The sequence below is a fragment of the Cupriavidus ulmosensis genome (genome assembly GCF_977008105.1).
Genome location: NZ_CDRMWP010000001.1, coordinates 1,118,788 through 1,174,599, shown reverse-complemented (window position 1 = coordinate 1,174,599; position 55,812 = coordinate 1,118,788). Strand labels below are relative to the sequence as shown.

At 67.9% G+C, this 55,812-nt stretch carries 52 protein-coding genes and 1 pseudogene (1 of these 53 only partly in view); 21 read left to right on the top strand and 32 right to left on the bottom strand.

Translation table 11 applies throughout. From position 1 onward, the window contains the following. Positions 1-749, top strand: the 3' portion of a protein-coding gene (locus tag ACWTPI_RS05385; protein WP_454731135.1) for a tyrosine-type recombinase/integrase. Its footprint begins 496 nt before the window's first position; the window shows 749 of its 1,245 coding nt (coding positions 497-1,245); its start codon lies off the left edge, out of view; its stop codon occupies positions 747-749. A 2,579-nt stretch (positions 750-3,328) separates the two neighbouring features. Here the strand turns inward: ACWTPI_RS05385 and ACWTPI_RS05380 are convergent. The 18 genes from ACWTPI_RS05380 to ACWTPI_RS05295 form a co-directional block, all read right to left on the bottom strand. Continuing rightward, complete coding sequence (locus ACWTPI_RS05380; RefSeq protein ID WP_454731134.1) at positions 3,329-3,583, bottom strand: hypothetical protein; 255 nt, start codon at positions 3,581-3,583, stop codon at positions 3,329-3,331. Continuing rightward, positions 3,580-6,516: a DUF927 domain-containing protein gene (locus tag ACWTPI_RS05375; protein WP_454731133.1), complete on the bottom strand. Its 2,937-nt coding sequence runs from the start codon at positions 6,514-6,516 to the stop codon at positions 3,580-3,582. Before ACWTPI_RS05375 ends, ACWTPI_RS05380 begins: the two co-directional genes overlap by 4 nt. Before the next feature lie 89 nt (positions 6,517-6,605). Further along, positions 6,606-6,971, bottom strand: a complete 366-nt coding sequence (locus ACWTPI_RS05370) for a hypothetical protein (RefSeq protein WP_454731132.1) — start codon at positions 6,969-6,971, stop codon at positions 6,606-6,608. Further along, the gene (locus ACWTPI_RS05365) at positions 6,968-7,288 is read right to left on the bottom strand and encodes a hypothetical protein (protein ID WP_454731131.1); all 321 of its coding nucleotides are present in this window, start codon (positions 7,286-7,288) and stop codon (positions 6,968-6,970) included. The genes ACWTPI_RS05370 and ACWTPI_RS05365 overlap by 4 nt, the downstream gene beginning before the upstream one ends. Continuing rightward, complete coding sequence (locus ACWTPI_RS05360) at positions 7,285-7,581, bottom strand: hypothetical protein (RefSeq protein ID WP_454731130.1); 297 nt, start codon at positions 7,579-7,581, stop codon at positions 7,285-7,287. The genes ACWTPI_RS05365 and ACWTPI_RS05360 overlap by 4 nt, the downstream gene beginning before the upstream one ends. Then, complete coding sequence (locus ACWTPI_RS05355; protein WP_454731129.1) at positions 7,578-7,835, bottom strand: hypothetical protein; 258 nt, start codon at positions 7,833-7,835, stop codon at positions 7,578-7,580. Before ACWTPI_RS05355 ends, ACWTPI_RS05360 begins: the two co-directional genes overlap by 4 nt. After that, positions 7,828-8,121, bottom strand: a complete 294-nt coding sequence (locus ACWTPI_RS05350) for a hypothetical protein (protein WP_454731128.1) — start codon at positions 8,119-8,121, stop codon at positions 7,828-7,830. Before ACWTPI_RS05350 ends, ACWTPI_RS05355 begins: the two co-directional genes overlap by 8 nt. Beyond that, positions 8,114-8,302 (bottom strand): hypothetical protein, encoded by a 189-nt coding sequence (locus ACWTPI_RS05345; protein ID WP_454731127.1) that lies wholly within the window; start codon positions 8,300-8,302, stop codon positions 8,114-8,116. Before ACWTPI_RS05345 ends, ACWTPI_RS05350 begins: the two co-directional genes overlap by 8 nt. 386 nt (positions 8,303-8,688) lie before the next feature. Next, positions 8,689-8,949 carry a helix-turn-helix domain-containing protein gene (locus tag ACWTPI_RS05340; RefSeq protein WP_454731126.1) on the bottom strand — a complete coding sequence of 87 codons (261 nt, stop codon included), beginning with the start codon at positions 8,947-8,949 and terminating at the stop codon, positions 8,689-8,691. After that, entirely contained in the window at positions 8,946-9,191 is a 246-nt protein-coding gene (locus ACWTPI_RS05335; protein WP_454731125.1) for a helix-turn-helix domain-containing protein, read from the bottom strand. The genes ACWTPI_RS05340 and ACWTPI_RS05335 overlap by 4 nt, the downstream gene beginning before the upstream one ends. Further along, complete coding sequence (locus ACWTPI_RS05330; RefSeq protein ID WP_454731124.1) at positions 9,181-9,885, bottom strand: KilA-N domain-containing protein; 705 nt, start codon at positions 9,883-9,885, stop codon at positions 9,181-9,183. The genes ACWTPI_RS05335 and ACWTPI_RS05330 overlap by 11 nt, the downstream gene beginning before the upstream one ends. 5 nt (positions 9,886-9,890) lie before the next feature. Continuing rightward, complete coding sequence (locus tag ACWTPI_RS05325) at positions 9,891-10,118, bottom strand: helix-turn-helix transcriptional regulator (protein WP_454731123.1); 228 nt, start codon at positions 10,116-10,118, stop codon at positions 9,891-9,893. 146 nt (positions 10,119-10,264) lie between these two features. Beyond that, positions 10,265-11,212, bottom strand: a complete 948-nt coding sequence (locus ACWTPI_RS05320; RefSeq protein WP_454731122.1) for a hypothetical protein — start codon at positions 11,210-11,212, stop codon at positions 10,265-10,267. A gap of 1,051 nt (positions 11,213-12,263) precedes the next feature. After that, the gene (locus tag ACWTPI_RS05315) at positions 12,264-13,265 is read right to left on the bottom strand and encodes a tripartite tricarboxylate transporter substrate binding protein (protein ID WP_454731121.1); all 1,002 of its coding nucleotides are present in this window, start codon (positions 13,263-13,265) and stop codon (positions 12,264-12,266) included. 26 nt (positions 13,266-13,291) lie between these two features. Further along, the gene (locus ACWTPI_RS05310) at positions 13,292-14,908 is read right to left on the bottom strand and encodes a hydantoinase B/oxoprolinase family protein (RefSeq protein WP_059410785.1); all 1,617 of its coding nucleotides are present in this window, start codon (positions 14,906-14,908) and stop codon (positions 13,292-13,294) included. Between the two features lie 21 nt (positions 14,909-14,929). Continuing rightward, positions 14,930-17,023: a hydantoinase/oxoprolinase family protein gene (locus tag ACWTPI_RS05305; protein ID WP_454731120.1), complete on the bottom strand. Its 2,094-nt coding sequence runs from the start codon at positions 17,021-17,023 to the stop codon at positions 14,930-14,932. Positions 17,024-17,165: 142 nt separating this feature from the next. After that, positions 17,166-17,753, bottom strand: coding sequence for a LeuD/DmdB family oxidoreductase small subunit (locus ACWTPI_RS05300; RefSeq protein ID WP_454731119.1), 588 nt, complete (start codon positions 17,751-17,753; stop codon positions 17,166-17,168). Further along, positions 17,750-19,054 carry a 3-isopropylmalate dehydratase large subunit gene (locus tag ACWTPI_RS05295; RefSeq protein WP_020200967.1) on the bottom strand — a complete coding sequence of 435 codons (1,305 nt, stop codon included), beginning with the start codon at positions 19,052-19,054 and terminating at the stop codon, positions 17,750-17,752. Before ACWTPI_RS05295 ends, ACWTPI_RS05300 begins: the two co-directional genes overlap by 4 nt. Positions 19,055-19,101: 47 nt before the next feature. On the opposite strand from ACWTPI_RS05295, the gene ACWTPI_RS05290 reads away from it, so the two are divergent. Continuing rightward, positions 19,102-20,196: a LysR family transcriptional regulator gene (locus ACWTPI_RS05290; protein WP_454731118.1), complete on the top strand. Its 1,095-nt coding sequence runs from the start codon at positions 19,102-19,104 to the stop codon at positions 20,194-20,196. A gap of 126 nt (positions 20,197-20,322) precedes the next feature. After that, complete coding sequence (locus tag ACWTPI_RS05285; protein WP_454731117.1) at positions 20,323-21,198, top strand: hypothetical protein; 876 nt, start codon at positions 20,323-20,325, stop codon at positions 21,196-21,198. A 30-nt stretch (positions 21,199-21,228) separates the two neighbouring features. Here ACWTPI_RS05285 and ACWTPI_RS05280 read toward each other — a convergent pair whose 3' ends face one another. Both ACWTPI_RS05280 and ACWTPI_RS05275 read right to left on the bottom strand, forming a co-directional pair. Next, entirely contained in the window at positions 21,229-21,720 is a 492-nt protein-coding gene (locus tag ACWTPI_RS05280) for a cyanophycin metabolism-associated DUF1854 family protein (protein ID WP_020200964.1), read from the bottom strand. A 13-nt stretch (positions 21,721-21,733) separates the two neighbouring features. Continuing rightward, positions 21,734-24,019 (bottom strand): cyanophycin metabolism-associated ABC transporter, encoded by a 2,286-nt coding sequence (locus tag ACWTPI_RS05275; RefSeq protein ID WP_454731116.1) that lies wholly within the window; start codon positions 24,017-24,019, stop codon positions 21,734-21,736. Between the two features lie 240 nt (positions 24,020-24,259). On the opposite strand from ACWTPI_RS05275, the gene cphA (ACWTPI_RS05270) reads away from it, so the two are divergent. Then, positions 24,260-26,896 carry a cyanophycin synthetase gene (gene cphA, locus ACWTPI_RS05270; RefSeq protein WP_020200962.1) on the top strand — a complete coding sequence of 879 codons (2,637 nt, stop codon included), beginning with the start codon at positions 24,260-24,262 and terminating at the stop codon, positions 26,894-26,896. Positions 26,897-26,937: 41 nt separating this feature from the next. After that, entirely contained in the window at positions 26,938-29,511 is a 2,574-nt protein-coding gene (gene cphA / locus ACWTPI_RS05265) for a cyanophycin synthetase (protein ID WP_454731115.1), read from the top strand. A gap of 155 nt (positions 29,512-29,666) precedes the next feature. Here the strand turns inward: cphA (ACWTPI_RS05265) and ACWTPI_RS05260 are convergent, their stop codons facing one another. The 4 genes from ACWTPI_RS05260 to ACWTPI_RS05245 form a co-directional block, all read right to left on the bottom strand. Beyond that, positions 29,667-30,326 carry an amino acid ABC transporter permease gene (locus tag ACWTPI_RS05260; protein ID WP_020200960.1) on the bottom strand — a complete coding sequence of 220 codons (660 nt, stop codon included), beginning with the start codon at positions 30,324-30,326 and terminating at the stop codon, positions 29,667-29,669. 22 nt (positions 30,327-30,348) lie between these two features. Next, entirely contained in the window at positions 30,349-31,164 is an 816-nt protein-coding gene (locus tag ACWTPI_RS05255; protein ID WP_454731114.1) for a transporter substrate-binding domain-containing protein, read from the bottom strand. Positions 31,165-31,285: 121 nt separating this feature from the next. Continuing rightward, on the bottom strand, positions 31,286-32,215 hold the full coding sequence (locus ACWTPI_RS05250; protein WP_020200958.1) for a glutamate/aspartate ABC transporter substrate-binding protein: 930 nt from the start codon (positions 32,213-32,215) through the stop codon (positions 31,286-31,288). A 172-nt stretch (positions 32,216-32,387) separates the two neighbouring features. Continuing rightward, positions 32,388-33,665: a D-amino acid dehydrogenase gene (locus ACWTPI_RS05245; protein WP_454731113.1), complete on the bottom strand. Its 1,278-nt coding sequence runs from the start codon at positions 33,663-33,665 to the stop codon at positions 32,388-32,390. A gap of 144 nt (positions 33,666-33,809) precedes the next feature. On the opposite strand from ACWTPI_RS05245, the gene ACWTPI_RS05240 reads away from it, so the two are divergent. Both ACWTPI_RS05240 and ACWTPI_RS05235 read left to right on the top strand, forming a co-directional pair. Beyond that, complete coding sequence (locus ACWTPI_RS05240; protein ID WP_454731112.1) at positions 33,810-34,772, top strand: LysR family transcriptional regulator; 963 nt, start codon at positions 33,810-33,812, stop codon at positions 34,770-34,772. A gap of 90 nt (positions 34,773-34,862) precedes the next feature. Then, complete coding sequence (locus ACWTPI_RS05235; protein WP_454731111.1) at positions 34,863-36,176, top strand: hemolysin family protein; 1,314 nt, start codon at positions 34,863-34,865, stop codon at positions 36,174-36,176. Here the strand turns inward: ACWTPI_RS05235 and ACWTPI_RS05230 are convergent. Both ACWTPI_RS05230 and ACWTPI_RS05225 read right to left on the bottom strand, forming a co-directional pair. Continuing rightward, the gene (locus ACWTPI_RS05230; protein WP_020200954.1) at positions 36,070-37,158 is read right to left on the bottom strand and encodes a phosphatase PAP2 family protein; all 1,089 of its coding nucleotides are present in this window, start codon (positions 37,156-37,158) and stop codon (positions 36,070-36,072) included. The genes ACWTPI_RS05235 and ACWTPI_RS05230 overlap by 107 nt on opposite strands. A gap of 4 nt (positions 37,159-37,162) precedes the next feature. Then, positions 37,163-38,005, bottom strand: a complete 843-nt coding sequence (locus ACWTPI_RS05225; protein WP_454731110.1) for a DUF1653 domain-containing protein — start codon at positions 38,003-38,005, stop codon at positions 37,163-37,165. A 152-nt stretch (positions 38,006-38,157) separates the two neighbouring features. Here ACWTPI_RS05225 and atpD point away from each other — a divergent pair, with 152 nt between their 5' ends. The 11 genes from atpD to ybaL all read left to right on the top strand — a co-directional run bounded on the left by atpD (position 38,158) and on the right by ybaL (position 47,243). After that, positions 38,158-39,663 carry a F0F1 ATP synthase subunit beta gene (atpD, locus tag ACWTPI_RS05220; RefSeq protein WP_454732448.1) on the top strand — a complete coding sequence of 502 codons (1,506 nt, stop codon included), beginning with the start codon at positions 38,158-38,160 and terminating at the stop codon, positions 39,661-39,663. Further along, positions 39,653-40,048, top strand: a complete 396-nt coding sequence (locus ACWTPI_RS05215) for a F0F1 ATP synthase subunit epsilon (RefSeq protein WP_043365265.1) — start codon at positions 39,653-39,655, stop codon at positions 40,046-40,048. The genes atpD and ACWTPI_RS05215 overlap by 11 nt, the downstream gene beginning before the upstream one ends. After that, positions 40,045-40,461 carry an AtpZ/AtpI family protein gene (locus tag ACWTPI_RS05210; protein WP_454731109.1) on the top strand — a complete coding sequence of 139 codons (417 nt, stop codon included), beginning with the start codon at positions 40,045-40,047 and terminating at the stop codon, positions 40,459-40,461. Before ACWTPI_RS05215 ends, ACWTPI_RS05210 begins: the two co-directional genes overlap by 4 nt. Continuing rightward, positions 40,448-40,798: an N-ATPase subunit AtpR gene (locus tag ACWTPI_RS05205; RefSeq protein ID WP_454731108.1), complete on the top strand. Its 351-nt coding sequence runs from the start codon at positions 40,448-40,450 to the stop codon at positions 40,796-40,798. Before ACWTPI_RS05210 ends, ACWTPI_RS05205 begins: the two co-directional genes overlap by 14 nt. Then, a complete protein-coding gene (locus tag ACWTPI_RS05200) occupies positions 40,782-41,486 on the top strand; it encodes a F0F1 ATP synthase subunit A (protein WP_020200948.1) in 705 nt (234 codons plus the stop codon). The genes ACWTPI_RS05205 and ACWTPI_RS05200 overlap by 17 nt, the downstream gene beginning before the upstream one ends. A gap of 33 nt (positions 41,487-41,519) precedes the next feature. Further along, a complete protein-coding gene (locus ACWTPI_RS05195; RefSeq protein WP_020200947.1) occupies positions 41,520-41,801 on the top strand; it encodes a F0F1 ATP synthase subunit C in 282 nt (93 codons plus the stop codon). 10 nt (positions 41,802-41,811) lie between these two features. Continuing rightward, positions 41,812-42,639 (top strand): F0F1 ATP synthase subunit B family protein, encoded by an 828-nt coding sequence (locus ACWTPI_RS05190; protein WP_454731107.1) that lies wholly within the window; start codon positions 41,812-41,814, stop codon positions 42,637-42,639. Beyond that, positions 42,636-44,210, top strand: coding sequence for an alternate F1F0 ATPase, F1 subunit alpha (locus ACWTPI_RS05185; RefSeq protein WP_020200945.1), 1,575 nt, complete (start codon positions 42,636-42,638; stop codon positions 44,208-44,210). The genes ACWTPI_RS05190 and ACWTPI_RS05185 overlap by 4 nt, the downstream gene beginning before the upstream one ends. Then, positions 44,207-45,115: a F0F1 ATP synthase subunit gamma gene (locus ACWTPI_RS05180; RefSeq protein ID WP_020200944.1), complete on the top strand. Its 909-nt coding sequence runs from the start codon at positions 44,207-44,209 to the stop codon at positions 45,113-45,115. Before ACWTPI_RS05185 ends, ACWTPI_RS05180 begins: the two co-directional genes overlap by 4 nt. After that, on the top strand, positions 45,112-45,453 hold the full coding sequence (locus tag ACWTPI_RS05175; protein WP_454731106.1) for a zinc ribbon domain-containing protein: 342 nt from the start codon (positions 45,112-45,114) through the stop codon (positions 45,451-45,453). Before ACWTPI_RS05180 ends, ACWTPI_RS05175 begins: the two co-directional genes overlap by 4 nt. A 68-nt stretch (positions 45,454-45,521) precedes the next feature. After that, positions 45,522-47,243, top strand: coding sequence for a YbaL family putative K(+) efflux transporter (gene ybaL / locus ACWTPI_RS05170; protein ID WP_454731105.1), 1,722 nt, complete (start codon positions 45,522-45,524; stop codon positions 47,241-47,243). A 114-nt stretch (positions 47,244-47,357) separates the two neighbouring features. On the opposite strand, the gene ACWTPI_RS05165 is transcribed toward ybaL, so the two are convergent. After that, positions 47,358-48,761 (bottom strand): FAD-binding oxidoreductase, encoded by a 1,404-nt coding sequence (locus ACWTPI_RS05165; RefSeq protein WP_454731104.1) that lies wholly within the window; start codon positions 48,759-48,761, stop codon positions 47,358-47,360. Between the two features lie 134 nt (positions 48,762-48,895). Here ACWTPI_RS05165 and ACWTPI_RS05160 point away from each other — a divergent pair, with 134 nt between their 5' ends. After that, positions 48,896-49,822, top strand: coding sequence for a LysR substrate-binding domain-containing protein (locus ACWTPI_RS05160; RefSeq protein ID WP_454731103.1), 927 nt, complete (start codon positions 48,896-48,898; stop codon positions 49,820-49,822). A gap of 24 nt (positions 49,823-49,846) precedes the next feature. On the opposite strand, the gene ACWTPI_RS05155 is transcribed toward ACWTPI_RS05160, so the two are convergent. The 5 genes and pseudogenes from ACWTPI_RS05155 to ACWTPI_RS05135 form a co-directional block, all read right to left on the bottom strand. Further along, a complete protein-coding gene (locus ACWTPI_RS05155; protein WP_454731102.1) occupies positions 49,847-51,199 on the bottom strand; it encodes an ATP-binding protein in 1,353 nt (450 codons plus the stop codon). Then, positions 51,175-51,840, bottom strand: a complete 666-nt coding sequence (locus tag ACWTPI_RS05150) for a response regulator transcription factor (protein ID WP_454731101.1) — start codon at positions 51,838-51,840, stop codon at positions 51,175-51,177. The genes ACWTPI_RS05155 and ACWTPI_RS05150 overlap by 25 nt, the downstream gene beginning before the upstream one ends. A gap of 46 nt (positions 51,841-51,886) precedes the next feature. Continuing rightward, positions 51,887-52,254, bottom strand: a pseudogene (locus tag ACWTPI_RS05145) (hypothetical protein); the annotation flags it as partial. A 3-nt stretch (positions 52,255-52,257) separates the two neighbouring features. Continuing rightward, positions 52,258-52,710: a hypothetical protein gene (locus ACWTPI_RS05140; RefSeq protein WP_454731100.1), complete on the bottom strand. Its 453-nt coding sequence runs from the start codon at positions 52,708-52,710 to the stop codon at positions 52,258-52,260. Between the two features lie 48 nt (positions 52,711-52,758). Then, entirely contained in the window at positions 52,759-53,541 is a 783-nt protein-coding gene (locus ACWTPI_RS05135) for a COG4705 family protein (RefSeq protein WP_454731099.1), read from the bottom strand. A gap of 457 nt (positions 53,542-53,998) precedes the next feature. On the opposite strand from ACWTPI_RS05135, the gene ACWTPI_RS05130 reads away from it, so the two are divergent. Further along, the gene (locus ACWTPI_RS05130) at positions 53,999-54,775 is read left to right on the top strand and encodes an SDR family NAD(P)-dependent oxidoreductase (protein WP_454731098.1); all 777 of its coding nucleotides are present in this window, start codon (positions 53,999-54,001) and stop codon (positions 54,773-54,775) included. Positions 54,776-54,822: 47 nt separating this feature from the next. Beyond that, positions 54,823-55,812 carry a Bug family tripartite tricarboxylate transporter substrate binding protein gene (locus ACWTPI_RS05125; protein WP_020200935.1) on the top strand — a complete coding sequence of 330 codons (990 nt, stop codon included), beginning with the start codon at positions 54,823-54,825 and terminating at the stop codon, positions 55,810-55,812.

The window sequence follows — 55,812 nt, the reverse complement described above, 5'->3', positions numbered from 1 at the left end:
GGCTGCGCGACAACATCGGCCAGGCGATGCGCTACGCCGTGGCCACCGGCCGCGCCGAGCGGGACATCACCGCGGACCTGCGCGGCGCCCTGTCGCCGGTGCAGAAACGGCACTTCGCCGCGATCACCGAGCCGGGCAAGGTGGGCGAGCTGCTGCGTGCCATCGACGGCTATACCGGCACCTTCCCCGTCACCTGCGCCCTCCAGTTGGCGCCGCTGCTGTTCCAGCGCCCTGGCGAGCTGCGTATGGCCGAATGGCCGGAGTTCGACCTGGACGGTGCCATGTGGGAGATCCCGGGCGGTCGCATGAAGCGCACCAAAGAAGGCAAGGCCGCGGGGCCGGCGCACCTGGTGCCGCTGCCGATCCAGGCGGTGGCCATCCTGCGTGAGCTGCAGGCGCTCACCGGTACCGGCCGCTATGTGTTCCCCGGTGTGCGTACCCCCACGCGTCCGATGAGCGACAACACCATCAACGCCGGCCTGCGCCGACTCGGCTACGACAACGAAACCATGACCGGCCACGGCTTTCGCGCCATGGCCCGCACCATCCTGGACGAGGTGCTGGGCTTGCCGCCCGCCATCATCGAGGCCCAGCTCGCGCACGCAGTCAAGGATCCGCTCGGCCGCGCCTACAACCGCACCGCACACCTGCCGCAGCGCCGCGAAATGATGCAGCGCTGGGCCGACTATCTAGACGAGCTGAAACGCGGGGCCAAGGTTCTGCCATTCGACAACGGCCAGGCCGCATAGGGGTTTGACCAGCCACGGGGTGCGACCTGCAGCCGGGAGGAGATTTCCATCGCGCCCACACATCAAAAGCCGACTCCGACCGCGTGAAGGTGCCGGGCAAGCCTTTGGCGCGCGCCAGGCGAGGCGAACGGCAAGCAAGGGTAGTGCAACGTCATCTAGCCTCACGATAAGCCAGCCATGGGGCTGCAATTTTCACCCCCCCCTCTCTGAAAATGGCGGCTCCATAAAGCGAGCCTGAACGAACGGTCCCGGGCCGGCAGGCCTCCAGACTTTCGATGCCCCCTCCCTGCCGTGGCCGCCCGACATGCCCCCTCTCCCCCCCAAAACCTGCGCACACGAAAAATCCACGGGACGAACGGTCAGGTGACCGAACGCCCCAGAGATCAGACGGGGGGCTCGGACATGGCCCGATGAACTCGAATTGCCAGCGAGCCCCTTACCATGGGGCTCCCTCAACTCCAGTGCAAGCAGCCATGCAACAAATCCCGTCCTCTTGCCCACTCTGCGATCAGCCCGCCGTTGACTTTCAACGAGGCCACGACATCCATTCTTATGCCTGCGTCAACCCATCCTGCGCCCCTTCAGAGATGACTAGCCAGGCGCGGGACCGAATCCGCCTTGCCGACCCGCGTGTACGCGAGAACGAAGCCGAGAATGCCAGACGGCATATAGCGAACGGCAGCATCATGATGCTGTCTTTGGCGCCCAAGCCGCCCGCTGGCTTCGCCGGGGCCACGTTCATCTACTCGGACCGCCCGTGGGCTCGCATAGGCTGACAAAAGGCCTCATCCACTGCCTTGAGCGGGCGAGGCCCCCATTGCCGATATCGGCCCTCGAGCAGAACGCAGACACCCCACGACAAGATAGCCCCACGCTCTACCTACCAGTCGGTAATTAACTAACCCTAGGAGCCCTTTTGTCTAGAAATGAATCGGGGCGTGAATGCCCCCTGTGCATCCCACCCTGGAAGGACCCGCCGCCCCGGAGGCGCCCGGGATGACGGCACCAGGGTGGGCCGCGCCCTGCCGACCGCACCGCCGGACAACGATCCTCCGCCACGGCATAGCCGCCGGGGGAAAGACCCGTGAGTAGTTTTTGAACGGGGTGCGAGTTACCCCCGGCTGTAGCACCAGGAAGGCCCTGAGCAGGGTGGATCAGTGCATTCAAATATCCTGATTGTCTTCCCGTATCCGACCATATTTTTCTCACTTCGTCACGGGAGTCGTTTTAAAAATCTGGTGACACTGGTGACAGCCTGTGGATAAGCACCGCCAGCCGCTCTAAATCAAGGGATAGCGCGTCACCAAAAATCCGTGGTGACGGCGGTTTCGATCTGGTGACATTGGTGACACCTGGCACCAGCGCTGACGAAGAAACAAGGGATTGCAGCCGATGAACGCCGCCAATGGCGCCTCAAACCCAGCGCTTTGAATCATTCAAATAATTTCGCCAAAAACAAGGAAATCCGGTGCTTCGCCCTCGCTTTGGTGCTTAGTGCTGACACCAGCGCACCCGCCTTGAGCGCGCGAAAAGAAGCTCTGCCACGCCGCCACCGCTGCCCCGGTAGCGGCCGCTGTGCGGCCCGCACGGTCACGTCGAGGCGCTTGCCACCGTCACCACCTGGTGCGCATCGAGGGGCGCGCCTGCGGCCCGCTGGCGGGCGCCCAGGTGCATCACCGCCGATCTATCGTGAGGAACGAGCGGCGCCGCTGGCGCCGGGTAGCGAGCTGCTGCCGCCGGCACTAGCCACGCCACCGGGCCGCACGGTCCTGGTGCTGGTGCTGGTGCTGGCCAGCAGCCCGCCAGCCACGGCGCGAAAGGCAACTCTGCCACGCGCCACCACCGCTGCCCCGGTGGTGGCCGCTGTGCGGCCCGCACGGCCACGTCGAGGCGCTGGCCACCGTCACCACCTAGTACGTGTCGGCCGGCGCGCCTGCGGCCCCGCTGGCGGGCGCCCAGGTGCATCACCGCCGATCTATCGTGAGGGACGAGCGGCGCCGCTGGCGCCGGGTGGTGAGCTGCTGCCGCCGGCACTAGCCACGCCACCGGGCCGCACGGTCCTGGTGCTGGCCAGCAGCCTGCCAGCCACGGCGCGAAAGGCAGCTCTACCACGCCGCCACTGCAGCCCCGGTAGCGGCCGCTATGCGGCCCGCACGGCCACGTCGAGGCGCTGGCCACCGTCACCACCTGGTACGTGTCGGCCGGCGCGCCTGCGGCCCGCTGGCGGGCGCCCAGGTGCGTCACCGCCGATCCATCGTGAGGGACGAGCGGCGCCGCTGGCGCCGGGCGGCGAGCTGCTGCCGCTGGCCCTGGCCACACCGCCGGGCTGCATGGCCCTGGTGCTGGCCAGCAGCCCGCCAGCCACGGCGCGAAAGGCAGCTCTACCACGCCGCCACCGCCGCCCCGGTAGCGGCCGCTGTGCGGCCCGCACGGCCACGTCGAAGCGCTGGCCACCGTCATCATTAGATATGCATCGAGCGGCAGGCCTGCGGCCCGCTGGCAAGCACGCCGGATCACTGCCGCCGCGGGAGAGTTCCAAAGGCGAAGGGCGCACGGCGTCGCACCGGCTCCCGATGCCCTCAGAACAGAATATCGAGGTCGGTGCGCCATGCATCCAGGCGGCACCGCACAGGTAGGAGCAGTGGATCTTGCCGGGCAGCCAAGCGAGCGAGCTGGAGAAAGGGATAGCTTTGCTCGATCCGCTCCGCACACGCCAGATAGGCGGCACCAGCTTCCATCAGATCGAGCGACGCGCAGGCCCTGGCACGATGCAGCAGCCGGCGCCAGCGAGCTCGCATCCGTCGATAGTCAGCCCTGGTGCGGATGGCGCTCATAGATCCAGCTCGAAAATTGCCGAGCCAATGCTGTACACCCGCGCTCGGCCCATACCAGGAACACGCATCAGCTTGTCTGGCCGCCCGCTCTTTTCTTCGTGCTGTAGCACGCCCATCGCGATCAACAGGGATGCCACCGCCTTGTGGTCGTACCCCTTACACACTTCCTTGCGCCACACCTCCGGCAGCACGAAGTACTCGCACGCAGCGGCCTCCGCTTCCTCATGGCCCATCTTGTCGCCAAAGGAACGCAGGTAGTCGGCATTCGTGTTGATCGGTTTGCCGTCGCCAGTCACCAGGCGCTTGAAGCCCGCACGGTGCATGGTGTTGGGCTTGTGGTCATCGGCCGCCCGGTTCATCCACACGAAGCGCGCATCGCCGTGCAGCTCCAGGAAGCTGCGTACCTGCCGAACCATCGACTTGTGCTCACCGCTGCCGGCGCCGCCCCGCTCTTCCAGCCACGCATCAAAGCAGGTCCGCGCGGCGGACGTGGCCCAACCCACGGGCCAGCCCGTCAGACCGGCATCGGTAGCCAGCTCGCCGGCCACACCCACCAGTGCAAAGCGGGATGCGACACGGTACACTTGGCCATGCGCGTCTCCATTCACCCAATCGTTCACCAGGTCGCCCACACCGCTGCGCAGGTCCTCCGCTAGCGTGGCCTGATTGTCCACCGCCCATTCAATGAACGCCATACCGGCGATGCCGTGGTAGCTCCGCGTGGCTTCCTGCAAGTGATCCGACAAGGCCTTACCCGAGGCGAAGCTACACAGGTCATCGAATACGCCAAGACCCTTGCCCGCATCGGCCGGGATGTTGGCAAGCCGGATTTCCTGCCCCGATTTCGTCGCCTTGCCTGCCTCGGCCATGTGGTCGGATAGTTTGATTTCGCCATCGGACAGGAACAGCACCCGCCAGGTCAGCGCCGGACGTGCAGTGGCGGTGCGCGTCGCGCGCCCCTTGCCCGCCTCATTGGCCAACATGTACACCGTGTCACCGATGATCTTCGGATCGACCTGCGCGATTTCATCCAGGATCAGCAGCGCATCCGAATGCTGGGCCGCGGTCAACTCCAGGGCGTTATCCGTGGCACGCCAGCTCCGCGCATAGTCACGGCCGCCGAACACCGATGCTGCCACACGCAAACCCGTGGTTTTGCCGCTGGAGCTGTCACCCACCAGGTGAAAGCCACCCGACTGCAAACCCGCATGGTGCAGCAGCGGCGCAGCGAAAGCGGCCGAGGTGCAGAAGGTCAGCCGGGTATTGCCGATGCATAGGGCTGCGACCTGTTCTTTCCATTCCGCGAGCGACCCGCGCCGCTTGAACTGCGACACAATGCCGGCAGCAGATTGGAACAGCACTCTTTCGCCGTCCACCTGGCCTATCGTGCGATCCGGCAGCACGAAGGCACCACCATGCCAACCAATGCGATCCACACATCTAGCCCGAGCCTCCACCTCTCGCCCCTGTGTCTGAATGTAGGTCGTGAGTAGCGTCTTGGCCTTCGAGCTGGGAGCCACGTCGAGCCCCATCGACAGCAACGCGGCCCGGTACTCGTTGCCGTCCCCCGACACCATGCGCTTGGGCATCACCCATTGCTTGTGATTGCCATCCGGGTCGCTCAGCTCCAGCAGCCACCCCCATTCGCCGTCCGAGTCGTCCCGCGTGCCGGCCGTGACATCGAGGCGGGAGCACACCCAGTACGGTGGCAATGGGTCGCCCTGGTCGGAATACCCATGATGCCAAACCCCTCCATCATTCACATCGAACCAGGCCTTGCCCGCGCCGCGCGCCGGCCGCTTCGATTTGCGGCCCGTGGTGGCATTTTCATCCTTCACGGCGCCCTTACCCTCTTCGGCGCCGCGTTTCGCGCCTGTGGGCCGCGCCGGCTGGCTTGCCGCGCCTTCCGGTGCGCCTGTCGATCCGCTGACAGGCGGGGACACTGGCCGCATGGCCGCGTCGAGCTGCTGCCGCACCTGTTCAGCCCCAAGAGCGCAAGCCAGATCATTGAAGTCACTGCCACCCTCCGGCAAACCCTCGGGCTTCACCATCGCCGCCCGTGCACATCGCGCGGCATCCTTGGCCGCGACGAGGCCCGGATTCTTGCCGGTCTCCGCTTCCGTATCGCGGTCATCATCGGCGCAGACCAGCAGCGGAGCATCGGGGAAGAGCTGCCGCATCGTCTGCGCCACGTGCCGCAAATTGGTCGCATTGAACGCCACTGCAACGGGCAAACCGCTCACCTGGTGCAGTGTTGCCCCGGTGGCATAGCCCTCCGCCACCAGAATCCAGCCTTGCGGCGCGGGCGTGCCGATCAGGTGATAGCAGCCCGAGACTCTTCCACCTTTCAGGAAAACCTTGTCGTTACCGTCTCGCAGCGGCTTGCCGTAGATGCGTTGCACGTTCCACAGCTCGCCGCCCGCATCGCGCGCCGGCACCAGGACACAGCCCTTGCCGAAGCGCACGCCGTAGGCCTCCACGCCCTTGCGCTGGAGATAAGGGGAACGGCCCGACTCGGCCGCCGCCGCCCACAGATCAACCGCCGTCGCCGCGGCCTGGCGCTGCTGCCCGGCCTGCTCGGCCTGTGCATCCGCCTCACGCTGTTTGCGCTCAGCATCGCGACGCGCCGCTTCTTCGGCCGACCGGACTGGCGCCGGTCCATAACGCTTCGGGTCGAAGCCGCGTGACATGGCCTCGTGTAGCAACGTGGCGATCGTGACCCCACCCGAGGCCTTGCAGCTCTTCCAAGTCGCGGCAGCGGCGGTCCCATCGTAGTTGGAGGCCGTCTCGCTCCAATCGCTGAAGAGCTGCCAACCATCGTCCCCAAACTCGTGCTTGAGCGCCATGCCCATGCGTACCCACAGGTCCCGCTCTTCGGCGGGGATGCAGGCCAGGGCCGCACGAATCTTATCCGTCGTGTGTTCGTATTGCATCAGGTCGCGCCCTCCATTCGTAGGAACGAGGGCACCCCGCCGGCCCCGTTAGGGGCCAGCATGTATCGTTCATTCATAGCGTTGATTTCCTAGTGCAGGCGCGCGGCGACGCGCCCAGCGGCGTGCGCAGGATCGGCCAGGCCGGCGAGCAGGTATTGCTGCAGGCGACCCAGCAGGCCCGCCACGTAGGCATCGACAAAGGCCCGCAAATCGGCGGCCGACACCACCCGCCCCACGTCAGCCGCCGCCTGTTGCACAACGTCCTGAAAGCGGGCTGCACAACCCGGCACGAACACGTGCAGCGGGATAGTGCCGAGCTGCGACAGTGCGTCATCTGCCGTGGCAATGCCCACATCGACGGCCCACTGGTGGGCAAGCGACACATGGGCATCCCGCGCAGGGGCGTGCGCAATGGCCGGGATCACGGCCGTTTTGGTTCGACTGGTCTGATTCATAGCTGCTCTCCCTTGTCGAGCGGCTGAAACTGCGTATTGAGACACTGGCCCACGTCATCAAGCAGGTGGCACACCATCGAATGCACCACATCGACAACGTGGCCGGCCGCGTTGTCCTGCACCAGCAACCGCAACGCTGCGCACAACTGCATCAGATGCATCAGGTCATCACCAGCCTCTTCCAGGGCTTCGCGCAACGCATCGAGCTGCGCCAGGCGTGCGGCCTCGCCGGCCTGGTGTGGCTGACGACGGCGAGCCACGTAGCGGCCATCCTCCCAGCGGCGCCGTGCCGCACCGCTATCACGAGATGCTTTCATACGCCCTCCCCACGGTCTTTCACGTCCGCCAAGTCTCGCAGTACGCGCCAGCGCTCCACATCGAGCACGGAGCCTTCCAGCGCGCTCACGACGAAGGCGCCGATACCATCTATCCAGCCGCACTGAAATGCCGGCGAGCGATCACCCAGCCTGGCCAACTCATGCCGCAGGGGTGGCGGGGCGATATCGGATGCCTGCCGGGTTTGCGCTCGCCAGGCGCGCAGGAAGCGCAGCGCCGCGATGGCCCCGCGCTCATGCTCATGTTGATTGCGATTCGGCCCCGGTGCCGTCATCTCACTTCCCCTCGTGTGTCGCTGCCCGGGAAATATCCGATGGGCTTGCCGCCCAAGGCGCTGTGCACGGTTTCCAGATCCACCCCGAGCTGCGGCAGCAAGCTGTCCACCAGGCAGAGGAAGGCGTCGATATCGCCGTTGGAATGGGCACAGCCGGCCGCCCAGCGCAAACCATGAAGGGCAGACACAGCGCGCTGCACCGTGTCTCTCACCGACTCAGTTTGCGCGGCTTCGCAAGTGCTGGAACTAAGCATGGCGTCCTCCTGACTCTTCCCGTGCAGCAAGCTCGCCGAGAACCAGGACCTCTCCCGCCAGATCGGAAGCAAGGCACAACAGGTCATGCTGAATGTCTTCGTTCAGCCCAGAAAATTGCTCGAAGCCGCCACCGCCGTTGCCGCACGCTATGGTCAGCAGCGCAAACAGTTTCGTGGCTTTTTCTGCAGCCATCGCGGCCGGCCTCGTGCAGCACTCACGAGAGGTCAGCATCGTGTCCCCATTGGCATAACGCACCGAGACGGTATATCGACTGTGCTCAAGCATGACGCACCTCCGCTTGCAGGGCACGCACGCGCTCAGCGACCGCCACGAGGGCAGCGCCGGCTACATCGAGCGATTCGCGATCGGTGCGAGCGGACACGGCATCGCGCAAGGCGGTGCGGACGATGGCGAGGATTTCGGGAAGGGGGGATTGCCCGGTATGGGCGAGCGAAGACTGGCGCATGGTGCGGCCTCTTGTGCGAGCGGTTTCGATCCCGCTCCCCGACGCCAATCGGGGTGGGCGGGCGCAAGACAGGGTTGGCGTACCGGGCACAAGAACCGGCGAGCCCGAAGGCTCCCCTGCCCAGGCCCGCCCAATGAGAGCGCACGAAGGCATGACGGACGAAAAAATACCGCCTAGCAGCGGTTGTCCGCTTATGCACGGGACGCCAATCCCGGCCGCTGTGGTTGCAGCGACGGGCACAGTATAGCGCGAGCCGCCGCCCTCGGCGAACGCCAGTGCCGGACCGGCCTGCGTGGCCAGCACCAGAGCAATGGGCTCAAGCGCACAGCGGGCGAGCGTCAAGGCGGCGGACGTGACCACCAGGCGGGCGCAAATCGAGAGGGCCATCACAGCAATTCCCCTTGCGCCGGCGGCATGGCCTTGACCAACGAGTACACGCCAACGCGATGCCGCTTGCCCTGCTCGGTGAAACGATCCTCCCAGGTCATCACAATATGGTGGCCTTCCTCCCGCAATTCGAAGACGCGGCGCGGCGGGTGCAGGATGTCGAGCTGCCGACTCGCGTAGACGGTATCCACCGGGCCGACACGCAGTGCATCGAGCAGGCGCACGCGCTGGGCATATGAGGTGTTGTCGTGAGCCGTCATGCCGCCTCCAACGAATAGCGCGCTACCTTGCTGCGCTTGCCGTTTGGCGTGACGTGCCACACCATGCGCGAGGTGATGCGGTGGCCCTGTCTGCGCAGCTCGGTCACACAGTGCGAAACGTTGCGAATTGCATGGACGCTGGCAGCAGTCACGCTATTGAGCGGCCCGTGACGCAGGCCTGCCAGCAGGCGCTCGCACTCGGCTTGCGTGCGGCTTTTTCCGTTATTTCCGTTACGCGACATAGTGGGCATCCTGCGGCAGGCGGCGCACCTGGTGTGTCGCATCGAGAGCCGGTACCTGCTGTGCCATGCCGATTTCGACAGCGTAGACGGCCAACAGCGCCTTGCGTTCGGCATATTCCAGACCACGTGCCAGAAGGAATGCATTGCGCGTCTCTAGCACGGCCAAGTGGCCGAGCTGGGCGTCAGACAGCGTGCTGCGATCGATGGTCGCAAACTCGCCGGTCAGTGCCCACGCGACTAGGCGCGCCTCATTGCTGTAGTGGTGCGTCTCCGCCGTCTTGCCGTCGAGCTGGCGGCTCATCAGCACAGCTTCGGTCATCGCACGGAAGGCGACGGCCGCATCGGCACGGCGTGCGCGCCAGTCGTCTAGACCGGGGCCGCGCAGCAGGTCATCAATGCGAGCGTCGCACCAGACGGCGAAGCGGGCATCGCACCAGCGGGCCAGCGACACCGCCAGCTTCGGATGGAGCCAGGTGCCGCCGTTGTTGCCGCGACGGGTACGGATCAAATCCCCGGAATTGAGGGATTTGAGCGTGTCGGCCAAGGCGGCGATGTAGTCCTGCGTGTCCGAGCTTCTCAGCCAGTTATCGAGGCGCTTGCCGAAGCGCGCCGCCACCTCGGTGGCGTTGATCCAGCCATCATCGGTAAAGCGCACCGACTGGCATTGGTAGTCGAGGGGAACAAGTCGCGTCATGCCGCCTACTCCGCAACCGGCAGCGCGGCAATCCAGGCTTCCACCTCGGCGGCTCGCCAAGCGCGCGATCGAACCCCGAGGCGAACACCAGGCGGGAAGGCATTGCGGGCGATACGCCGGTAGATCTCCGAGCGGGAGAGGCCAGTCTTGGCGGTGACGGTAGAGAGCCGCCAGAGCGGACCGCCAGCGGCGGCCGAATTGGCGTTGGTCCTACAATTGGAATGGATTTGCATGTGGCATCGCAGTCAGTTAAGCCACCGCAGCGCCGGGCGGCCTATACCGTCCCGTAGCGGTGTGGCCACATGCTATGAATCTACTGCATCTGAAAAAAGACGTGAACTAGCTCAATGCACATTGAGCTAGCACACTGCATATTGCGTTAGGCGCTCGACCAACGGCATAGCAACCGACGCAAGCGCGTCGCATCCTCTTCAGCACCCTCAGGAAAATCGGTGCCATTCAGCCATTTCCCCAACCATCCCGCTATCGTGCGCGGGTCCGTTATTACGTCCTGGAAACGAGCCTGCTGTTCTCGCGCGAACCCCGCTCTGCCCCGGCCGAGGTTGCCATTCGCACGTTCGTACCAATCGCAAAACGCTGTAAAGACGGCTCGCCTCGCTACCGTGTACTCAACGTCCTCCGCCCATCGCGCCTTGCCGCCCATTTTTTGCGCCGCGGCCTCTTGGTAGCCAAAGCTGAGCCCCATTAATTGCTGTGCGTCACTAAAATGTGTAGCTGCTCGCACCACCGCCGCCACCACACCATATGTGCTGTCTGATGTCATGAACAGGGCGATATCAATCGCCACTAGAGCGGCCAGTAGGCAAATGCGGATTGCGGCTATTTCAAAGTCCATATCTGGGAATGGACTTGAACGCATGGCAGCTTTTCTACGGTGGTCCCTCGGACTGTGCAATATATTCGCGACCGCAAGCGCTGCGCGCTCGATATCCATCGGCACATACAAACCTGTGTCTGCACTGCTACCCCACTTGCCCGCGTCCCAGAGTGCGCGGCGCAGGCTTCTTTGATCCATTTCCTGAATGATGCTAAGTGCGTCACGAACTTGACGTGCAAGACCCCACAAGGCCCAATCTGCCGGCATATCGCAATATCCACCTCGCACACTAGACGGCGCAGCCGCAATGTAAAGCAAGTGGGAGTGGGAGTGGGATAGGGTTAGGTTGCGGTCCTGCTCGATTCGCCGCTCCCAGAGTAGAGAAGCCTTGCGAACTCTGAAAACTTCAAAGCGACGAACGCTAAAACTCTGCTCGCCAAAATCGATGCGTAGCGTGCGCGTGTAAGTTGTCCTTTTCTCTTGACTCATATCCTGGCCGATCGCGCGCCAGCAGCCCCAGCATGAGGTAGAGGAACGCATTCCTTCGGATGCGCCTTCAGGGAGAGCGAGGCCCACCGGTGAAGGTGTCCGGCTTTCGGGTGGCCGCCCTAGGCCTCGCAACGCCGATTGTAGCAAGCATGTTGCACCGACTGGATAGGTGGGGCACCGGGTAATTTCCCTCGCGCCGCGTCCCGAGAACGCTCGAATAAACCCAGCACCAGAAGCGGGGGGCAACCTGCGAGGCTTTCGAGCACAAATGAAGATAAAAAGCAAATCCCACAGCCCCGTGCGGGTTTGCTGGAAGAAACGGCCCGCAAAGCCTTATGCCACCGTGGCGACTTTTGGATTGTCACCAGATTTGTCACCAAAATATAGATGTGTCACCAAAAAACACATAGACAGTTGGTGACAGCTTTTCCCTTGTGCCATCATGGTTTTCGGGCGATTTCCCCGGCTGTCACCAGTGTCACCAAGGTTTTGGGCGGCGGCCAGATTTCCCGGGGCACCGCGATGCGACCGCACCCCACCACCTGGACGCCGGGCGCGGCACACCAGGCGGGTCAGCCGAGGGGGCAGCCGGCCCAGTCTGGGGGTAACTTTGGGGGTAACTTTGCCAACTCAGAAATCGAGACCGGCGATGGTCGCGGCTTTGCGGGAGGAATGTGATTGACGCCGGCCCTCGTTCCAGGTTAATCCTGGGCGTCTCAGAAGCCCGGTATATCCGGGCTTTTTCTTTGGTTTCACGGGATTTGGCGTTCCACGTGGTGCCGGGGCGTTTCTTTACAGCCCGCGCATATGGGATGGTTTCCGGGGCAACCGATTGCCACAAAATGGTTCCGCCCCGGATACGCCCAGCCGCGGCGGCAAATGGTGGCGACCCGGGTACCGGTTCGAAGACAAGGAAATCGCGTCCCTCGACACTGCCCCCCCGGTGCCCGCGTCGCCCGGCCAGGATGAACCTGCCCGCACAACCGGGCAGGCTCGCACGGCGCCTTGCCGGAGCCCGATGCCGGGAACCCGCGGCATCAGGCCATGAAGGTCATGAAACCGGAATGTGCTGCTCTTCGATCAGCTTCTTCCACATCTTCGTCTGGCCATCGATGTACTTGCCGAACTCGTCTGGGGTCGAAAGCTTGATGTCGAGGCCCTGCTCCAGCATCTGCTTCTTGACCTTGGGGTCCTGGATGACCTTCGTCAACTGTTCATTCCAGAACTTGATCACCTCGGGCGGCGTCCCGGCCGGTGCGAGCAACCCGGACCAGCCGATGGCCTCGAAATCCGGCATGCCCTGTTCCGCGGTCGTCGGCAGGTCGGGGAAGACAGCGCTGCGGGTCTTGCTGGCCTGCGCGATCGCCTTCGTCTTGCCGGCACGGACGACACTCAGCGCATAGGGCGTCGACCCCCACATGATGTCGACTTCGCCGGACATGAGGGCGGTCTGTGCCGGTGCACCACCCTTGTACGGGACGTGCGTCATCTTGACGCCCTGCCTGGCGTCGAACATCTCGGCAGTCAGGTGGCTCGCGCTTCCCGGGCCGACCGAGGCGAAGTTGAGCGTGCCCGGCTTGGCCTTGGCCAGTCTGGTGAGATCGCCGACGGACTTGGCGGGGAGATTCTGGTTGGCGAGCAGGACCATCGGCGACTGCGTGATCATCGAGATCGGCGCGAAATCCTTGTTGGCATAGTTCGCGTCTTCGTAGATCAAGGGGTTGATCGCGAAAGTATCCAGCACCATCAGCAAGGTGTACCCATCCGGTTTCGAGTGCGCGACCACCGAGGTGCCGATGGAGCCGCTGGCTCCCCCGCGGTTGTCGATGACGATGCTCTGGCGGATATTCTGGGAAATACCGGTCATGAGCAGCCGGGCAATCATGTCGGCGACGCCACCAGGCGGAAACGGCACCACGACGCGAACCGGCTGCTGCGGATAATTCGCGGGCTGCGCCTGTGCCATCGCCGTGGTGGCAGCCACGGCGATGCAAGCGAGCGCCTTCGCAACGAGCCGGGCGCGGTTTGCTGATCTGGATCTTGCGGGTTTCATGTTTTTCCCTTGATGTGTGTGAAAGGCTATCGATAGCCCTGCCGGGCGTCCGCTGCTCTGGCGGCTTCGGTCCGCTCCGACGGGGGGCCATAGCCACCTCCACCGGGTGTCCTCAGGACGATTTCGTCTCCTCGCTTGACTATGTGCGGACGGCGGGAATCGACATCCTCGCCGTTGATCTGGACGGCACCGCACGCGCCGGGCTCCCCGCCTGCGATCCCCTGGGCCGGGTGCCGGATCCGCTCGGTCAGGAACACGACGTTCAGCGGACCTTCGTGCAGGCTCTGAAAGCAAATTTCCTGCCCTAGGCCGCCGCGGTGCCTGCCGGCACCGCCCGATGCCGGTATCAGGCGCTTGTACTTGAAGAAGAACGGGCTTTCGCGCTCGGCGACCTCCACCGGGGTGGACGAGATGTTGCTCGGCCAGGACGTGGCGCTCACGCCATCTTTTTCCGCCGTCGCCCCCATGCCCCCGTTGAAGAACAACACGGAAGTAAACGGCCGGCCGTTCTTGCGCACGCCGCTCATGTTGACAATCCACAGGGGCGAGCCCACGCCGGCCATCACGCGCTCCGGCAGCACGCCCTGCAATGCGCCGAACACCAGGCTGGGAACGTAGTGCCCGGTGCAGGCCCGGCCGCCCACCGCGGCGGGAAACACGGGGTTGAGCAGCGAGCCCGCCGGCGCCCGGACCGTGATCCCGCGGAACAGGCCGTCATTGTTGGGCAGGTCGGGAATCAGGAGGCTCTTGATCGCATACACGGACATGGCGTAGGTGTAGGCGAGAACGCAATTGATGCCCTTGGCCTGCTGCGGGCTCGTGCCGTCGAAATCGATGTCGATGGTCTCGCCGGCGATCGTCACGCGCACCTTGTAGGTGAACGGCGACTCGAATCCGTCCGTCTGCATTTCGTAGACGTATTCACCGTCGGGTAACGCCGCCAGGGCGTCGCGCATGGCCCGGTCGCTGCGCGCGAACAAGGCTTCGGCGATGTCCTCCGTGGTCGACAGGCCGTATTCGGACATGACTTCGTTGACGCGGCGGTCGACCAGCTCGGTAGCGCCCACCTGCGACCAGAGGTCGCCCACGGTCTGGTCGGGCGTCCGCACGTTGGCGCGAAGCAGGCTGATCAGGGAAGCATCCGCCCGTCCCTCGCGCAGCAGGTACATCAGCGGGATCTGGAAACCTTCCTCGAAGATTTCCCTGGCATCCACCGAACGGATGCGCCCGCCGATGTCGGGCATGTGGGCGGCCGTGGCCGCGAATGCGACGAGCGCCCCGCGGTGGAAGACCGGCCTGACGAAACAGAAATCGTTCAGGTGGCCCGTTCCGTGCCAGGGATTGTTGGTGATGTAGACATCCCCTTCGCGCATCGCGTCGATACCGATGACCTCGATCGCGTGCCGCACCGTTGCCGGGAGCGTGCCGATGAACGACGGGATGCTGCCGCTGTTCTCGATCAGCGAGCGTCCCCGCGCATCGGTCAGCACCACCGCGAAGTCGTTGGCTTCCGAAGACAGCGTGGAGAACGAGGTCCTCACGATGAGCTTGGCGGCTTCGTCGACGATGGAACGGACGCGGGTCCAGAAGACTTCGAGAAAGATGGGCGTGAGTTCACGTCCCGGGGAGGTTTGGCCGTGCATGATGGATAGATGCTCCGCAGTTCAGTGAATGTTCACGATCAGGTTGCCGGTCTCGGACTGGACCAGCGTTCCTCCCGGCCCCACGACCAGCGTCGAGTCAGCATCGACAACCAGCAGTGGCCCCTGCAGAACCGCATTCACGGCGAGCTCGCCGCGGGCATAGATTGCCGTGTCGATGAAGCCGCCGGCCTCCTCGAAGAAAACCCGCCGGAAACCCTGCGCCGTCGACTGGCTGCGCTGCGCCAGCGCGGCCGGGGCAAAGGTCTCGTTCGGGTAGGCAAGCGCGGAAACGCGCAGGCTGACCAGCTCGACCGGCACGTTGGGCGGCGTGCGCCCGAATTTCTCGCTGTACGCGCTGTTGAAGGCCGCGAGCAGCGCCGCCCGCACCGGCTGCGCGTCGACGCCTGGGCCGGCGTATGGCCCATCGGGAAGCTGCAACGTGAGCGTGAAGCCCTGGCCGATGAAACGGCCGTCGGCGTAGCGCTTCACCGCGATCGCGCCGAAGCCGTCCTTCAGTTCTTCGAGACAGCCGCGCGCCTCGCCGGCGAGTTTGTCGAAGCTCGCTTCCAGATCGGCCAGGTCGCCGTCAGTGGGCTGGAAAATCGCGGTCCGGGAGCGGTCGGCGCGTGCCGGGGCAACCAGCAGGCCGATCGCGGAAGCCACGCCGGCGGCCGGCGGAACGATCAGCGTGCCGATGCCTACCTTGCGCGCCACGGCATACCCGTGCAGCGGACCGCCGCCACCGGTGCACACCATGTCGAACCGGCGCGGGTCATGGCCCCGTTCGGCAATGTGCACGCGCGCCGCGCCCGCCATGTTCTCTGCAACGATGTCGTGGATGCCCTGCGCGATGACCGCCCCGTCCATGCCGATCGTCCTGCCCAGCGCCTGCAGGGCCGCGTCGGCCCTGGCGACGTCGATCGGGATGGCGCCGCCGGCGAACGATTTCGGGTCGAGATAACCGAGGACAACATTGGCGTCGGTCACCGTCGGCTGCGTTCCGCCGCGGCCGAAGCACGCGGGGCCGGGCTCGGATGCGGCGCTCTCCGGTCCGACCTTCAGCAACTTCATGCTGTCGGAACGCGCGATGCTGCCGCCGCCCGCGCCGATCTCGATCAGGTCCACCGTGGTGATCTTGATCGGGATGCCGCTGCCCTCGGAAAAGCGCTTGCGCCGCGCCGCCTCGAAGCCGTATGCCACCGCCGGCCTGGCATCCTGGACCAGGCAGAGCTTGGCGGTGGTGCCGCCCATATCGAACGCGAGCAGGCTCGTGCGGTCGTTGCGGCTTCCGGACCATGCCGCCGAGATCGCACCGGCCGCCGGCCCGGACTCAAGCAGGTCGATGGGCTTTCGCCTGGCCTCGGCCACGGCGGAGAGCCCGCCGTTGGAAAGCATCATCAGGACGCCGCAATCGATGCCGATCGCCTTCACCCTGTGCTCCAGCCGGTCGAGATAGCTGCGCGCGATGGGTTGAACGCAGGCGTTGGCGACGGTAGTGCAGACCCGGTCGTATTCGCGGATCTCGGGGGCGATCGCGCTGGAGATGCAGACGCTGATCTCCCCGAATGCCTCGGCAATCCACGCCGCGACCTGCGCCTCGTGCCGCGGGTTCACGTAGGCGTGCAGCAGGCAGATGGCCAGCGAATCGACTCCCTGCGCAACCAGCTTGCCGACCGCCGCCAGCGTCTCGCCGCGGTCGGGCGGCGTGACTTCGATGCCCGCCGCATCGATGCGCGCGGCGATCTCCGCGCGCAGATGGCGAGGCACCAGGCTCTGCGGCCCGTCGATGTGCACATCGTAGAGATCGTAGCGGCGCTCGCGCCCGATCTCTATGGCATCGCCGAAGCCGGCGGTGGTAAGAAGCCCCGTCCTGGCGCCCTTCCCTTCGATCAGCGCATTCGTAAACAGCGTGGTCGCGTGCACGAAGCGGCCGACCTGCGCGGCGCGAAAGCCGTTCTCCCGCAGCAGGGCCTCGATGCCGTCCATGACGGGCTGTGTCGGATCGGCGTAGGCGGTAAGGACCTTCTTGGCGTGGATCCTGCCGCTCTGATAGTCGAGCGCGACGATGTCGGTGAAGGTGCCGCCGATATCTACGCCGATCGATATGTGTTTCATGTCTTGGTGTTTCCTTGCGGGGTGAGGCGGTCGTCAACGAGGACGGTCCAGGCCGAGAACAGGGTCGTCATCAGGATGCGGGAGTGCGGCGGGAAGCCCGGCGAACGGGGGGCGCATGGCGTCCTGGCCGGGACCGGTGCGCTCAGGTCGGCGCTCCCCCCGCACGCGCGGCGGCATCGGCGCGTTGCGCATCGTCGTCGAACCCGGGGAGCCGGCGATGGCGCTTCAGGTAGGGGATCAGGCCGCCCTCGCGCCGCAGCAGATGGACGATTTCGGGAACGGCTTCGCATTCGATACGCCGCTGGCCGTCTCCAACTTCCAGCCATGCGCTGTCGCGGGTCATGCGGATCCGCAGGGACTCGCCCTCCCCTAGGTCCCGCGCGTCGCCCGTGACCAGCAGCAGCCCGTTGTTGATTGCATTGCGCCAGTACGTCCTGGCGAAACTCCTGGCGACCACCGCCTTGATGCCGGCGCCGAGAACGGTCGTGACAGCGACCTCCATCGCGGAGCCGCACCCGAAGTTCTGTCCCGCGACGAGAATGTCGCCGTCCCGCACGCTCGCCGCGAACGACGGATCGAGATCCTCGAACAGGTAATGGCGCAGGACGTCGGGATCGACGCTGTTCTTCTTGCGGCTCGACGAGATGATGTAGTCGGTGTTGACGTCGTCCCCGAGCACGCGGGCGCGTCCCTGCAGCGTCTCGCCGGCGGATTCCCCGAGCGCCATCATTGCGTGCGCTCCATGTCTTCCAGCCTTCCGGTCAGCGCGGCCTGGGCGCAGATGCGCGGCGACGCCAGGAAGATTTCCGCCTCGCGGTTGCCCATGCGGCCCTTGAAATTGCGGTTCGCGGTCGAGAGCACCTTCTGCCCGTCGCCGGGAATCGCGCCGCAGGTCCCGCAGCACGAGCCGCAGCCCGGTTCCTGAAATTCGGCGCCGAGGCGGCGGAACGACTCCGCCATGCCGCTGCGTTCGAGTTCCCGCTGTATCTCTCTGGAGGCCGGCGTCACGATGAGGCGAACGCCGTCGGCGATGCCGCGCCCCGCGCAAAGCACGTCAAGGGCTTCCCGATAGTCCTTGAGACGCCCGCCGGTGCATGTCCCCAGATAGACGATGTCTATCCGCGTGCCGGCGCTGTCCGCCACGTCGGTCACGTTGTCCACGCGATGTGGCAGGGCGACCTGGGGCACGATGTCGTCCAGGTTCACCTCGATGATCTGCTCGTACTCGGCATCCGCGTCCGCGACGGCGGGAACATAGGCGGTGCTCGTGCGCGAAGCCAGCCAGGCATCCGTCGCCTGGTCGTGCGGAAAGATGCCCGCCTTCGCGCCCATTTCCACGGACATGTTCGCCAGCACGATCCTGTCGTCGATGTCGAGCGTGGCGACGCCCGGGCCGGCGAACTCCAGCGCGCAATAGTTCGCGCCTCCCGCGCCCAGCCGCCGGGCCAGCGTCAGCGCGACATCCTTGGCGCTTGCGTAGTGCGGAAGCCGCCCATGCAGGACGATCCGGATCGACGCCGGCACCTTGAGCCAGATCTGGCCGCACTGGAAAATCCCGGCGAGGTCGGACGAGCCGATCCCGCTGCCGAATGCGTTGAGCGCGCCGTAGGAGACGGCATGTGAATCGGCCCCGACCACCAGCTGGCCCGGCAGCACCCGGCCGCGCTCCAGCATCAGTTGATGCCCGATCCCCTCGCCGGTCTCGAAGACGCAGATGCCGGCCTTGCGCGCGAAGTCGCGCGCCGTCTCCTGCAGCACAAGCGCCCGCTCGCCGGAGGACGCGCCATAGTGGTCCAGCGCAAAAACCAACCGCTCGGGAAACGCCGGCGGGGGCAGGCCACCATCGTCCTGCATGGTCCGGAAATATTGCAGCGCCATGGGAATGGAGCCGTCGGTCCCCATCGCGGCATCGGGCTGGCAGATCACGAGGTCGCCGGCATGGACGGCGTGATTCGCCGCGCGCGACAGCAGCTTCTCGGCAATCGTCTGCCCGCGTGCGTGCTGGACCGAATTCGATGACTTCGTTGGCATAAGACTGCCTGGATGCGGCGAGTAGTTCGTAGCTCCGCAGTCTATGAATGCCCATAATTATTGACAAACGAATTTTTTATAATCATTATAAAAATAAATTGAATAATCATATGCGGCGACCCACGGGCCGGCGCGGGCCGGATTCGGGATGGGAGCGGGCCTTGGCGCATAACGTCAACATCAAACAGCTTCGCGCGCTGCTGACCGTGGCGCAGACCGGCTCGTTCGTGGCCGCGGCGCATCGTCTCTGCGTCACCCCTTCGGCGCTGACCGCGACGATCCAGCAACTGGAAGCAGGCCTGCGCGTGCGCTTGTTCGACCGGACGACCCGCCGCGTCACGCTCACCGCGCACGCCGCGGGGTTCCTGGCGGAGGCCGAACGGCTGGTCAATGGACTGGACAGCGCCGTCTCGGACATGCTGGCCCTGGCCCAGGGCGAACGCGGCCATATACGGATCGGCGCGGCGGCCTCGGTCATTAGCCAGTTCCTGGTGCCGGTGCTGCAGCAGTTTCGCCGCCAGTACCCTCACATCACCATTTCGCTGCGGAATCCCGCGGCGCAGGAGACCGAGCGCCTGGTGGCGGAAGGCGAGGTCGACTTCGCCATCGACAGCCGTTACCAGGACAACGACGAGCTGACGTACACGCCGCTGATGACGGATACCTACGGCGTCGTCTGCCATTGCGACACGCCGATCGCCGTGCTCAAGCGGCCGGTCAGGTGGTCCGACCTCACCTGGGGACGTTATGTCGGCTTCAACGCGGACACGGCGATCGGCCATTTCCTGCGCCTGCACATGCCTTCGTTCGCGCCCTTCAACGAGGATCACGACGAAGTCGAGAGCACCAGTTACCTGTTCGATGTCCTGGCCAGCGGCGACTATTACGCGGTACTGCCGGCGCTCTCGTTCCAGCGCAACAGCAACAAGGCACTGCGTTGGAAGGAATTGCAGGAACCGACCCTCACGCGCGAGATCTGCGTGATGTCGCGCCCGCTGCGCGCGCTCGCGCCGAGCGCCCAGCTGCTGCTGGACCTGCTGCAGGACACGCTGCAGTCGCAGCCGATGCCGCCGGGCGTGAAACGCGCGCCACCCGCCTCCGCGGAGCCGGGCAAGCCGGGCAGGCGGGCGGCCCGGGCCTGAAGCGCCACCCGCTTCCGCGCGAGGCCGCCGCGAAATTGTAATCGTCTGTTACAGTCGATATTTTTTTTCGACGACCGGACGGCGTACGCTTCGTCCGGGCAAAAAACGGAACCGGCAAGAGGCAACATGAAGAGAATCATCGGCGCGGCGGCCATCCCGCTCGTCCTCGCGGGATGCGGCGGCTCGGGCGACAACGACAGCGGGCTGGCGCTCGTGCGCACGCCGCCAGCGGCCGGCAGCACGCCGACCGACCCCACCACGCCCGTCACCCCCGTCACCCCGGTGGTGCCGCCGGCGCCCGACACCAATGCCATCGGCACGGGCATCTTCAACGGCAGCACGCCGGACGGGCAGCGCGTCAACGTGCTGGTGCTCGACGAGAACGCCTTCTACATCTTCTATTCGGCGCCGGGCGTGCCCGACGTGCCGATGGGCGTGATCACCGGCAACTACAGCAGCAACAACGACACGCTCACCACCAACAACAACGGGCTCGACTTCAACCTGGAAGCAGCCGGCTACAACCTCACGGCCGCGAACTTCAACGGCAGCTTCGTGCCCAGCACGCTGATGCAGACGCAACTGACCTACCGCAACGCGCGCAATACGGCGTTCACCGCGAACTACAGCACGGACTACAACTACATCGCCACGGTGGACGGGCTGCGGGGGGATTACTCGGGCAGCGCGGTGGCGCTGGACACCAGCGGCATGCGCTCGGACGGCATCACCATGCACGTCGACGCCACCGGCAACATCACCGTGGACGCCGGCGCGGGATGCGCGTTCACGGGCACCGCGACGCCGCGGCGCCAGGGCAAGGTCTACAACGTCAGCCTGCAGTTCGGCGCGGCGCCGTGCCGCTACCCGAACACGACGATGACGGGCATTGCCTACTACGACCCCACCACCACGCACAGCCTGCCCACGCTCGGCCAGCTCTACCTGTTCGTGATGCGCGCCGACCGCCAGGCCGGCATGATCTTCACCGGCAAGCACTGACGGCCGGAGGCGGCCGCCCGGGCCGCGCGCTTACAGGAAACGGTCGAGCAGCTTGCGGCTGGCCTTGTCCAGCCCGGCCAGGTTGCGCAGCAGGTAGTGGATGCCGTGGCTGTCGGAGATCAGCAGCGTGGCGCCGGCCAGGCGGCGGATGTCTTCCTCGCCGCGCAGCACCAGCGAGGTGACGCCGCGGTCGGTTTCCACTTCCCAGGTGCTGGGCGTGGCGAAGGTCGACACCGAGCGGATGCGGCGGATCTCCGGCATGAACTCGCGGCTGGCCAGCTCGGCCTCGATCATCTCGCGCAGCGGCGCGGGCAGGGTATCCAGGCGCGGCAGCCAGGCCAGCTCGCGGCCGTCGGCGCTGATGATGCCGACGCCGTCGTCGGGCGCGGCGATCGGAAACGCGCGCACCGGCACCACGCCTTCGTGCACGGTGCCGTCCGCCGTGGTCATCACCAGGCGGCCCAGCGCGTTGCGCGCAAGCTTGAAGTCGGCTTGCTGCTGTTGTTGCTCGTGTCGTTGCATGGAGGCTGCCTGCTTACACGTTGGCCGCTGCGGCGGTATCGAGGCTCGGGTCCGCGTCGGTGTCGACGTTGCGGGCCTGCGCCTGGTAGAGCTTGTAGTAGGCGCCTTCGCGGGCCAGCAGCTCCTCGTGCCCGCCCACTTCCACGATCTGGCCGCGGTCCATCACCACCAGCCGGTCGGCCTTGCGCAGCGTCGACAGGCGGTGCGCGATGGCGATCGTGGTGCGGCCCTGCACCAGGTTGTCGAGCGCCTTCTGGATTTCCTTCTCGGTGGCGGTGTCCACCGACGAGGTGGCCTCGTCCATGATGAGGATGCGCGGGTTGATCAGCAGCGCGCGCGCGATCGAGATGCGCTGGCGCTCGCCGCCGGACAGCGCCTGGCCGCGCTCGCCGACCAGCGAGTCGTAGCCGTGCGGCAGGCGCAGGATGAACTCGTGCGCATGGGCCGCGCGCGCGGCCGCGACGATCTCCTCGCGGGTCGCGCCGGGCTTGCCGTAGGCGATGTTCTCGGCGATGGTGCCGAAGAACAGGAACGGCTCCTGCAGCACCAGCCCGATGTGGCGGCGGAACTCCGACACCGGCAGCGAGCGGATGTCCACCCCGTCGACGCGGATCGCGCCTTCCGAGACGTCGTAGAAGCGGCAGATCAGGTTGACCAGCGTGCTCTTGCCCGAGCCGCTGTGCCCCACCAGGCCGATCATCTCGCCCGGCGCGATCGACAGGTTGAGCCCGCGGATCACCGCGCGGTTGCCATAGCGGAAGCCCAGGTCGCGCAGCTCGATGGCGCCTTCCACGCGCTCCAGGTGCACGGGCCGGGTCGGCTCCGGCACGCTCGAGACGTGATCGAGGATGTCGAAGATGCGCTTGGCGCCGGCGGCCGCCTTCTGCGTGACCGAGACGATGCGGCTCATCGAGTCCAGGCGCGTGTAGAAGCGGCTGATGTAGGTCAGGAAGGCCACCAGCACGCCCACCGTGATGGCGTTGTGCGAGACCTGCCAGATGCCGAAGATCCACACCACCAGCAGGCCGATCTCGGTGAGCAGCGTGACGGTCGGCGTGAACAGCGACCACACCGCGTTGACGCGGTCGTTGATGGCCAGGTTGTGGCGGTTGGCCTCGCGGAAGCGCTCGACCTCGCGCTTTTCCTGGGCGAAGGCCTTGACCACGCGGATGCCCGGGATGGTGTCGGCCAGCACGTTGGTGATCTCGGACCAGATCCGGTCGATCTTCTCGAAGCCGTGGCGCAGGCGGTCGCGCACCAGGTGGATCATCCACGCGATGAACGGCAGCGGCACCAGCGTCACCAGCGCCAGCCACGGGTTGATGGAGATCAGGATGGCCGCCGTCATGACGATCATCAGCACGTCGGTGGCGAAATCCAGCAGATGCAGCGACAGGAACACGCAGATGCGGTCGCTTTCCGAGCCGATGCGCGCCATCAGGTCGCCGGTGCGCTTGCCGCCGAAATACTCCAGCGACAGGCGCAGCAGGTGTTCGTAGGTGGTGGTGCGCAGGTCGGCGCCGATGCGCTCCGACACCCGCGCCAGCAGGTAGGTGCGCGCCCAGCCCAGGCTCCACGCCACCAGCGCCGCGCCCAGCAGGCCGGCCAGGTAGAGCTTGACCCGGCCGTAGTCGATGGGCACGCCGTTCTGGAACGGAATCAGCACGTTGTCCATCAGCGGCATGGTCAGGTACGGCGGCACCAGCGTGGCGGCCGTCGACAGCAGCGTCAGCAGGAAACCGGCCAGCAGCTCGAAGCGGTACGGCCGGGCAAAGCGCCACAGGCGCAGCAGCGCCCAGGTCGAGGGCGGCGTCTCCAGGTCGCGGCTGCACTGCGGGCACTGCTCGTCGTCGGGCGACAGCGGCGCCTTGCAGGTCGGGCACACCGCCTCGGCGCCGGGCAGCCCCGGGGCGCCCGCCTGCGGCAGGTCGCGCCGGGCATGGAACTGGTCGATCAGGCGCAGCGCGGCCGGGTTGTGGCCCAGCGTGTAGCGCCAGCTCGCCAGCAGGCGGCCGGCCTGCTGCAGCTCGAGCGTGCCGACGCCGGCATGATCGGCGTGATGCAGCGATAATCCGGGCTGGACCGCCCATTCCTGCCAGTCGCCCTGGCCCGACGTGCGGGCCAGCAGTCGACGATCCGTCACAAGCACCCAGCCTTGGGTAAAATGCAGCCTCGCGTCGAGATCCACCGCCAGCCAGGCCAGGACGGCCTCGCCAGGCACCAGACGGGTGCCGAGTTCGTTACGCCACGGTTCGTTCGGGGCGTCGGTATCAATCGCGGGCAAGGAAGGTTGGGTCATCGTTGGCACAGCATGCTGCGTCCCCTGGACATGGACATAACTTGAAACAATTTAGCGCGGGCGCGCCCTGGCGGCCCGCCAATTTGCCCGCAGTATACATAAGGCCAAACGCACGGGCGCTCCTGATGCACTGCACAATCGCTTTTTAATCAAGAAAGTCAACCGGCTGACCGTTGTAACGTTACTGAAAGGTTAGGCTTCTATTTCTCGGGCACTCGCCCACTGCCTCAAGCTAAATCAATGAAAAAGAAGGACATTGAGATTTTCGATGTCATGTCGCTGCGCGGCCCGAATATGTGGACATATCGGCCTGTGCTGGAGGCGTGGGTCGACATCGGGGAACTGGAGGACTTTCCCTCCAACACCATCCCGGGATTCTACGAGCGCCTGTCGGCCTGGCTGCCCTCGCTGATCGAGCACCGCTGCAGCATCGGCGAGCGCGGCGGCTTCCTGCAGCGCCTCAAGGAAGGCACCTGGCCCGGCCACATCCTCGAACACGTCACGCTCGAGCTGCAGAACCTGGCCGGCATGCCCGGCGGCTTCGGCAAGGCGCGCGAGACCCCGATCCGCGGCGTCTACAAGGTGGTGGTGCGCGCCTGGCACGAGGAAGTCACGCGCGCCGCCCTGTTCTCCGCGCGCGACCTGGTGATGGCCGCCATCGAGGACCGCCCCTACGACGTGCAGGCGGCCGTGGACCACCTGCGCCGCCTGGTCGACAAGCATTGCCTGGGGCCCAGCACCGCGTGCATCGTCGACGCCGCCGACGACCGCGACATCCCCGCCATCCGCCTGTCCGAGGGCAACCTCGTGCAGCTCGGCTACGGCAGCCGCCAGCGCCGCATCTGGACCGCCGAGACCGACCGCACCAGCGCCATCGCCGAGAGCATCTCGCGCGACAAGGACCTGACCAAGAGCCTGCTCGAATCGTGCGGCGTGCCCGTGCCCGAAGGCCGCCTGGTGGACAGCGCCGCCGACGCCTGGGACGCCGCCGAGGACATCGGCGTGCCGGTGGTGGTCAAGCCCTACGACGGCAACCACGGCCGCGGCGTGTTCACCAACCTGACCACGCGCGAGGAAGTCGAGACCGCCTACGCGGTGGCCATCGACGAAGGCAGCGGCGTCATCGTCGAGCGCTTCGTGCCCGGCAACGAACACCGCCTGCTGGTGGTGGGCGGCCGCCTGGTGGCCGCCGCGATGGGCGAGACCGCCAGCGTGACCGGCGACGGCCGCTCGACCATCGACGAGCTGATCGAGCTGCAGATCAATTCCGACCCGCGCCGCGGCAGCACCGAGGACCACCCGCTCAACAAGGTGCGCCTCGATTCCGCCGCGCGCCTGGAGCTCAGGCGCCAGGGCTATGACGCCAGCTCGGTGCCGCCCGAAGGCAAGCACGTGCTGATCCAGCGCAACGGCAACGTCGCCTTCGACGTGACCGACCGCGTGCACCCGAGCGTGGCCGCGCATGCCTCGCTGGCCGCCCGCGTGGTGGGCCTGGACATCGCCGGCGTGGACCTGGTGGCGCAGGACATCTCGCGCCCGCTCGCCGAGCAGCGCGGCGCCATCGTCGAGGTCAACGCCGGCCCCGGCCTGCTGATGCACCTCAAGCCCTCCAACGGCGAGGCGCGCCCGGTCGGCCGCGCCGTGGTGGACCACCTGTTCCCCGCCGGCGAAGGCGACGACAACGGCCGCATCCCGGTGGTCGGCATCACCGGCACCAACGGCAAGACCGTGGTGGCCAAGCTGGTGGCTCGCCTGCTGCAACTGTCCGGCAAGCACACCGGCCTGGCCTGCAGCGACGGCCTCTACCTGGACCGCCGCCAGGTCGAAGCCGGCGACCGCGCCAACTGGGACGCCGCGCACCGCATCCTGATGAACCGCGCGGTCGATGCCGCCGTGCTCGAGAACGACAGCGGCGCCATCCTCTCCCAGGGCCTCGCCTATGACCGCTGCCAGGTCGGCGTGGTCACGAACATCGACGTGCCCGACCACCTCGGCCAGTACTACGTCGAGGAAATCGGCAAGATGTACAACGTGCTGCGCACCCAGGTCGACGTGGTGCTCGACGGCGGCGTGGCCGTGCTCAACGCGCGCGACCCGCTGGTGGTCGAGATGGCCGAGCTGTGCGACGGCGACGTGATCTTCTTCGGCCTGTCGGCCGACCTGCCCGCCATCGCCGCGCACCGCGCGGCCGGCAAGCGAGCGGTCTTCGTGCGCGACGGCAAGGTGGTGCTGGCCACCGGCAGCCGCGAGACGCCGCTGGCCGACGTCGCCGCGATTCCCCTCACCTACGCCGGCCGCGTGGCCTTCCAGGTCGAGAACGTGCTGGCGGCCGTGGCCACCGGCTGGGCGCTGGGCATCTCGCACGACCTGATCCGCGCCGGCGTGGTGACGTTCGACGTGGGCCAGGTGGACGTGCCGGGCCGCTTCACGCTGTTCGAGCGCAACGGCGCCATCGTCGTGATCGACGACGCCCACAACGCCCCCGCGCTGGAAGCGCTGGTGGCGGCGCTGGAGCGCTTCCCGACCGAGCGCCGCGTGGTGGTGTACGGCGCTGGCCTGCCGCGCCGCGACGAGGACATGGTCCGGCAGGGCAAGATCCTGGGCGCCGCTTTCGACCGCGTGTTCCTGTGCGAGGACCGCTCCGTGGAGAGCGCGCTGCCCGACGCCGAAGCCCGCGCGCTGCTCAAGCAGGGCCTGTACGAAGGCCGCCGCGTGACCAAGATCATCGACGAAGGCTCGCGCCGCCAGGCGGTCGAGGCCGCGCTCGCGCAAGTGGTGGCCGGCGACCTGCTGGTGCTGCAATGCGACGAGGGCTCGACCCTGCCCACCATCGACCAGGTCCACCAGTGGATGGGCCAGCCGGGCCGCCGCGCCTGATCCGGAACGCAGAAGAACGGATCCCAGAGGAAACTGATTTCATGGAAGTCTCACGTATCCGGGCCCTGCGCGGCCCCAACCTGTGGTGCCGCCACACCGCCATCGAGGCCATCGTCTCGTGCTCCGACGAGGCCCACACGCTGGCCCAGTTGCCCGGCTTCGAAGAGCGCCTGCGCGCGCGCTTCCCCGAAGTCGGCCCGCTGCGGCCCGACGACAACGAAGGCGTGGTCTCGCTCGCGCACGCGCTCGAATGCGCCGCGCTGCGCCTGCAGGCCGAGGCCGGCTGCCCGGTCAGCTTCAGCCGCACCGCGCCCACGGTCGAGCCCGGCACCTACCAGGTGGTGGTGCAGTACAGCGAGGAGGAAGTCGGCCGGCTCGCGCTGGAACTGGCCGCCACGCTGTGCCGCGCCGCGCGCGACGACATGCCGTTCGACCTCGCCGACGCGCTGCACCGCCTGCGCGAACTCGACGAGGACGTGCGCCTGGGGCCGAGCACCGGCTCCATCGTCTACGCCGCCGTGGCGCGCGGCATTCCCTACCGCCGCCTGACCCAGGGCAGCATGGTGCAGTTCGGCTGGGGCAGCAAGCAGCGCCGCATCCAGGCCGCCGAAACCGACATGACCAGCGCGGTCTCGGAATCGATCGCGCAGGACAAGGACCTCACCAAGACCCTGCTGCACGCCGCCGGCGTGCCGGTGCCGCTGGGCCGCACCGTGACCGACGCCGACCAGGCCTGGGCCGCCGCCCAGGAGATCAACGCGCCGGTGGTGGTCAAGCCGCGCGACGGCAACCAGGGCAAGGGCGTGGCCGTGCGCATCCGCACCCGCGAGGAAATCGACGCCGCCTTCGAGGTCGCCTCCGACATCAGCTCGGACGTGATCGTCGAGCGCTACATCCCGGGGCACGATTTCCGCCTGCTGGTGGTGGGCAAGCACCTGGTGGCCGCGGCGCGCCGCGACCCGCCCCAGGTCACCGGCGACGGCAGGCACACCGTGCGCGAGCTGGTCGACGAGGTCAACCGCGACCCGCGCCGCGGCGAAGGCCACGCCACCTCGCTGACCAAGATCCGCTTCGACGACATCGCGCTGGCCGTGCTGGCCAAGCAGAACCTGACCGCCGACACGGTGCCGCCCAAGGGCACGCGCGTGGTCCTGCGCAACAACGCCAACCTCTCCACCGGCGGCAGCGCCACCGACGTCACCGACGACGTGCACCCCGACATGGCCGCGCGCGCCGTGGCCGCGGCGCAGATGGTCGGGCTCGACATCTGCGGCGTGGACGCGGTCTGCGAGACCGTGCTCAAGCCGTTCGAGGAACAGGCCGGCGGCATCGTCGAGGTCAACGCCGCGCCGGGCCTGCGCATGCACCTGCAGCCGTCCTACGGCAAGGGCCGCGCGGTCGGCGAGGCCATCGTCTCCACCATGTTCGCCGACGGCGACGACGGCCGCATCCCGGTGGTGGCGGTGTCCGGCACCAACGGCAAGACCACCACGGTGCGCCTGATCGCCCATCTGCTCGCCGGCAGCGGCCTGCGCATGGGCATGACCGGCACCGACGGCGTCTACATCCAGGGCGAGCGCATCGACACCGGCGACTGCAGCGGCCCGCGCAGCGCGCGCAACGTGCTGATGCACCCCGACGTCGACGCCGCGGTGTTCGAGACCGCGCGCGGCGGCCTGCTGCGCGAAGGCCTGGCCTTCGACCGCTGCGACGTGGCCGTCGTCACCAACGTGGGCGAAGGCGACCACCTCGGCCTGTCCTACATCAGCACGGTGGAAGACCTGGCCGTGCTCAAGAGCGTGATCGTGCAGAACGTGGCGCCGCACGGCATGGCCGTGCTCAACGCCGCCGACCCGATGGTGGTGCGCATGGCCGACGCCTGCCCCGGCGCCGTGACCTTCTTCGCCGCCGACACCAACAACCCGGTGATGGCCACGCACCGCGCGCAGGGCAAGCGCGTGGTGTTCGTCGAGGATGGCCACATCGTGGCCACCGAAGGCGACAGCCAGGTGCGCATCGCGCTGGCGGACATCCCGCTCACGCGCGGCGGCACCATCGGCTTCCAGGTCGAGAACGCGATGTCCTCCGTCGCCGCGGCGTGGGCGCTCGGCATCGACTGGGACGCGATCCGCCGCGGCCTGGCCACCTTCGTCAACGACGCCGCCACCGCCCCGGGCCGCTTCAACGTGTTCGACTACAAAGGCGCCACGCTGATCGCCGACTACGGCCACAACCCGGACGCGATCCAGGCGCTGTGCGACGCCATCGAAAGCATGCCCGCCAAGCGGCGCTCGGTGGTGATCAGCGGCGCCGGCGACCGCCGCGACGTCGACATCCGCCGCCAGACCGAGATCCTCGGCGGCGTGTTCGACGAAGTGGTGCTGTACCAGGACCAGTGCCAGCGCGGCCGCGAGGACGGCGAGGTGCTGGCGCTGCTGCGCGAAGGCCTGCAAGGCGCGCAGCGCGCCAGCACGGTGGAGGAGATCCGCGGCGAGTTCCTCGCCATCGATACCGCGCTGGCGCACCTGCAGGCCGGCGACCTGTGCCTGATCCTGGTGGACCAGGTGGAAGAAGCGCTCGCGCACATCGCGCAGCGGATCAGGGAAGCGGCGTAAGCGCGCAAGGCACCGCCCACAACGCGGTGGTTTGCTCCGCGCTCCCATGCGATGGGCGAGCGGAGCAAACCCCGGGGTCGAGCGAAGCCTCATCGAAAAAACAAAAGCCAGCCTTTCAGGCTGGCTTTTGTTTTTACCGCGGCGCGTCCCCGCACCTAATGCCTGCCCGGCAGCGACAGCCGCCGCTCCAGCAGCCGCTGCGCCTGCGACAGGACCGTGCTCAGCACCCAGTAGATCGCCGCCACCGCCAGGTAGAGCGGCAGCGGCTGGTAGGTGGCGGCGATCACCTCCTGCGCCGTGCGCAGCAGCTCGGTCACGGTGATCACCGACACCAGCGAAGTGTCCTTGATCAGGCTGATGAGGCTGTTGGACAGGCTCGGCACCGCCAGGCGCAGCGCCTGCGGCCCGACCACGTAGCGCAGCGTCTGGCCCGGCGTCAGGCCCAGGCTGTAGGCGGCCAGCCACTGCCCGCGCGGAATGCCGAGGATGGCGCCGCGCATGCTCTCGGAAAGATAGGCGCCCACGTTGAGGCTCAGCGTCAGCACGCCGGCCGGGGTCGGCTCCAGCGCGATGCCGATGCCCGGCAGCCCGTAGTACACCACGAAGATCTGCACCAGCAGCGGCGTGCCGCGCATGATGCTGACGTAGGCGCGCGCGAGCGCGCGCAGCACCGGCTGGTGGCCGATGCCCATCAGCGCCACCACCACGCCGGCCACCAGCCCGAACGCCATCGACAGCAGCGCGAACTTGATGGTCAGCAGCACGCCCTGCATCAGCACGGGCAGGGAAGCGACGACCAGCTGCAGGGCGGACATGAGCGCGCGCGAGCCTGCCGGCCTACCTGGCGGGCCTGGTCACGTCGCCGCCGAACCACTTCGCCGACAGCCGGGCGAGCGAGCCGTCCTTGCGCATGTCTTCCAGCGCGCGGTCGATGGCCTGCGCGAACTTCGGGTTGTCCTTGCGGAACGGAATCGCCACCTCGGAGCCGCCGCCCTCGACGATCGCGCCGGGCCGCAGCGGCAGGTTGGCGGTCTTGATCAGGTAGCCGACCATCAGGCGGTCGTTGAGCGCCGCGTCCACGCGCTGCGCGGCGAGGTCGCGCAGGTACTCGGGCGCGCCGGGATAGGTCCTGACGTCGATGCCGTCCACCGACTTGGCCAGCTCGTTGTAGTTGCTGCCCAGGCTCACGCCGAGCTTCTTGCCCTTGAGGTCCTCCAGCGACTTGAACTGGCGCTTGTCGTCCTTGCGCTGGATCAGTTGCGCGGCCGAGTAGACGTAGGGCGTGGAGAAGTCCAGCACCTGCCTGCGCGCCGGCGTGACCGCGACCTGGTTGACGATGACGTCGAACTTGCCGGCCTGCAGCCCGGCAATGATGCCGCTCCACTCGGTGGTGATGAACTCGGGCTTGACGCCCAGCCGGGACGCCACGCCCCTGGCCACGTCGACGTCGAAGCCGTCGAGCTGGTTGTTGGCGCCGCGGTAGTTGAACGGGGGATACGTGCCCTCCACGCCGATCCTGAGCACGCCGGCCTGCTTGACGGTGTCGAGCAGGTCGGCAGCGTGGGCGGCGGCGCCGGCGGCCAGCAGCGCAGCGGCAAACAGCACGGCGGACACGGCCTTGCGGCAGCCGGTGCGAAGTCGAAGTGATTGCATGGGGTCTCCAGACAGGACGGGCGGCGAATATCCGCATTAGGAGCGTAGTCCGCCTTCCCGCCTTGCGCAACTCCGCGGCCCCGCCTGCCGGGCCGCCCGGCCCGCCCGGAACCCGCCCGCCCTACTGGAACGCCTTGTCGTTCGGATGCGCGTACAGGTCCTTCATGTCGGCCGACAGCGGGTAGTTGAGGTTGAGCCCGCGCGGCGGAATCGGCGACTGGAACCACTTCTTGTAGAGCTGCTCGGCGCGCCCGCTGGTCATCAGCCCGGCGATCACGTCGTCGGCCAGCTTCTTGAACGAGGGATCGTCCTTGCGGAACATGCAGGCGTAGTTCTCGGTCTGCAGCGGCGTGCCCACCACCACCCAGTCGGCGGCGTTCTTGGCCTTGGTCAGCTCGCCGTACAGCAGCGGCTCGTCCATGACGAAGGCCACCGCGCGGCCGCTTTCCAGGATCAGGAAGGACTGGCCGTGGTCCTTGGTGCTGATCAGGTTCATGTTCATGGCCTTCTCGCCGTTCATCTTGACCAGCAGGCGCTCGTCGGTGGTGCCGGCGGTCGTCACCACGTTGCGGTCCTTCAGGTCGGGGAAGTCCTTCACGCCCGAGTCCTTCTTGGTCAGCATGCGCAGGCCGTAGACGAACAGGCTGTTGGAGAACGCCACCTGCTTCTGCCGCTCGAGGTTGTTGGTGGTGGTGCCGCACTCGATGTCGATGGTGCCGTTCTGCATCAGCGGGATGCGGTTCTGCGAGGTGATCGGGGTCAGCCGGACCTGCAGGTTGGGCATCTGCAACTGCGCCTTCACCTTGTCGACGATCTGCAGCAGGATCTCGTGCGAGTAGCCCATCACGTCTTTGCCATTGGTGTACGAGAACGGGATCGACGAGTCGCGGTAGCCCAGCGAGATCACGCCGGTTTCCTTGATCTTGCGCAGCGTGTCGCCGTCCTCGGCACTGGCCATGCCGGGGGCGCCGGCGGCGCCCGCGAGCACGGCGGCGGCCAGCAGGCAGCGGGAGAATCGGTTCAGGCGGGGCAGGCGTGCATGCGGTTTCATCTTGTGTTTCTCCGTGGGTTGAGGGACGACTCTGTGAGGGTGGCTCGTGTGGTTGTCAGGCTCGGTGCGGACGCTGCCGCGGTACGGCCGGGGGATGCGGTAAGAAAAAGCGGCGGTAAAGCGCGATAACGCGGCGGCAAAGCGGATCCATCCTGGCCGCGCGCCGCGGGCGCTACGCCGCCATCGCGCTGAAATCCTCGGCCTCGACCGCCGGCTTGCGCCCGGCCAGCCGGTCGGCCAACAGGCTCGCGCTGCCCAGCGCCAGCGTGAAGCCCAGCGCGCCGTGGCCGAGGTTGAGCCACAGCCCGCGCACGCGCGACGGCCCCACCAGCGGCAGCCCGCTGGGCGTGGCCGGGCGCAGGCCGGCCCACGGCTGCAGCTGCGCGGGCGACCGCGCGTCGGGCGCCACCCCGGCGAACAGCGCGCGGGTCTCGCCGGCCAGCGTGGCGATGCGGCGGCGGTCGATCGCGGTATCGCCGCGCACGAGGTCGGCCATGCCCGCCACGCGCAGCGTGTTGCCGATGCGGGCATAGACGATCTTGCGCGCGAAGTCGGTGATGCTGATGTGCGGCGCGCCGGCGCCGTCGCGGATCGGCACCGTGATGCTGTAGCCCTTGAGCGGCCACAGCGGCACGCGCAGGCCCAGCGGGCGCAGCAGGCCCACGCTGCCCATGCCGCCGGCCACCACCACCGCGTCGGCGCGCTCGACGCCGGCGGCGGTGCGCACGCCGATCACGCGTCCACCCTCGCGTCCGCCCTCGCGCTCGATGCCCCGCACGTCGGTGCCGAAGCGCAGCGACACGCCGGGACGGTCATGCAGCAAGCGTGCCAGCGACAGGCAGAAGCGGTGGCAGTCCGCCACTTCCTCGCTCGGCGTATGGATGGCGCCGGCGATCTCGCCGCGGATGCCCGCCAGCGCCGGCTCCAGCGCCACGGTGGCGTCGCGGTCCAGCGCCTGCTGCTCGCAGCCCAGGCTGGCCTGGTAGTCGAGCAGGCGGCACGCCGCGGCGAAGCTCGCGGCGTCGCGGTGCACGATCAGCTTGCCGCGCCGCGCGAAGCCGAAGTCGTCCGGCCCGCCGTCGACGAAAGCCCGCATCAGGTCGCGCGAATGGAACGCCAGGCGCAGCAGCTTGCGCGTGGTGGCCTCGCTGGCGGCGGCGTTGCAGGCGCGCGCGAACGCCGCCAGCCAGCGCCATTGCGCCGGGTCCGGCGAGGGCCGGAAGCGCATCGGCGAATCGGCGCGCAGCAGCCAGCCCGGCACCTTGCCCAGCACGCCCGGCCCGGCCAGCGGCGCCACGTAGCTGTAGCTCAGCTGGCCGCCGTTGGCGAAGCTGGTTTCCTCGCCCGGGCCGGCGCGGCGCTCCAGCACCGCGACCTCGTGCCCGTCGGCCGCCAGCCGCCACGCCGTGCTCATGCCGATCACCCCCGCCCCCACGATCACCACCTTCATTGCCTGCCTCGCCGCCATTCGATCCGATCCGCGAGAGCGTAGACCAGCCGCGCCGGCTTGCCCAATGCGAATACGTGCCAGAATATGTCCTCAGGCTATGGATGCCCGGCCGCCCCTTCCCTTTCCCGTCCACGCCCACCTCCGATGCGCCTGCGCCAGATCGAGATCTTCCGCGCCGTCATGCTGACCGGCACCGTCAGCGAGGCCGCGCGCCTGCTGCACGTCTCCCAGCCCGTGGTGACGCGCGTGCTGCAGCACGCCGAGGCCACGCTCGGCTTCCGCCTGTTCGAGCGCGTCAAGGGCCGCCTGCAGGCCACGCCGGAGGCCACCGCGCTGTACGGCGACGTGGAGCGGCTCTACGGCGAGATCGAGCGCGTGCGGCGCGTCTCGGAGAGCCTGCGCCACAAGGGCGCGGGCCGGCTGCGCGTGGCGGCCACGCCCAGCCTCGCCAACCCGCTGCTGGTGCCCGCCGTGCGCCGCTTCTGCGCGCGCCACCCGGACACCCAGGTGCAGGTGCTGACCCACCATACCGACGAGATCGTGCAGGGCCTGCTGGCCAACCAGATCGACCTCGGCTTCGCCTTCGCGCCGCCGCGCCACGAGGCCATCGCCAGCGAGCCGGTGGCCAGCGGGCAGATGCTGCTGGCGGTGCCGCGCGGCGAGCCGCTCTTGCCGTCCTCGCCGCGCGCGCGCCGCGCCGACGTGCCGATGCAGCGGCTGGTGGAGCGCCCCTTCATCGCCTACGACGACAACAGCTCGCTCGGCCTGCTGGTGCGCCAGACGCTCGCGCGCAACGCGCTCGAGCCGCGCTCGATGCTGGAAGTCCAGACCTACTCGCTGGCGCTGGCGCTGGTCGACGCGGGCCTGGGCCTGACCCTGCTCGACCAGTACACCGCGCTCGGCGCCAGCCCGGAACGGGTCTCGCTGCACACGGTCAAGCCGGCGCTGGCCTTCGAGATCCAGGCCCTGCGCGCCAGCCACCGCGGCAGCTCCAGCCTGGCCGACGACATGCGCGCGCAGTTCGCCGGCGCCGCGCTGCAGCTCGCGGCCACGCTGCCCGCGCGCCTGGAAGCGCCGGCGGTCAGCTTCGAACACGTCCCCAAGTAGCGCCCGCCGGCGCCCGGAATTTGACAGCCCCATGCGCCGTGCACCATCATCAGACAGCCTGAAGCGCCCATCTGGTGCTTTCTGAAACCTATGTTCGCCCTAATCCTGCTCCTGCTCATCCTGATCAGCGCCTTCTTCTCGACCTCCGAGATCGCGCTGACCGCATCGCGCCGCACCAAGCTGCAGACGCTGTCCGAGCGCGGCGACCGCCGCGCCACCAAGATCATGCTGCTCAAGGAAGAGCCCGGGAATTTCTTCACCATCGTGCAGATCGGCGTCAACAGCGTGGCCATCCTCGCCGGTATCGTCGGCGAGAAGCACGTCTCCGACCTGCTGCACGCGGCGCTGCTGCCCTACTTCGACGCCGCGGCCGCCGGGCAGATCGCCAACGTCGGCTCGTTCCTGGTGGTCACGCTGCTGTTCATCCAGTTCGCCGACCTGATCCCCAAGCGCATCGCCATGAGCTTTCCCGAGCCCTGCGCGCTGCTGGTGATCGGGCCGATGCTGACCATGATCAAGGTCTTCAAGCCGCTGGTCTGGGTGTTCAACGCCAGCGCCGACGCCACCCTGCGCCTGTTCGGCCTGCCCACCAAGCAGATCGACCAGATCACCTCGGAAGACATCGCGGCGATGGTGGACGCCGGCGCCGAGGCCGGCGTGCTGCACAAGCACGAGATCCACCTGATCGAGAACGTGTTCGAGCTCGACGCCAAGAACGTCACCGCGGTGATGACGCCGCGCGACGACGTGGTCTACATCGGCCTGGACGAGCCCGCCGACAGCCTGCGCCGCAAGCTGGTCAACCACCCGCACGCGCAGTACCCGGTGTGCGGGCACAACCTCGACGACGTGCTCGGCTACATCGACTCCAAGGACATCCTGCAGATGTTCCTGGCCGACGACACCACCGGCGTGATCGGCAACATCGGCAACATCGGCAAGCACCACGACAAGAACGTGCTAGTGATCCCCGACACGCTCACGCTGACCGAGGCGCTCACGCGCTTTCGCGAGATGCACCAGAGCTTCGCGGTGGTGATGAACGAGTACGGGCTGGTGGTGGGCATCGTCACGCTGGACGACATCGTCGGCGCGCTGATGGGCAACATCATCTATTCCAGCGAGGACGAGCAGATCGTGCGGCGCGACGACGGCTCGTGGCTGGTGGACGGCCTGACGCCGCTGGTGGACCTCAAGAAGGCGCTGGAGCTCGACGATCTGCCCGGCGAGGACTACGTCGACACCGCCGCCGGGCTGGTGATCTACTCGCTCAAGCGCATCCCGAAGAAGTCCGAGTTCATCGAGGCGGCGGGCTACCGCTTCGAAGTGCTGGACATCGACCATCACAAGATCGACCAGCTGCTGGTGTCGAAGCTGCCGCCGCCGGCGCCGTCCCAGCCGTGAGCGCGCGGCGGTAGCGCTCCACCGTCTCGTCCAGCCGGAACACCAGGATCCACGCGCCCGCCGCCAGCGCCGCGGCCGCGGCGAGCGCGCCCAGGCGCAGCGGCGCCAGCCGCTCCGGCGCGTGCAGCGCCGCGTAGGCGGTGCCCAGCAGCACGATCCACGCGAAGCCCAGCGCGCAGCCGGCCAGCACGTCGGACAGCCAGTGCATGCCCAGGTAGAGCCGCGACAGGCAGATCAGCGCCACCGCCACCGCGGTCAGCGCCACCACCGGCATGCGCACGCGCCACGGCTGGCGCAGGCACAGCAGGAAGGCCAGGAAGCCATACGTCACCATGCTGCTGGCGGCGTGGCCGCTCGGGAACGAGAACGACTCCAGGCCATCGTAGATGCTGGCGGGCCGCCCGCGCGCCAGCGCCAGCTTGAGCACCATCACGCAGGCGCGCGCGCCGAGCAGCGCGCCCACCCAGTAGGCCGCGGCCACCCACGCGCGGCGCCATGCCAGCCACGCCAGCACGGCCAGCGCCACCGCCACCGACACGCGCGCGCCGCCCAGTTCGGTGATGGCCACCATCGCCACGTCGAGCCAGTCCCGCCGCCACGCGCGCAACTGCGCGAACACGGCCTCGTCCAGCCGCACCAGCGGCGCGCCGTGGGCGATGGCCGCGCCCAGCCACAGCAGCGCCGCGGCGCACGCCAGCAGCAATGCGCCGGCGGTGGCCAGCAACAGCAGCTCGGCCACGTCTCGCTCCAGCACGCGCTCCAGCACGCGCAGCAGGCGCGGCCACGGCGGCCCGGCGCGCGCCAGCAGCGCGTCGCGCCCGCGCAGGCGCGCGCCGTCGAGCCGGCGCACCAGCGGCCGGATCACCAGCAGCAGGCCGCGCACCACGCCCAGCAGCAACAGCACGAACACGGCCAGCAGGCCGACCGCGCCCAGCGCGGCAAGCGGCGTGAGCCACGCATCGGCGCCACGGACGGCCTCCATCGCCTCAGGCCCCGGCCGCCATGCGCGCGATGTTGGCGCGCGCCGGCGCCTCGCAATCGGCGAAGGCCGGCGTCAGGAACAGGCGCTCGCGCCGCGCCATCGCCTGCAGGAAGGCGATGCGGCGCGCCATGAAGTCCGCCCGCAGCGCCTCGCCGGACAAGCCCGAGCGGCTGGCCAGCAGCGCGCGGTTTTCCTCGAACACCGCCTCGGTGTAGGCGTCGAAATCCGCCGCCGGCGCGGCCAGGCACCACAGGTCGAGGTCCAGCACCGGTTCCGATTCGGGCGCCGAGGCGCGATGCCCGCGGGTATCCATCACGATGCGCGCGGCCAGCGCCATGACCGCGGCATCCGCGCCGCCGGCCACGGTCTCGATCAGCGCCGCGGAGGCGGCCTCGTTGTGCTCGCACCCCGGCACGTAGACCGCGTCGTGGCACAGCACCGCCAGCGCCTGCGCGGGCGAGAGCGCGAGGCCGCGCGCCTGCGCCACGGCGAACATCTCCAGCACGTGGCGGCGGTCGTGGTAGCGGCGGTACGGCGCGTCGTAGCAGGCCAGCGCCTGCAGCACCGCGGCGCGCGGCAGGAAGTCCAGGCAGGCCAGCGCCGCCGGCCAGTCCGGCGCGAAGCGCGGCTGCGCGCCCTGCGGCGTCGCCACGGTCTCGGTGAACACGGCGAGCGGGCGCACCCACAGCTCGCTGCGGTCGCGCATCGACTGGTACACCACCACGCGCGACAGGTCGGACTCGAGCAGGCCGAGCCCGGTGATGGCGTAGGCGCCGCCCTTGTAGTGGCGGTAGGGCATGCCGGGCAGGAAGTCGCCGGTGGCGGGCGGGGTCGGAGGCAGGGTCATGATGCTTGCGGTCTGGGTCGGGGCTGCGCCATGATAGTGCATGGGCCGCGCGGCGCAACGCGCACTTGCCGCGCCGGCGGGGGCGCGCTCCGAAAGTTGACATGCGTCAACTTCCCCCGATGACGGGAGCGCATGATTGTGCAGTGGCACAAATGCCCGTGGAGAACGGTGTGAGAGACAGTGTGGAACCGACATGGCAGGCGCCGGCGGGCACGGGTGACGGCACGGGCGGCGAGACCAGTCGCGGCGTGATCGCCGCGGTGCGCGGCAGCGTGGTCGACGTGCGCTTCGAGGCCGCGCTGCCGCCGATCCGCACACTGCTGCGCGCCGGCGAGGACGGCCGCATCGCCATCGAGGTGCTGTCCCAGCTCGACGCGCGCCACGTGCGCTGCATCGCGCTGACCTCCACCCAGGGGCTGGCGCGCGGCATGGCGGTGCGCGACAGCGGCGCGCCGCTGCAGGCGCCGGTCGGCGCGAGCATCCTGTCGCGCATGTTCGACGTGTTCGGCCAGCCCATCGACCGCCTGCCGCCGCCGCAGGACGTGCGCTGGCGCTCGGTGCACCGCGCGCCGCCGCCGCTGGCGCGGCGCTCCACGCGCTCGGTCGTGTTCGAGACCGGCATCAAGGCCATCGACGTGCTGCTGCCGCTCGAGACCGGCGGCAAGGCCGGGCTGTTCGGCGGCGCCGGCGTGGGCAAGACCGTGCTGCTCACCGAGCTGATCCACAACATGGTCGGCCACCACCAGGGCGTGAGCATCTTCTGCGGCATCGGCGAGCGCTGCCGCGAAGGCGAGGAGCTCTACCACGACATGCGCGAGGCCGGCGTGTTGGCCGACATGGTGATGGTCTTCGGCCAGATGAACGAGCCGCCGGGCGCGCGCTTCCGCGTCGGCCACGCGGCGCTGACGATGGCCGAGTATTTCCGCGACGACGAGCATCGCGACGTGCTGCTGCTGATCGACAACATCTTCCGCTTCATCCAGGCCGGCTCGGAGGTCTCCGGGCTGATGGGCCAGATGCCGTCGCGCCTCGGCTACCAGCCGACGCTGGGCACGGAGCTGTCGGGGCTGGAGGAGCGCATCGCCAACACCGACACCGGCGCCATCACCTCGATCCAGGCGGTCTACGTGCCGGCCGACGACTTCACCGACCCGGCGGCCGTGCATACCTTCTCGCACCTGTCCGCCTCCATCGTGCTGTCGCGCAAGCGCGCCAGCGAAGGCCTCTACCCGGCCGTCGACCCGCTGCAGTCGAACTCCATGATGGCCACGCCCGGCATCGTCGGCGCGCACCACTATCAACTGGCGCAGGACATCCGGCGCACGCTGGCGCAGTACGCCGAGCTCAAGGACATCATCGCCATGCTCGGGCTCGAGCAGCTCTCCGCGTCCGACCGCAACGTGGTGGCGCGCGCGCGCCGCCTGGAACGCTTCCTGACGCAGCCGTTCTTCACCACCGAGCAGTTCACCGGCATCCCGGGCAAGACCGTCAGCCTGGCGGACGCGCTCGACGGCTGCGAGCGCATCCTGCGCGACGAATTCAAGGACTACCCGGAGAGCGCGCTCTACATGATCGGGCCGATCTCCGAGGCCAGAAGCAAGCCCGCCACGCCCCAACCCGCCGAGGTGCCGGATGCCGCCGGACAGCATGCAGCTTGAAGTGCTGCTGCCCTTCCGCGTGTTCCTGCGCAAGCCCGGGGTGTCGCGCATCGTCGCGGAGACCGCCGAGGGCTCGTTCGGCATGTTGCCGCACCGCCTCGACTGCGTGGCCGCGCTCGCGCCCGGCATCCTGGTGTTCGAGACGCCGGACGAAGGCGAGGTGTTCATCGCCATCGACCAGGGCGTGCTGGTGAAGACCGGACTCGAGGTGCGCGTGTCGGTGCGCCAGGCGATGGCCGGCACCGACCTCGCGCAGCTGCGCCGCACGGTGGAGCGCGAGTTCCTCGCGCTCGACGAGCAGGCGCTGAGCCTGCGCACGGTCATGGCCAAGCTGGAGACGGGCTTCCTGTCCCGCATCGCCAGGCTGCGCGGGACGGCGCCATGACGGCGCCGCCGGGACCGCGGCCGGGGCACAGGGCGGAGCCGAAAGAAACGGAACCGAAAGCGGGACCGGAAGCGGAACCGCAGGCGCCGCCGCCGGAGCCCGCGCCCACGCTGGCCGGCAAGGTCGGCGCCAAGGCGCGGCGCAAGCTGTGGGCGCGGCGCCAGCGCGTGCCCGGGGTGTGGTCCGGGCTCGGCATGATGGGGCTGGTCGGCTGGTCGGTGGTAGTGCCGACGCTGCTCGGCGCGGCGCTGGGCATCTGGCTGGACGAGCATTATCCGGGCCGGCACTCGTGGGTGCTGGCGCTGCTGGTGGCCGGGCTGGTGCTCGGCTGTTTCAATGCATGGCGCTGGGTCGCACGGGAAGACGCGGCCATGCGGCAAGACAAGGAAGGTCAGGACGATGCAGATGCATGACATGGCGGCGTTGCTGCTCGCGGGGCTGGCCGGCGGCGCGCTCGGCGCCTTCTTCTTCGGCGGGCTGTGGTGGACGGTGCGGCAAACCCTCTCGCCGGGCCTGTCGCCGGGCCGCGCGGCGCTGTGGCAACTGGGCAGCCTGCTGCTGCGCACGGGCGTCACGCTGCTGGGCTTCTACTGGATCGGCGCGGGACAATGGGAACGCATGGCGGCGTGCCTGGCGGGCTTCACCGCGGCGCGCTTCGTCGTGATGCGCATGACGCGCACGGAACCGGCGGAGCAGACCGCGCAACACGCGCCGGCCCGCGGGGAGGGCAGCCATGCGCCTCAGCCCTGACCAGTGGATCTTCTGGCAGCACGGCTTCGTCAAGCTCAATGCCACCATCGTGTTCACGTGGGCGCTGATGCTGCTGCTGTGGCTGGGCTCGTGGCTGGTCACGCGGCGGCTCTCGCCGGACCACCGCCGCTCGCGCTGGCAGAACCTGCTGGAGATCGTCATCACCGGCATCGAGCAGCAGATCGCGGATGTGGGCCTGCGCCAGCCGCGCCGCTACCTCGGCTTCCTCGGCACGCTGTTCCTGTTCGTCGCGGCGGCGAGCCTGTGCACCATCGTGCCCGGCTACGATCCACCCACCGGCTCGCTCTCGACCACGCTGGCGCTGGCGCTGTGCGTGTTCGTGGCGGTGCCGCTGTACGGCATCCGCGACCAGGGGCTGCGCGGCTACCTGCGCTCGTACCTGGAGCCGACCGTGATGATGCTGCCGTTCAACATCATCAGCGAGCTGTCGCGCACGCTGGCGCTGGCGGTGCGCCTGTTCGGCAACATGATGAGCGGGGCGATGATCATCGCCATCCTGCTGACCATCACGCCGTTCCTCTTTCCCATCGTCATGACCGCGCTCGGCCTGCTCACCGGCATGGTGCAGGCCTACATCTTCAGCATCCTGGCGGCGGTCTATCTCGCGGCCGCCACCCACACCGGCGAGACGGAGCCGGCACCGGCCCCGTCGCCCGAACCCAACTGAATCCAACCGAACCCCCAACCAAGGAAACAGCTCATGGACAGCCTGACCATCATCGCGGTAGCGTCGATCGCCATCGCCGGCCTGTGCACCGGCTTCGGCTGCATGGGACCCGCGCTCGCCGAAGGCCGCGCGGTCGCCACCGCCCTCACCTCGCTGGCGCAGCAGCCCGACGCCTCCGCCACCATCACGCGCACGCTCTTCGTCGGCCTGGCGATGATCGAGTCGACCGCGATCTACTGCTTCGTCGTCTCGATGATCCTGATCTTCGCCAATCCGTTCTGGAACGCCGCCATTGCCCGCGCCGCGCTCAGGTGAGAGGTGAGTCATGTTGATCGACTGGTTCACCGTCGGTGCGCAGGCACTCAACTTCGTCGTGCTGGTCTGGCTGCTCAAGCGCTTTCTCTACCAGCCCGTGCTCGACGCCATCGATGCCCGCGAGAGCCGCATCGCCGCGCAGATCGCCGATGCCGAGGCGAAGGATGCCGCCGCGCGCCAGCAGGGCGACGCCTTCCGGCGGAAAAACGAAGCCTTCGACCGTGAGCGCGCGGCGCTGGTGGCGCAGGCCACCGCCGAGGCCGACGCCCTGCGCCGGCAGCTCATGGACGCGGCCCGGCAGGCCGCCGACGATCTCGGCGCCAAGCGCCAGGACGCGCTGCGCAACGAGGCCGGGCAGCTGACGCGCTCGCTCGGCGAGCTGGCGCGGCGCGAGGTGTTCGCCATCGCGCGCCGCGCGCTGGAAGACCTGGCCTCGGCCAGCCTCGAGGAGCGCGTGGCGGCGGTCTTCGTGCGGCGCCTGCGCGCGCTCGACGAGCCGGCCCGGCGCGGCCTCGCCGCCGCGCTCGGGACGGCGCCGGCGCGCATCGCGGTGCGCAGCGCGTTCGACCTGCCGCAGGCGCAGCGCGCCGCCATCCGGGCCGCGCTCGACGAATGCCTGGGCGGCGGCATTGCGCCGGCCTTCGAGACCGCCCCGGAACTGGTGGGCGGCATCGAGCTGGTCGGCGGCGGCCAGAAGCTGGCGTGGAACGTCGACCATTACCTCGACGCGCTGGAACACGCCGCCGGCGAGCTGCTGGACGTGGACCGCGCGGCGGCAAAGGACACCCCGGCCACGCCGGCAGCCCCCGCCCCGCAAGCCGCGGCGGGCCAGCCATGAGCGCCGCCCTGCCCGCTCCGCGGGCCGCCATCGAGCACGCGTTCTCGGCCATGCGCGAGGCGCGCGAGCGCTTCGCGCCGCCGCTGGACACGCAGGAAATCGGCACCGTCGTCAGCGTGGCGACCGGCGTCGCGCACGTCTCGGGCCTGCCCGGCGTCGGCTTCGACGAACTGGTGCGCTTCCCCGGCGACGTGTACGGCATCGCGTTCAACATCGACGAGGACGAAGTCGGCGTGGTGCTGCTCGACGACTACTGGCGGCTCGGCGCCGGCGACCAGGTCGAGCGCACCGGCCGCGTGATGGACGTGGCGGTCGGCGAGGCCCTGCTCGGGCGCGTGATCGACCCGCTCGGCCGCCCCCTCGACGGCCTCGGCCCGGTGGCGGCGCACGCGCGGCTGCCGATCGAGCGCGCCGCCGCGCCGATCCTCGAGCGCGCCCCCGTCACGGTGCCGCTGCAGACCGGCGTCAAGGTCATCGACGCGCTGATCCCGGTCGGGCGCGGGCAGCGCGAGCTGATCCTCGGCGACCGCCAGACCGGCAAGACCGCCATCGCCATCGACACCATCCTCAACCAGCGCGGGCGCGACGTGCTGTGCGTCTACTGCGCCATCGGCCAGCGCGCCTCCGCCGTGGCCAAGGCCGTGGCCACGCTGCGCGCCAACGGCGCGCTCGACTACACCGTGGTGGTCGTCACCGAAGGCGACCAGCCGCCCGGGCTGGCCTACATCGCGCCCTACGCCGCCACCAGCATCGCCGAGCATTTCATGGAAGCCGGGCGCGACGTGCTGGTCGTCTACGACGACCTCACCCAGCACGCCCGCGCCTACCGCGAGCTGTCGCTGCTGCTGCGCCGGCCGCCGGGCCGCGAGGCGTTCCCCGGCGACATCTTCTACATCCACTCGCGGCTGCTCGAGCGGGCCACCCATCTCGGCGCCGCGCGCGGCGGCGGCTCGCTCACCGCGCTGCCGATCATCGAGACCGAAGCGCAGGACATGTCGGCCTACATCCCGACCAACCTGATCTCGATCACCGACGGCCAGATCTACCTCTCGCCCACGCTGTTCGAGCTCGGCGTGCTGCCGGCGGTGGACGTCGGCAAGTCGGTGTCGCGCGTCGGCGGCAAGGCGCAGCACGGCAGCTTCCGCGCCGTGGCCGGCGACCTCAAGCTGGCCTACGCGCAGTTCGAGGAACTCGAGACGTTCTCCCGCTTCGGCGCCCGCCTCGACGACGACAGCCGCCAGGCCATCGCGCACGGCCAGCATATCCGCGCCTGCCTCATGCAGGCCGAGTCCGAGCCGGTCCCGGTGCCCGCCCAGGTCGCCATCCTCAGCGCGCTCAGCGCGGGCCTGTTCGACACCGTGCCGCTGGAGCGCATGGAAGCAGCCCAGCGCGCCGTGTGCGCGGCGGCGGCGGCCATCCCGGACGCCCTCGCCGCCCGCCTCGAGGCGCCAGGCAAGCCGGGCAAGGAAGACACGCAGGCGGTCGTCGCCATCGCGCGCGCGGCGCTGGCGCCGTTCCAGCCCGCGGCGGGCAGCGCCGCGCCGCCCGCCAGCCCCGGCACGACGCCATGAGCGACACCACCGCCACGCTGCGCCACCAGATCGACAGCGCCACCGAACTGCAAGGCGTGGTGCGCACCATGCGCGCGCTGGCGGCATCGAGCATCAGCCAGTACGAGCAGTCCGTGCTCGCGCTGGCCGACTACCGGCGCGCGGTCACGCTGAGCCTGGGCGCGTGCCTGCGCCCGCTCGGCGCCGCGGTCTCCACGCTCCGGGAAGAAAAGGCCACCGCGGCGGACAGCCTCGGCGCCATCGTGTTCGGCTCCGACCAGGGGCTGGTGGGCCAGTTCAACGAGATCATCGCCGATTACGCGGTCGCGGCGCTGCGGGCCCTGCCCGGCAAGCGCACGGTATGGGCCGTCGGCGAGCGCGTGCGCGCGCGCCTCGAGGACGCCGGCGTGGCGGTGGCCGGCGCCTATGCGGTGCCCGGCTCGGTCGAGGCCATCGCCCGGCTGGTCGACCGCCTCCAGCTCGACACCGAAACGCAGCGGAGCCAGCCGGAGCAGGCCCGCATCCACGTGTTCTACAACCAGCCCCAGCCCGGCGCACAGTTCCGGCCGGTGGCGCAGCGCCTGCTGCCGCTCGACGCGCAATGGCTGGCCGCCCTGCTCGCGCAGCGCTGGCCCACGCGCAACCCGCCGCAGGTGATCGGCGACGGCACCGCGACGCTGCGCGCGCTGATCCGCGAGCATCTCTTCATCTCGCTGTTCAGCGCGTGCGCCGAATCGCTCGCCAGCGAGAATGCCAGCCGCCTGGCGGCGATGGAGCGCGCCGACAAGAACATCGACGAACTGCTGGACAGCCTGCGCAGCCGCTTCCACAGCGAACGGCAAAGCGCGATCGACGAGGAACTGTTCGACGTGACGGCCGGATATGAGGCGCTGTCGCAGGCGGGGACCGCCGACGGCGGGCTATGAGTCGCGGCGGCTACGCGTCGCGGCGCGAAGGCGGCCGCGGCCGGCCCGATCTCCGGCACCTGCCGGGACACCGCTGGCACCCAGCCGCGCGACGTGCCCGGCACCACGCGCCGCCCGCAGGCTGTCTGCACGCCGGTGGCCGCCGAGACCACGACGACTTACCGCCGGTGCGCGAATGGACGTGTCCCGCGTGCGGGACGACTCGCCACCGTGATGCAAACGCAGCTTTGGCCCCGAGACATGACGCCGTGAGTGCCAGGGCACCGACCTCGGCGAAACGGAAAGTCGGCAGCCGATACGATATCCTTGTACGGCGTGGTCGAGATCGTCATATCTGAGCTGCAGGCCACACCTGCCGCTGCAGCGGCTGCGAGGATCCGATTCGTCCAACTTTCGCGGCCCCGGAATGGAAGACAGCATCCCCCTGATCACCACGCTCGCCGCTGGCTTCAGCATCGCCCTGATCCTCGGGTTCCTTGCCGAGCGCATCAAGGTGCCGGCGCTGGTCGGCTATCTGGTGGCCGGTATCATCATCGGCCCCAGCACGCCCGGTTTCGTGGCCGATGCGCATCTGGCCTCCCAGCTCTCCGAGATAGGCGTCATGCTGCTGATGTTCGGCGTCGGCCTGCACTTCTCGGTCAATGACCTCCTGGCGGTCAAACGCATCGCCGTGCCTGGTGCCGTGGTGCAGATGGCATTGGCTACGGTGCTGGGCATGCTGGTGGCGCGGTGGTGGGGATGGAGCTGGGGCAGCAGTCTGATCTTCGGCCTGGCCCTGTCGTGCGCCAGTACCGTGGTGTTGCTCAAGGCCCTGGAAGCACGTGGCGTGCTCGAAAGCATGAACGGCCGCATCGCGGTCGGCTGGCTGGTGGTCGAGGACCTGGCCACCGTGCTGGTGCTGGTCTTGCTGCCGCCGCTGGCCGGCGTCCTGGGCGGCACGGCGGAAGTGCCCGCAGCCGAATCGCAACCCTTGTGGATGACCATTGGGCAAACGCTGTTGCAGGTGTCGGCCTTCATTGCCCTGATGCTCATCGCCGGCCGCCGGGTGCTGCCCTGGCTGTTGTGGCAGATCTCGAAGACTGGCTCACGTGAATTGTTCACCCTGTCGACGATCACCGCGGCCATTGGCATCGCCTACGGTGCCGCCCAGCTATTCAGCGTCTCATTCGCTCTGGGCGCGTTCTTTGCCGGGATGGTCATGCGGGAATCCGAGTTCAGCCACCGAGCGGCTCAGGAATCCCTGCCGCTGCGCGACGCTTTTTCCGTGCTCTTCTTTGTGTCGGTGGGCATGCTGTTCGAACCGGCTATCGTGATGGCACAGCCGGTGCACGTGCTCGGCGTGGTGGCCATCATCATCGTCGGCAAATCCATTGGGGCACTGGCCCTCGTACTGGCTTTCCGCTACCCGCTCAACACCGCGCTGACGGTCTCCGCCAGCCTGGCGCAGATCGGCGAATTCTCGTTCATCCTGGCCGGGCTGGGGCTTTCCCTCGGCCTGCTGCCGGCCGAAGGCATGAGCCTGGTGCTGGCCGGCGCGCTCATTTCCATTGCCCTGAACCCCATGCTTTTCGCGGCCATCGAGCCGTTGCGCCGCTGGGTGCTCCGACGCTCGGAACTGGCTCGCCGCCTGGAGCGGCGAGGCGACCCCTACGCCGAACTGCCGGTGAACACCGAGCGCAAGTATCTGGAGGGGCAGGTCGTGCTGGTAGGGTATGGCCGGGTGGGCAAACGGATCGCCAGTGCACTGGATGAGCGCGGCATCCCCTATGTGGTGGCGGAACAGAACCGGGAACTGGTCGAGGATTTGCGCAAGAAGGGCATGGTGGCAGTGTCGGGCAACGCCACCGACCCCTCGGTACTGATTCAGGCCCACGTCGCCGACGCGGCCATGCTCGTGGTGGCCATGCCCGATTCGCTCAATGTCCGCCAGATAGCCGACACGGCGCGCGCACTCAATCCGAGAATCGAGATCGTCATGCGCACGCACAACGAGGACGAGTCACTGATGTTGCGCAAGGAAGGGATCGGAACGGTCTTCTTCGGCGAGGAGGAACTGGCCAAAAGCATGACTTGCCACGTACTCCAACGCTTCGCGCCGCGGTCGAATCATTCGGCTGCCTGGCATTGAGACGATCAAGACGGCACGAACGGCAATTGCCCCCTCTTTTGCGGCCCGCCATTGGCCGGACGCTACGTGGCAGGCGACGGCGCGCCAGCGTGGCCACCGCCGCCGGAGATTCTCTCAGGCCACCGGCCCGGGCCGGACATTCTGGTTCAGACGAAAGAAGTTGGCCGGGTCGTATTTGTTCTTGATCTCGACGAGCCTTTGGTAGTTCTCCCCATAGGCGGCCCGTACCCTGTCCTCTCCTTCCTCGCCCAGATTATTCGCATAAACCCCGCCCGTCGAGAACGGCCGGATGGCGTCCCACGTTTCACGCGCCCACCGTACATTCGCTTCATCGTCTGCCGGATCGTCCCAGATCGAGATGGGGAGGCAGTCATAAAGCGCATCGCGGTTTACATAGGGTGTCTCCGTCCTCGGGACCCGGGCAATCGCGCCGCCGACGTGCTGCAAGACCAGCAGTGGCATGCCGCCACGCGCGTTCGCATAGGCATCGAGCAGCGTATCGATGGCCGCATCCGCGAGCTCGCGCAGGAACTGCGCCTTCCAGTAGTAGCGGCGCCCGCGGGGAAAAATGGCGTCGCCGGCACGCTGGATCTCCAGGTAAGGGATCGCCTCAAACCGGCACGCGGCCGGGACGCCATGGTCCCTGAGCGGCGCGAGCACTCGCTCGCCTTCCGTGACCGGTCCGGCATAGCATGCCGAGAGGCTCAGGAAGCGCTCGCCGGACGGCGTGGTCACGAGGGCGGCGTCGACGCTGAGTTCGTCCGGCGCCTGGCTCGCAAACGCATGGTAGAAGCGCAAGGCGTCCCGCGCCTGGTCGTAGCGATGCAGCACGGATCCGCTCAGAAGGATCGGCCCGACAGGATGAAGCCGGTACTCGAACGCCGTCACAATGCCGAAGTTCCCGCCGCCGCCGCGAAGGCCCCATAGCAGGTCCGCGTTCTCGGTGGCACTGGCTCTCAGCATGCGGCCATCGGCCAGCACGATCTCGGCCGCGATCAGGTTATCGCATGCCAGGCCATGTTTGCGGCCTAGCCTGCCGAAGCCGCCGCCAAGCGTCAGCCCGGCGATGCCCGTATCGCTGTTGACCCCCATCGTCGTCGCCAGCCCGTGCGACTGGGTCGCGCTGTCGAATTCGCCCAGGCTCAGGCCCGCGCCCGCACGCGCAATGCGGCGTACCGGATCGATCTCGATCCGTTTCAGGCGCGCCAGATCGATCACGATGCCGTCGTCGCAGACGGACAAGCCGGCGACGTTATGGCCTCCGCTGCGCACGGCCACCAGATAGCCGCCTGCCCGGGCGAACGTCACGGCACGGCTGACATCGTCGGCATCGGCGCAATGGACGATCATCGCCGGCCGCTTGTCGATAGCGCCGTTCCAGACCTGGCGCGCCTTGTCGTATCCGTCTTCTCCGCGCAGGATCGCTTCGCCGTTCAGGCTCTGGCGGAACCGTTCCATGCCCAGGCCGGCATGCTCCGGCCTGCTTCCGGCACTCCCGGAGATGAGATGCGTATCCATGCAGCCCCCTTTCCATGTCCGGCACAGCGGCCTGTGCGCCGCGGTTTCCAGTGACATGCTTGACGCAAGCGGGAAACGAAGCAAGCTCGAAGAACTCATCTGGCAGATGAGCTCCACTCATCTACACTCAGTTCATGCGCAAACTGCCACCGCTACGTTCGCTGCGCGCTTTCGAGGCTGCGGCCCGGCACAGGAGCTTCAAGGCCGCCGCCGCGGAACTCGGTGTGACGCCGACTGCCATTAGCCATCAAATCCGGTTGCTGGAGGAGACTTGCGGCCAGACGCTGTTCCAGCGGCGCCCCCGCCCGCTGGCCCTGACTGGCGCGGGCGCGCAGCTGTTCCCGGCGCTGCGCAACGGCTTCGATGCCCTGGCGAGCGCCGTGGCATCGATCGCGGCGGCCGACCACCAGCTCCCGCTGCGCGTGACGAGCTCGAACGCGTTCGCGAGCCGATGGCTGGTTCCCCGACTACCCGAGTGGCGTGCCTTGCACCCCGGGATCGCGCTGGAAATCATTGGCACCGATGCTGTCCTGGACTTGCGGGCGGGCGAGTCCGATATCGCGATCCGCTACGCGCGAACCTCGCCGTCCGATCATGCCGCGCAGGAGATCGGCCGGGACGCCTTCTTCCCCATCTGCCGGCCGGAACTGCTCGCCACGGATGGCCGGCCCGTTCAGTGCGCCGCAGATCTGCTGCGCTTTCCGCTGATCCATTTCGACTGGATGAACCGGGATCCGCACGCCCCCACGTGGCACAAATGGCTGGCTACCGCGGGCATGATCGACCCGATGATGACGCAGCTCACCGTCAAGTGCGGCCTGAGCTTCCGCGAGGAACTGCATGCGATCGACGCAGTGGTTGCCGGACAGGGAATCGCAATATGCAGTGATGTCGTGATCGGCGATGAACTGCGCGCGGGGACCTTGGTCAAGGCGCATCCCCTTTCCTTGCCGGGCTATGGGTTCTACCTGGTGACGACCGCGCATCATCCGAGGCAGGCGTCCATCGACGCCTTCGCGGGCTGGATCCGGTCGACGGCGTTGAAGACCGAGTCGATGTAACGCCGATCCGCATTGCCGAAATCGTCATTTGACTGGAACGATAACGGTAACGCTCAAACCGGTTTGCCGTGCTTTGTCAGCGAAGTCGAGGCGAATTTCCGCGCCGATGCGATTGGTGATCGCCTGGACGATGGACAGCCCAAGTCCGGAACCGATCTGCTCGCTGCCCAGCGTACGGTAGAAGGGATCGAAAACCCGGTCCCGTTCAGCCAGGGGGATACCGGGTCCGTTGTCCTGGATATGCAAGTCGGCCTTCCCGTTCGACACCCCCAGGGAAAGGTCAACTCGCCCGCCCTCCGGCGTGTAGCGGATGGCGTTGTCGACCAGGTTCCTGACCACGGCGATCATGTCCAGTTCGCTCACCCATACTTCGGCGTCCTGCATGCCTTCCACACCGATGTCGATGTGCTTGGCCTCGGCCAGCGGCATGAGGTCCTCCAACACGCGGCGGTAGATGCCCTGGACGGATACCGGCGACTTCGGCGTGTCAGTGGCGGACTGCGCCCTGGCCAGGGTCAGGAGCTGATCCAGCAGGCCCCGGCCGCGCTCGATCCCCTGGCGTAGCACCGACAGCCGTTCGCGTGCTCGCTCCGACATCTCCGTGTCCGCCAATCGCTCTGCCTGCAGCGACAGGGCGGTCAGCGGGGAGCGCAGCTCGTGCGCGGCATCGGCCACGAAGCGGCGCTGAGACGCCATGGACTGGCCGACACGGGCAAGCAGGCGATTGATCGCCACGGCAAACGGGCGCACCTCGACTGGAAGGTGGCGGTCTTCGACGGGGTGCAGCTCCCGCTCGGCGCGCTGGTCGATTTCCCTGGAGAGCGTGGCAATGGGCCGGAACATCTTGCGCACCAGATCGGCGACGATCAGCAGCAGAACTGGAACGAGAATCAGGAAAGGCATCACGGTGCGCAGCGCGCCATCGCGGGCGATTTCATTGCGGAAGCCCGCTTCCTGGGCCACGGCGATGCGTTCGTTGGCGGCCGTGGTCTTGACCAGCACGCGGAATGTCTCGCCGCCGACCTCCAGCGTATGCAATCCATCGGACAGCGTGGCCGGCAGCGGGAGTGTTCCTCCAGCATCCACGCCGGCCGGAGAGGGCCTGGCCTCGCCCAGGCGCTGGACGATCACGCGCGATTCTTCATCCGCATCCTTGGGGCGGGCGTCGGCAATCAAAGTGGCCGGTGACAGGCGCTGCCGATCCATGAGCTGCGCCACCTGGCGCAGAACGTCATCCTGTAGCTCGTGCGCTTCGTCGAAGGCGGACAGGAACGAGAAGGCGCCGGCCACCGTGGCCACGACAAGGATGGCCAGCGACAGGATGACAGACAGCTTCAGTTGAATCGATTCGTTCAGGCGCCTTTCGAGACCATCCATCCGACCCCCCTGACGTTCTTGATGACCTCGCCGCCGAGCTTGCGCCGCAGCGCGTGGATCAGATATTCGACCGCATTGCTTTCGACCTCTTCCCCCCAGCCGTAGATCCGGTCCTCCAGTTCGCTGCGCGAGAGGATCGCTCCCGGCCGAACCAGCAGGGCCTGCAGCAGCGAGAACTCGCGGTTGGACAATTGCTGCGGGGAACCGCCGTTGACGCTTGCTTCCCTGGTGGCCGGATCGAGGGACACCACGCCGTTGCCGAAAACAGGCGCCGCCGTGCCGCCTTTGCGCCGCAGGACGGCGCGCATCCGCGCCAGCAGCTCCGCCATCTGGAAAGGCTTGGAGACGTAGTCGTCGGCCCCGCCGTCCAGGCCGCGCAGGCGATCATCCAGGCCATCGCGTGCCGTGATGATGAGCAGGGAAATCGGGTTGTCCCTGGCTCGGATGCTGGCCAGCACCGCCAGCCCGTCCTTGCCGGGCAGGCCCAGATCGAGCAGCACCAGGTCGTAGTGCTGGCTTCCCAGTGTCGCGAGCGCCGTCTGTCCGTCTTTGACCCAGTCAGCCGCATAGGACGCATCCTTCAATGCGCCCTGAATCGCTTCGCCGATCATGGGGTCGTCTTCGACCAGCAATACCCGCATCCCCCCTCCTTTCAAGCGATGTGCAATGCGCCGCCCTGGCCGCCCGCTGCCTGAACAGCAGAATTGCCGTCAGCATGAAGGCCAGCAGCACGGCCGACGCCGAATGTACCCGATTCCCAGCGAACGATCCGCAAAATCGGCCGGGGTCGTGCCGACCCTGGCGGTGGCGATGATGGTGCGCCAGTAGAGGGAGGGATGGAAGCCCTTGGCCCTGGCCTGCGCGATCACGGCGGCCAGGAAGATCGCCGCGAAGATGCCCGTGCCGACCGGGTAGCCCAGGTTCATGGACATCGAAACGGCATCGCCGCCGGTTTCGCCGAGCGTGGTGGCGGCAATCTTGATAAGCCAGAAGCCCAGCGTGACTTCGAGGACTTTGGCCAGGGCGTGTTCAGTGCGTGCATGGGGCGCGCTCACGGGTCAGGCTTTGCCTTCGAGCGTGTCGAAGGTTTTCAGCAGGGCGCCCAGCGCTGCCTTGCAGTCAGGCTGGCTTGGCGTATCGGCGCGCAGCGCCGCAAGCGACTTGTCGATGGCCTTGTCGAGCACATGCCAGTCTTCGGCTGCTCGCGGCTTCAAACCGGCCTCGGCCGAATCCCAGGAGACTTCCAGATCCTTGATGCGGGTCCTGGCCGCGGGTAGATCCCCCTTGTCAACGATGGCGGCCACATCGGCGGCGATGCCGCGGAAGGCCGACAGGTCGCCCAGTCTGGAGGCCGTCTTGCCCTGCGGTGCCGGGGCAGTCCGGGCCGGCGTGGCAGGTGCTGCGCCGGCGTGGCTCTGATCGGCGGGCTTGGAACAACCGGCCGCCAAGGCCAGGAGCACGGCTGCCGACACGGCGGCCACAGGACGAACGATCGAGTGCTGCATGGTCATGATTTCTCCTTGAGCTTGGGAAGGGGGTCAAAAGGGAGTTAAAGGGGGTTACTCGGCGGCTTGCGCGGCGCTGCTTCCGTTCATGCCGATCTGTGCAAGAGCCACAAGCATGACGATCACCGAAAGGAACAGGACACTGGTCCACATGGCCCCCATGCCGAGGCCGCCGTAGGTCTTGGCCTGCGTCAGCAGGTCGCCGAGCGCCGCGCCGAAGGGACGGGTCAGGATGTATCCGATCCAGAAGGTCAGCACGGCATTGCCTCCCATGCGCCAGGCGGTGTAGGTGATGCCGATCAGCGCGCCGAACGCGACGGCGCCCCAGGTGAAGCCCAGGCCCAGTGCCTCGGTCGCCAGGTCGCCGGCGGCGGTGCCCAGAGCAAACGTGCAGAGGATGGCGGCCCAATAGAACAATTCGCGGCGGCGCGTCACGATGTCGTGGATGGACAGGGTGCGCTCGACCCGATACCAGACGAAGAAGATCGCGGCAAGCGTCACCGCGAAGGCCGAAGTACTGACGTACAGGCTGACGCCCAGGCCATCGGTCAGCAGGTCGGTGATCTGGGTACCGACCACGCTGACCAATACCACCGTCAGCCAGTAGATCCACGGGGTATGGCGGCGGGTACGCAACTGCATGAACAAGGCGGCCGCCAGCAAGGCAGCCATGACCGCGCGGGTCATGCCCTGGCCCCAGCCCGCGTCGACCGCCAGGAAATCGGCGCCCGTCTCCCCCACCGTGGTGGACATGATCTTGATGATCCAGAACGACAGCGCGACTTCCGGAACTTTGTTGAGCCAGCCCGTGGAACTGGCCGTGGGCAAGTTGTTCATGGTGTTCTTCCGCCGAGGTGAAATGGGTTGCCATCAGTCTGGCCAGGCTGACTTAGCCCTGCCATAGGCTCACCATCGGCTCACCCGCGAACCCTTCCCGGCGCGATCGGCCCGCCGCGACTCGGACAGGCCAGTTGGCCGACGAACGGCTGCTGCGTCCCCGGAAACCGTCGCCGCCCCGGCGCCTCGGCGTTCGTCTCCTTCGGGTCGAGCGGAGGCCATATGACGACGAAGACCGGCTGTTCCAAACGCTGGCGGAACGACTTCGCCGGCTGGAAAGTGGGTAATCGCCACGGCACGGAAGGAACGCCGCCGCCGGCGAGCGCGGACGCAATGCCGGACCGCACAGCGGAACGCGCCGTTGGCGCGCGCTCCAGCGCCCCCTAGACTTTCCACACCGTCGCCCGCATGGCCCGACTTCCGGCACGTCATGGGCGACGGCCAGGAAGCCATCTCCATGCACCTGCACGCATCACCATTCGATCTTCAAGGCCGCGCCGCCTTCATCTCCGGCGCTTCGAGCGGCATCGGCCTGCACACCGCGCGCATGCTTGCCGAAGCGGGGGCGGCGGTGGCGCTGGCGGCACGGCGCACCGACCGGCTCGAAGCCGTCGCCGCCGAGTTGCGCTCGGCGGGACACAGGGCATGCGCCGTGGCACTGGACGTGACCGACGCCACGGCCATCGCGCCCGCATGGCGGGCGGCCGAGGCGGCGCTGGACCAGCCCATCGACATCCTCGTCAACAACGCGGGCGTCATTCACGTGGCGCGCTTCGTCGAGCAATCGCCCGAGGCCATCTCGCGTGTCTTCGACACCAACCTGAAGGGGGCCTATCTGATGGCCCAGGAAGCGGCACGCCACATGGTGGCGCGCGGGCGGGGCAGCATCATCAATATCGCTTCATCCTCGGGGCTGCGCGCCGGCGGCCAGATGTCGAGCTACGGCGCATCGAAAGCCGGGCTCATTCACCTGACGCAGATCATGGCGCTGGAGCTGGCCGGCAAGGGGGTTCGCGTCAACGCGATCGCCCCGGGCAACATCGAAACGGACATGCACGCCGAGTTCGCCCGGCGCGGCATCGAGGAGGGAATTCTCCGGCGGATTCCCATGCGCCGGTTCGGCAAGCCGTCGGACCTCGACGGCGCGATGCTGCTGCTGGCGTCCGATGCCGGCCGGTACATGACCGGGGCGGTCATTCCCGTCGACGGCGGCCAGGTGCTTAGCTGGATGTAGCAACGCCTTTCGCATCAAACCAGAACCAGAACTATCAGGAGACAACCATGCATCACAGAACGCGCACGGCGCTGGCCGGCGTGCTGGGCAGCGCTTTGCTTTCGCTCGCCCCGCTTTGCATCGCGGCGCAGGACTATCCCTCCAAGCCGGTCAAGATCGTGGCGCCATACGCGGCCGGCGGCGCGATCGACATCGTCGCCCGCACGCTGGCGCAGCCGCTCGGCCAGGCGCTGGGCCAGCCGTTCGTGGTCGACAACAGGACCGGCGCGGCCGGCAATCTTGGCGTGGATGTCGTGGCCAAAGCGCCGGCCGACGGCTACACGCTGACCGTGGCGCTGAGCTCGAACCTCATGATCAACCAGTTTCTGTACACGAAGCTGCCCTACCAGCCGGAGAAGGACCTCAAGCTCGTTGCCAAGGTCGCGGAGGCGCCGCTGGTGCTGGTCGTGACGTCCGGCATCCACGTCGGCAACCTGGCGGACCTGCGCAAGTACGTGCAGTCGCACAAGGGCAAGATGTCGTACGGCTCCTGGGGCGTCGGCACGATTTCCCATCTGAGCGCCAGCCGCCTCAACGACCTGCTCGGCGGCGACATGGCGCACGTTGCCTATCGCGGCGAATCGCCCATGATCAACGATCTGGTCGCCGGCAACATCCAGGTGTCCTTTGTCACGGGCGCGCAGGCGCCACAGTTCATCGCCGCGGGGCGGCTCAAGCCGATCGGCGTGACCGGGCCGGCGCGGCTGGCCGCATTGCCCGACGTCCCCACGTTGACCGAGACCGGCATCGACGACGCGCTGCTGCGCGCGGTGGGCTGGGTCGGCGTGGCCGTGCCCGCCGGCACGCCGGCGCCGGTGGTGGACCGCCTAGCGCTGGAACTCGACAAGGCATTGCGCAAGCCCGACGTGCAGAAGCGCATCCGCGACCTGGGGTGGGCGCCCAGCTTCCAGGGCCCCGTCGACGTGGCGGCCACATACCGGCGCGAAGCCCCGGTATGGAAGCAGGTCGTCCGTGAATCCGGCGCCAGGCTCGATTGA

Bases quoted from the DNA above. Each gene is read 5' to 3' on its own strand.
- ACWTPI_RS05380 (WP_454731134.1), bottom strand. From the start codon at position 3,583: ATGAGCGCCATCCGCACCAGGGCTGACTATCGACGGATGCGAGCTCGC.
- ACWTPI_RS05375 (WP_454731133.1), bottom strand. From the start codon at position 6,516: ATGCAATACGAACACACGACGGATAAGATTCGTGCGGCCCTGGCCTGC.
- ACWTPI_RS05370 (WP_454731132.1), bottom strand. From the start codon at position 6,971: ATGAATCAGACCAGTCGAACCAAAACGGCCGTGATCCCGGCCATTGCG.
- ACWTPI_RS05365 (WP_454731131.1), bottom strand. From the start codon at position 7,288: ATGAAAGCATCTCGTGATAGCGGTGCGGCACGGCGCCGCTGGGAGGAT.
- ACWTPI_RS05360 (WP_454731130.1), bottom strand. From the start codon at position 7,581: ATGACGGCACCGGGGCCGAATCGCAATCAACATGAGCATGAGCGCGGG.
- ACWTPI_RS05355 (WP_454731129.1), bottom strand. From the start codon at position 7,835: ATGCTTAGTTCCAGCACTTGCGAAGCCGCGCAAACTGAGTCGGTGAGA.
- ACWTPI_RS05350 (WP_454731128.1), bottom strand. From the start codon at position 8,121: ATGCTTGAGCACAGTCGATATACCGTCTCGGTGCGTTATGCCAATGGG.
- ACWTPI_RS05345 (WP_454731127.1), bottom strand. From the start codon at position 8,302: ATGCGCCAGTCTTCGCTCGCCCATACCGGGCAATCCCCCCTTCCCGAA.
- ACWTPI_RS05340 (WP_454731126.1), bottom strand. From the start codon at position 8,949: ATGACGGCTCACGACAACACCTCATATGCCCAGCGCGTGCGCCTGCTC.
- ACWTPI_RS05335 (WP_454731125.1), bottom strand. From the start codon at position 9,191: ATGTCGCGTAACGGAAATAACGGAAAAAGCCGCACGCAAGCCGAGTGC.
- ACWTPI_RS05330 (WP_454731124.1), bottom strand. From the start codon at position 9,885: ATGACGCGACTTGTTCCCCTCGACTACCAATGCCAGTCGGTGCGCTTT.
- ACWTPI_RS05325 (WP_454731123.1), bottom strand. From the start codon at position 10,118: ATGCAAATCCATTCCAATTGTAGGACCAACGCCAATTCGGCCGCCGCT.
- ACWTPI_RS05320 (WP_454731122.1), bottom strand. From the start codon at position 11,212: ATGAGTCAAGAGAAAAGGACAACTTACACGCGCACGCTACGCATCGAT.
- ACWTPI_RS05315 (WP_454731121.1), bottom strand. From the start codon at position 13,265: ATGAAACCCGCAAGATCCAGATCAGCAAACCGCGCCCGGCTCGTTGCG.
- ACWTPI_RS05310 (WP_059410785.1), bottom strand. From the start codon at position 14,908: ATGCACGGCCAAACCTCCCCGGGACGTGAACTCACGCCCATCTTTCTC.
- ACWTPI_RS05305 (WP_454731120.1), bottom strand. From the start codon at position 17,023: ATGAAACACATATCGATCGGCGTAGATATCGGCGGCACCTTCACCGAC.
- ACWTPI_RS05300 (WP_454731119.1), bottom strand. From the start codon at position 17,753: ATGATGGCGCTCGGGGAATCCGCCGGCGAGACGCTGCAGGGACGCGCC.
- ACWTPI_RS05295 (WP_020200967.1), bottom strand. From the start codon at position 19,054: ATGCCAACGAAGTCATCGAATTCGGTCCAGCACGCACGCGGGCAGACG.
- ACWTPI_RS05290 (WP_454731118.1), top strand. From the start codon at position 19,102: ATGCCCATAATTATTGACAAACGAATTTTTTATAATCATTATAAAAAT.
- ACWTPI_RS05285 (WP_454731117.1), top strand. From the start codon at position 20,323: ATGAAGAGAATCATCGGCGCGGCGGCCATCCCGCTCGTCCTCGCGGGA.
- ACWTPI_RS05280 (WP_020200964.1), bottom strand. From the start codon at position 21,720: ATGCAACGACACGAGCAACAACAGCAGCAAGCCGACTTCAAGCTTGCG.
- ACWTPI_RS05275 (WP_454731116.1), bottom strand. From the start codon at position 24,019: ATGACCCAACCTTCCTTGCCCGCGATTGATACCGACGCCCCGAACGAA.
- cphA (WP_020200962.1), top strand. From the start codon at position 24,260: ATGAAAAAGAAGGACATTGAGATTTTCGATGTCATGTCGCTGCGCGGC.
- cphA (WP_454731115.1), top strand. From the start codon at position 26,938: ATGGAAGTCTCACGTATCCGGGCCCTGCGCGGCCCCAACCTGTGGTGC.
- ACWTPI_RS05260 (WP_020200960.1), bottom strand. From the start codon at position 30,326: ATGTCCGCCCTGCAGCTGGTCGTCGCTTCCCTGCCCGTGCTGATGCAG.
- ACWTPI_RS05255 (WP_454731114.1), bottom strand. From the start codon at position 31,164: ATGCAATCACTTCGACTTCGCACCGGCTGCCGCAAGGCCGTGTCCGCC.
- ACWTPI_RS05250 (WP_020200958.1), bottom strand. From the start codon at position 32,215: ATGAAACCGCATGCACGCCTGCCCCGCCTGAACCGATTCTCCCGCTGC.
- ACWTPI_RS05245 (WP_454731113.1), bottom strand. From the start codon at position 33,665: ATGAAGGTGGTGATCGTGGGGGCGGGGGTGATCGGCATGAGCACGGCG.
- ACWTPI_RS05240 (WP_454731112.1), top strand. From the start codon at position 33,810: ATGCGCCTGCGCCAGATCGAGATCTTCCGCGCCGTCATGCTGACCGGC.
- ACWTPI_RS05235 (WP_454731111.1), top strand. From the start codon at position 34,863: ATGTTCGCCCTAATCCTGCTCCTGCTCATCCTGATCAGCGCCTTCTTC.
- ACWTPI_RS05230 (WP_020200954.1), bottom strand. From the start codon at position 37,158: ATGGAGGCCGTCCGTGGCGCCGATGCGTGGCTCACGCCGCTTGCCGCG.
- ACWTPI_RS05225 (WP_454731110.1), bottom strand. From the start codon at position 38,005: ATGACCCTGCCTCCGACCCCGCCCGCCACCGGCGACTTCCTGCCCGGC.
- atpD (WP_454732448.1), top strand. From the start codon at position 38,158: ATGCCCGTGGAGAACGGTGTGAGAGACAGTGTGGAACCGACATGGCAG.
- ACWTPI_RS05215 (WP_043365265.1), top strand. From the start codon at position 39,653: ATGCAGCTTGAAGTGCTGCTGCCCTTCCGCGTGTTCCTGCGCAAGCCC.
- ACWTPI_RS05210 (WP_454731109.1), top strand. From the start codon at position 40,045: ATGACGGCGCCGCCGGGACCGCGGCCGGGGCACAGGGCGGAGCCGAAA.
- ACWTPI_RS05205 (WP_454731108.1), top strand. From the start codon at position 40,448: ATGCAGATGCATGACATGGCGGCGTTGCTGCTCGCGGGGCTGGCCGGC.
- ACWTPI_RS05200 (WP_020200948.1), top strand. From the start codon at position 40,782: ATGCGCCTCAGCCCTGACCAGTGGATCTTCTGGCAGCACGGCTTCGTC.
- ACWTPI_RS05195 (WP_020200947.1), top strand. From the start codon at position 41,520: ATGGACAGCCTGACCATCATCGCGGTAGCGTCGATCGCCATCGCCGGC.
- ACWTPI_RS05190 (WP_454731107.1), top strand. From the start codon at position 41,812: ATGTTGATCGACTGGTTCACCGTCGGTGCGCAGGCACTCAACTTCGTC.
- ACWTPI_RS05185 (WP_020200945.1), top strand. From the start codon at position 42,636: ATGAGCGCCGCCCTGCCCGCTCCGCGGGCCGCCATCGAGCACGCGTTC.
- ACWTPI_RS05180 (WP_020200944.1), top strand. From the start codon at position 44,207: ATGAGCGACACCACCGCCACGCTGCGCCACCAGATCGACAGCGCCACC.
- ACWTPI_RS05175 (WP_454731106.1), top strand. From the start codon at position 45,112: ATGAGTCGCGGCGGCTACGCGTCGCGGCGCGAAGGCGGCCGCGGCCGG.
- ybaL (WP_454731105.1), top strand. From the start codon at position 45,522: ATGGAAGACAGCATCCCCCTGATCACCACGCTCGCCGCTGGCTTCAGC.
- ACWTPI_RS05165 (WP_454731104.1), bottom strand. From the start codon at position 48,761: ATGGATACGCATCTCATCTCCGGGAGTGCCGGAAGCAGGCCGGAGCAT.
- ACWTPI_RS05160 (WP_454731103.1), top strand. From the start codon at position 48,896: ATGCGCAAACTGCCACCGCTACGTTCGCTGCGCGCTTTCGAGGCTGCG.
- ACWTPI_RS05155 (WP_454731102.1), bottom strand. From the start codon at position 51,199: ATGGATGGTCTCGAAAGGCGCCTGAACGAATCGATTCAACTGAAGCTG.
- ACWTPI_RS05150 (WP_454731101.1), bottom strand. From the start codon at position 51,840: ATGCGGGTATTGCTGGTCGAAGACGACCCCATGATCGGCGAAGCGATT.
- ACWTPI_RS05140 (WP_454731100.1), bottom strand. From the start codon at position 52,710: ATGACCATGCAGCACTCGATCGTTCGTCCTGTGGCCGCCGTGTCGGCA.
- ACWTPI_RS05135 (WP_454731099.1), bottom strand. From the start codon at position 53,541: ATGAACAACTTGCCCACGGCCAGTTCCACGGGCTGGCTCAACAAAGTT.
- ACWTPI_RS05130 (WP_454731098.1), top strand. From the start codon at position 53,999: ATGCACCTGCACGCATCACCATTCGATCTTCAAGGCCGCGCCGCCTTC.
- ACWTPI_RS05125 (WP_020200935.1), top strand. From the start codon at position 54,823: ATGCATCACAGAACGCGCACGGCGCTGGCCGGCGTGCTGGGCAGCGCT.